Consider the following 55,636-nt stretch of genomic DNA (forward strand, 5'->3'; position numbering starts at 1 on the left):
GGCTGTCAGAGTCTCCCCAAAACATCCAATCCTCGTTGACAAATTCCTAGAGGATGCCATAGAAGTTGACGTTGACGCAGTATGTGACGGTGAAGAAGTCTATATAGGGGGTATCATGGAACATATCGAAGAAGCAGGCGTCCACTCAGGAGACTCAGCATGTGTCATACCACCCCAGACCATCCCAGAGGATATAATAAAAATCATAGAAGATTACACAAGAAAACTCGCACTAGAACTAGAAGTTGTAGGATTAATAAACATACAATATGCTGTCAAAGCCAATGAAGAGCCACCAGTCTACATACTCGAAGCCAACCCCAGGGCGAGCAGAACAGTACCCTTCGTGAGCAAAGCCACAGGAGTGCCACTGGCAAAAGTCGCCGCGAAACTAATGCTAGGCAAAAAATTATCAACACTGGGACTGACCTCAAAAAAAGAAATAGATCACGTGGCGGTTAAAGAATCCGTATTCCCATTCATCAAACTCCCAGGAGCCGACTCAGTACTCGGACCCGAGATGAAATCCACCGGTGAAAGCATGGGCATCGATGAAAACTTCGGCCTCGCCTATTACAAGTCACAACTTTCAGCCAACATGGAACTACCAATAAAGGGTAAAATCTTCATAAGCGTTAAAGACCCTGACAAAACAAAAATAGCAGACATAGTGCAAAAAGCAGAGGAGCTAGGATTCCAAATTATAGCAACACGGGGCACCGCAGAGGCCGTGAAGGACATCTCAAACATTGAGGTTATAAATAAAGTGAGCCAACCTTCACCTAACATAAAAGACGCCATACTCGCAGGTGAAGTGGGACTCATAATAAACACGCCCTCTGGTAAACAATCAGCCGATGACGGGTACATTATAAGGAGAATGGCCATAGAATTGGGAATACCATATGTCACAACACTTGCAGGTGCAAGAGCGGCTCTAAACGCCATAGAAGCGGTTAAAATGGGTAAAATAACGGTTAAATCCCTCAATGAATACCACGGATCATAGGGGTGGGAACCCCCATACCATCAAATATGAAATTTCCAAGGTTCTTTAAAACATGCGATGGCCTTGAAGATACTATTTTAGGGATTCAAAATGCTTGTTATTGAAAATGGTATTATATTAGAAGGTATGAATTTAAACCCTAAAAGGGCGAATATTGCAATAGAAGATGGCAAGATACTAGAGATAAGCGGGGAAAAAATCCCATCAGATCATAAAATAGACGCAAAAGGGTGCATCATAGCCCCAGGGTTTATAAACGCACATGTACACACTGCTGACAGCATCCTAAAAGACTTGGGTGACGGTAAAAGCCTAGAGGAGATAGTGAAACCCCCAATGGGATTAAAACATAGGATGCTCGAGAATACAAAAGACGAAAAGATCATAGAGGCTACTAGAGCCTCCATCATAGAAATGATATCCGCCGGCACCACAACCTTCATAGACTATAGAGAAGGCGGAATAAAAGGCATAAAATTACTTAAAAACGCGCTAAAAGGCTTACCTATAAATTCACTCATACTAGGAAGAGATCCAATCTTCCTAGAAGAAAACCCGAACACGACAAACCTGAAAAATAGGATAAAAAAACTCCTAAAATTCGCTGATGGGATAGGGGCGAGTGGATTCGGCGAAATAACCGACGAGACAGCCCACACAATCGTGGAAGAATGTGAAAAGTGGGATAAAATAGCATCAATACACGTAGCCGAAAGCATTAAAGCTCAGAGACTCTTCATGGAAAAGACAGGCAAAAGTGAAGTGGAAAGAGCCATAAATGCAGGCTTCCATTTACTCGTACATTTTACCAACCCACTCCCAGGAGACCTCCAACTAGCCTCAAAAAATAAAACTACAATTGTTGCATGTCCAAGATCAAATGGGATGCTATCAACAGGAATACCACCAATAGCAAAAATACATAAAAATGTAAACCTGCTCTTGGGAACCGATAATATAATGTTTAACGCGCCAGACATGTTCAGGGAAATGGAATATACCCTGAAAGTTACAAGGGCCCTTAAAGGGGGTTACTTCCATCCCAGGGAAGTTTTGAAGATGGCAACAACAAACATTCACAGATTCCTTAACAAAAAAATAGGATGCATAGCTGAAGGTTTCCAAGCAGATCTCATAATAGTTGAATCACTATCTAAAAACCCTTATCTCTCACTTATTAATAGAAGCCAATCGAAAAATATAAGACATGTTATAATAAAAGGTAAAATAGTTAAGAGGTGAATTTATGTACAAAAAAATCCTCCTACCCACCGACGGCTCAGAACATGCTAACAAAGCAGCTGAACATGCAATATGGATAGCAAAGGAGAGTGGCGCGGAGATAATAGCACTAACCGTCATGGAAACATCCACTTTCATAGGATTGCCAGCCGACGACCTTATAATACGCATCAAGGAAATCCTCGAAGAAGAAGCCTCAAATTCCCTGGATAAAATAAAAAAGCTTGTCGAGGAATCAGGCCACGATATCAAACTCACATTAAAGACAGATGAAGGTTCACCCGCGGATTCGATCCTAAATACGATAGAAGAAGAAGGTATAGATCTCGTGGTAATGGGGACATCAGGCAAACACAGCCTCGACAGGTTCCTTCTCGGGAGCGTGACAGAAAAGGTCGTAAGATCTGCAAAGTGCCCAGTATTAGTAGTACATTAACCTTTCAAAAAAAAGCTAATTCTTGGATCGGGTGTAGAGAATGTTAGCAAAGGATATAATGTCAAAAGAAATATACTATGTGAAAGTTCCAGGAAACCGCACACAAGCACTGGAGATAATGAGAAAAAAGAACGTTTCAGGGCTACCAGTTGTTAAAGAGGGCTCCGATAAGCTTGTGGGTGTCATAACACGTTCAGATATAATAGAAAACCCCGACGAGGAACAGATAGCCCTTATAATGACAAGGGATCCTATTGTGGCCTCCCCAGAAGATCCTGTAAGTTTAGTAGCCTCTAAGATGGTGGAAAATAATATAAGGAGGATTCCCATAGTCGAAAACGATAAACTAGTCGGTATAATCACAGCCTATGATATCGTATCCCGGGCACTCACAGAGATGGACATAGATTCTCCAGTAGAGGATTATATGATCCTAAACATACCCACAACATGGGATAGAACACCCCTTAACATAGCATTTGAGATCATGAGATACTTCAAATTAAAGGTTCTACTCACCATCAACAATGAAGCTAGACTATCAGGGATACTCACCGAGACAGACTTTCTAAACGAAAGCGAGGTAGTCTCTGAGAGGACAGTCCATAATACCTCAGTAGGTACTGAAGGAGACAGATGGACATGGGATAGCAAAAATGTTCTCTATGTTATCAAAAATCAACTCAGATTTTCAGATAAGGAAGTAAGGGATGTTGCCACAACAGAAATAGTCACAGTGACAAAAACGACAAGTGTCAGTAACTGCGCAAAGAAAATGAGAAAATACAAAATTGAACAAATACCTGTCATAGACTTTGAAGGAGAACTAGTAGGATTGTTAAGAGCCCAAGACCTTATAAAGGCCCTAGTTGATTCAGATGAGTAACGAATCCACTCTACGTATAAAAGCCTCAAAGGGAGCTTTAACATTCGCCGCGAAAAATGGGGGGAAAGTATCTATCAAAGATCTTCAATTAAAGGTTTTATGGGGATATTGTTGGTTGCATGGACTACCATATATCGAAACATTCCTCGCAGTGATGGAACTGATACTCAAGAAGATAATAAGTGATGTTATAGAGCATGAAGATCTCAACCTAGAATATCGTATTATAGCCAATGACACCCCAGAAGAAGCGAACCAAATAGAGATAATATTCAATAATATAAAAGCAGATGATATCGAATTTCATGTCCTCGGAGACATCATATTCCAAGGGGAGGATACCAGGGGCTTCATCCGCAAAATAACCAGTTTCAGAAGGAATGTAGATGAAAACATACAAACCGTACTCTAGTTTTTCATCCGCCTTATACCTGATAATACCTCTAGTAGTATCCTCTCAGCCTCTTTTCTATCTTTAACTTCCTCAATTATTATCCTACCATCCTCAGAAATCTTAACTATACCATCGCCTATTTTTAACCATTGAGCATCTTCTCGGTAAGCTTTGAAGTTGGAGTATGTTTTCTCCAAATCAATAGGATAAGGGAGTTTTAATTCAAATATCGTCCTACCATCCTCTTGAGAGCCTATAAGCTCCCCCCTATACTTGCGGTAGCCTTCCATGTCCACGTGCACGCCCCTGAAACCTGCTGATTTAAATTTCCCCAGGATATATTCTAGGAGTTGCTTGTCTAGTATTTTACTTGTATCATCTACTTGGATTACCGCGATACCATTAAAGTCCCTGACCCTGACTAACTCAAGACCTGTAAGATCCTTTATAAGTTTTTCAGCATATGATATCATATTAAGTTTTTTGGCGGTTATCGGCCCCTTTATCCTAGTTGCCAAACAAGTAGTATCTGGTGCATAATCTATGTTTTCTCTTTTCAAGTACTCCATAACATCTTCTTCTGTTATTTTCGCTTCTAATAGTGGACTTCTTATTTTTCTTTTATAATTTGCCATGATCCCCGGCCGATCTTCGAGCATGTCTGTTATATTAGTCCCATCTACTATGATATCAAATCCCTTTTCTTCTGCGACGGATTCTAGGATAGCGTAAATGCGATCTTTGCAATGGAAACACCTTTGAGGGGTGTTTTTCCTGAAATTTTCGTATTCAAGGAAATTTTCTTTTATGATTTTATGCGGGATTCCCAGTTTCGAAGCTATATACCTCGCATTTCGGGTGGCATCTACTGGTAGCGTCCCAGTGTCTACAGTTACGGCGATAGCCTCCCTTGAGGCCTTTGATGCTATCTTGGCGATGAGCGTACTGTCTGATCCCCCAGAGAATGCTATTATAACCTTTTTATCCTTTAGGATGTCTTCGACTTGTTTAATCTTTGCCTCAAGTTCCATTATGGATACTACCTTAATAGTTCGTCTCTCACATATTCTAGGACTCTGATGGCATCCTCCCTTTTTATGTCAACACCCTCATCTTCTATAAATTTTTTTAATCGCTGGAGAATATCTGGGTTTATGTTACACTCTCTATAGATTCTATCATATGTCCTTTTAGGATAAAATATTGACTTGGCAGCTCTGATAAGATGCTCTAGTTCATCCTTTGAGATTATACCATGCATATATGCTCTCTTAAAATTGTAGTGGATACTTACAAGGGAATCTGATAGTGGTTGTAGGGTCTTGGGATCGAAGGCAACTGCAACATCATCATCAGATTCTATGCTCCCATCCTTGTATTTCTCATAGATATAGCCTATACCTATCATCCCGAGACTGTCAAGTTCTGATGCTCGGAGAGCCCCCATACTAGCCCCTCCAACCACCTTCACACCCATTTTAAGTGCTTTTATTATCTCCTTGTGGGCGACTGCAGGCTCATGATGGAAAACCCCATCTATGATCACGATGATATCAACAGGCCTTCTAATAATCTTTAGGATATCACCTCTCCTTACCGGGGGATGATATTCGGCCTCCAATATCCTCCTAGCTTCCCTAGGATGTAGGGATGGACCCGTGAATACGATTACCCGCTTCATGCTTGATCCTATCCCCTATCCGGGTGTTGTCAACAGCAAATACCTCCAATCCGGGTACTATAACCCTTACCACTGGCACCTTAACTTCACGTGTAAGATCCACAAAGAATACATCAGAAAATCCGCATTTTTTCAACTCTCTAAGCGTGACTTTAATATCCCCTCTGAAGGTCCTCTTTGACCTATTTTTCAACTTATCCAATCCTATTACAGTTTCGGCTTCTTCAAACCAGTGGCTGTTAATCCTTTTCATCCGCTCATACCCTGCCTTCTTCATGAAAATCGCCCTAACAGTATCTTCCCGGGTTCCATGTATTTGTGTGGCCCTGCTCTGGGCCACCTCTGTGAGCGCCCTTATAACTGCCACTTCAGGGTCTAGGTGTGTTCCAACACCTATGCTTAGTAATGTGGGATCCTTTAAGAGGGTGTCATCGGCTACTGCGGCGACTGTTGGTATCCTGATGTCGTTTGTAAGGTCTATTAGGGTTATGTCGATCTTCGCGTCCTTGAATTTGTGGAGCAGATCCTCTATGATCTTATTGTCAGTGTCTTGACAGTCTATTTCCCTTTTCGGGCCCCTTTTTGCCTCGAAGATGCTCCAAGCATCTCTTTCTATTAATTCCATGAGTCCGTGGAATACTGCTTCCTCGATAGCATTCCCAGAAGCGAGCCCATTAGTATTTGACCTGAAAAGACTTACACAATCCTCTGGCGGATTATAGGGATGATAGACGGCATTTGCGGGGATGTGAGCCTCTTTTTCATCTTTTAGGTTTGTGGCTTTCACCCATTCAATTTTCCCATCCACTTTACTGTCCTGGGGGAGTATGAGACTTTTAGGGTCTACATGTCCTATTATATCATCTAATGGTGCTTTAATGGACTTTTCGGCGTCTTCACTTTTTTTCTCTGCTGAGTATCTTTCGAAGGCTTCCATCATAGCCGATGCCCTAGCCTGTGACCTTGTAGCCCCTTTACCAGCGTATATGCTCACAGCACCCTCCTCTGCAGTTGGTCTTATAGCAGAGTATACTGGTATACCTATCCTGTCAAGGTGTGTTATCTCTGTTATCCTTGTAACGCCTATACTTTGTAGTTTCTTTTCGATCCATTTTATAGTCTCAGAAGGGTTCCTGGCCCTGTGCGTGCAACCAATATATTTTACGGGTACATTGGAGAACATGGTAATCACTATAGGGTGAATATGCTTTTAAATGTGATTGCGAGGGCTGCTAAGATGGCGAAGAGCCATATTATTGGATTCCAGCGTATAACCTTCGCCCCATCCAATACGCTGAAGGGTAGAAGATTGAAGAATGCTATGAAACCATTAACGGCATATCCTAGGGTTGCTATGCCAGCTAGGATGCCTGTTGAAGATGATGCTAGGAAGAGGAAAAACAGAGCTAATAGGATGTTTGTAGCGGGTCCTGCTAATGCTATTTTACCATTTTCTTCTCGGCTAATGTATGTTCCATGTATGTATACTGCTCCAGGTGCTGCGAATACAAAACCAAAATATGCTGTTATAAGGGCGAGTAATATGCCGCCCATCCATAGCTTGTATTCTGCCCAGAAACCATATCTTATCGCCATGAGCTTGTGGGCTATTTCATGGAATACGAAACCCGCACCCACGCCTATGATACTCGCAGGTAAGAGCGAAACCGCCATGTTAAATTGTCTATTCGAGAAAACATATGAGAAAACAGCCGCTATTACTATCATGGATATTATGATATCCCTTATTTCCCTAGTCGTGAATTTCACCATATATTTTATAATCTCTCTCTGTTCATATAATAGTTTCTATCCCTTGAATACTATCCTGAAGCAACTACCATCATGACCTTTAACGGATATTTTCCCCCTCAGTTGTCCTACGAGGATATTAACGAGTTTCAAGCCTAGTGACTTGCTTTCTTGGAGTTTATCCACTGGGAATCCTATACCATCATCCATCACTCTCAGTTCAAGGCTATCCCCTACTCTTTTAAATTTAATGTATATTGTGCCCTGATTTCTACCATTGAACGCATACTTCAAGGCGTTTGTCACAAGTTCGTTGATGATCAAGCCAAGGGGGATTGTAGTGTCGATGTCAAGGTATAAATCTTCAACATCTAATTTTATATTTATGGACTTCCCTGCAGAATATGAATGTAAAAGATTCTTTATAAGTTTCTCCAGGTATTTTCTGAAATTTATCCTTGCAAGGTCCTCTGATTGGTACAATTGTTCATGTATAAGTGCCATAGACCTTATCCTATCCTGTGTTTCCTTGAATGTGCCATTTTTCATGTTCTCGGTCATTGATTGCAGGCTGAGGAGGCTTGAGATTATCTGCAGATTATTTTTCACTCGATGATGGATTTCCTTTAATAGGACTTTTTTCTCTTCGAGGGATCTTCTAAGCTCGTCCTCTAATTCTTTACGTTGCCTTATATCCCTGGCCACGATAACAGCATAATCATCTTCATTGAACTTAACAGTATCCAAGTTCATTTCAGTTAAGATGAGGCTTCCGTCCTTTTTAAGGAGGGGCGCTTCTATGGAAATTTTCTCTCTCCTTGAAAGGATCTTCTTGAAATTTTCATGGTATTTTTTGGGGATTATGTCGAAGATGGAGGTTATATCATCCCTTGAATATTCTAGGTTGATGAGAGTTGACTTATTAACATCTACTATTTTTCCATCAGCTTCAACTAGGAATATGAGGTCTCTTGTATGGTCAAGTAAAGTTTTAAATCTTTGGAGTTTATGGAGTGTATTCTTTAATTGTGGATAGTAACTTTTTCTCACAGATTTTCCGCCGAAGCCCATGATAGCCTTTTTAAGGTGTTGCCAGTCCTTATCTGTTGATGGCATTTTCAAATATCTCCCGTATATCATCTATTCTTGGTTTGCGCGGATTTGTAACGATACAGGGGTCGTTAAAGGCCAATTTCGCAAGTTCGTCTATGTCATCTTCTGTGATACCATAATCTCCTAGGCTCATGTCAATTCCAAGTCTCTTCTTAAAATCTTTCAACCTGGCTATGAGAGCATCCTTCACATTATCTGTCCTTGATCTTAATCCTAGGGCCTCTGCTATCCTCGTGTACTTTCGTGGGTTTGTGGGAAAATTGAATTCTATAACATCCTCTATTAGGATGGCGTTAGCTATTCCATGGGGGATGTCCAACCTACCCCCTAGGCTGTGTGCCATTGCATGTAGAAGGCCGAGACTCGCATTGGAGAAGGCTAATCCCGCTTCCAGGCTTGCGAGCATCATGTTGGAACGTAGGCCAAGGTTTTCAGGGTCCTTAACGGTTTTGTGCAAATTTTCACTTATCAGTTTCATGGCGTCAAGTGCATTTATATCTGTCAGATGGGAGCTGGCGGTGGATACATAGGCTTCTATGGCATGTGCAAGGGCGTCCATGGCAGTGGAGGCTGTGAGTAACCTGTCCATGGTTAGGGTCGTATAAGGGTCTATAAGTGAAACGTCTGGAATGAGGCTCCTGCTTATTATGGCGATTTTGGTTTTCCTCTTGGTGTCCCTTATTATTGCAAATTGTGAAATGTCTGCTGATGTCCCGGCTGTGGTTGGTATGCAGATAATTGGGGGGCCAGGTTTTGGTATTTGGTCAACGCCCTCAAATTTGAGGATATCTTCTCTGTTAGAGCTTACTATACCTATGCCCTTTGCACAGTCTATTGGACTTCCACCCCCAAGGGCTATTATAAAATTGCACTCTTCAGCCTCGAAAACCTCGGCACCCTCCATAACCTCATGGTCGCGTGGATTTGGCGTAACATCATTGTAGATTGTATATTCTAGTCCATTTTCAGTTAGTATAGATTCCATTTCATTTACATGACCGGCCTTTTCTATGCCATGATCAGTTACGAGGAGTATCTTCTCTGCTCCAAGGTTTATCGCATATTGTGGGGCTAGTAATCTGGCACCCTCTCCAAATACCAATTCACTTGTAACAAATTTTCTAAGATTAAAATCATCCATAACATCACCAGAGGGTGGAATACAACATTTAATAGACTCTTCACTAATTAATATTCTTTTATGTGAAAGTTTTCCCAAATCCCAAAAAAGAAGATAGAGGAATTAATATAATTTATTATGCAAAAAATATCAGGATGGGAAAACCTCAACATTCTTGGGTGATTTTTTTGATGAACAGATTAAAGGCCGCCCTTGAGAAAATAATGGAAAAAGGCTGTGACATGGCTGTGATATCCAAAAGTGAAAATGTCTTCTATTTGACTGGGTTCAGACCTTCTGCTCGTGCATTTTTGATTTTGGCTGATGAACCAATTTTAATGGTTACTCGTATGGATATTGATGAAGCTGAAAACTTATCAATCGATGTTCTTGAATTTAAAAAATCAGAGGATGTGAAAGAAAAAATTGAAAGCATATCTCCTATGGCTGTTATCTTTGAACCTTCACTTCCAATTGGCACATTCAGCAAATTAAAAGGTTCTTTCAAATTTACCATTGAAGACATCATAGGCGATCTTAGGATGATAAAGGAAAAAGTCGAAATAGAACATATTAGAAAGGCTTTGAGGATAGCCGAGGAATCTTTCATGGAAGTAGAAGTGCAGGGTGTTGAAGCCATGATAGCAGCCAACCTTGAATATCATATGAAAATCAATGGATCGATGAAGCCTGCATTTGATACCATTGTAGCATCTGGTGTGAGGTCAAGCAATCCACACGCCGAAGTTTCATTCAATAAAATAAAGACCCCAGTAGTTATCGATTGGGGCGCCACCTGGAGATATTATCATTCTGACACTACAAGGACCCTTGTAAGGGGTGAAGATGAGGAGGAGATACTTGACATTCTATTGGATGCTCAGAGGGAGGGAGTGAAAGCAGCCAAACCCGGAGTGAAGGCCTCATATATAGACGAGGTTGTAAGGGGTGTTATATCTGAATATGGGTACGAGGATAATTTCATACACTCCACTGGCCATGGTATAGGATTAGAAGTTCATGAACCACCATCTTTATCAGCGAATGAGGATATTAGACTTGAAAAGAACATGATCATAACAATAGAACCCGGAATTTACATTAAAGGAGAATTTGGTGCCAGAACCGAGGACATGATCCTCATCAAAAAAAATCCTAAAATATTAAATACGCTCCCCTCTAGAATATAATTTAACACTTTAAAGGAGTGTAATATTGTGCTTGTCCCAAAATATTTATCTCCTCTTGTCGATGCAATTGAAAAGGTAACCCCTGAAAGATTCCTTATAAGCATACAAGAGAACCTCGTCAGAACAGGGATCTATCTAAGAGCCGCTGAAGTTATAACATTAATTCTATTTGCAAGCATATTCTTCGGATTAATGGGGATTATAATAGCCATGGTCCTGGGCATAGGCCTTTTAATCCCATTTCTCGCAGGTTTCATCCTCCCACCTATAATATTTGCCTCTTACATCTTTATAATGATGGAGCGAAGGATTGATGCAATAGAACAGGGAACCCCGGATTTTCTAAGGCAAATAGCATCACTTTTACGTGCTGGAATTGGCCTTGAAACAGCCCTTGAAGACATCTCAAAACAAGGAAAAGGTCCATTATATGATGAACTGAAAAGGGCGGTTATCGAGATAAAGATAGGTAGGACATTTGATGATGCCCTGTTGTCAATGGGCCGTAGACTAAAATCCGACACCCTCGACAGAACCTTCAGGATGATAATAGAGGGTAAAAGGGCTGGTGGAAGCCTTGCAGATGTCATAGAGGCTGTTGCAGAGGATACGCGCGCAGTTTTAGCCCTTAAAAGGGAGCGGAAGGCTAATGTTATGATGTCTGTCATGTTCCTCGTGGTGGCCGCTATAATCGCAGCACCATTCGCACTTGGAATGATCATGGTCTACTCAGCATTCATAGAATCCCTCGGGAAAACCAATCCAATCCTCGGAACTGCAAAGATCGCTGCGGGCGGTTATATAATAATCCACTCTATAATAGCAGGGTTACTCATAGGCATAATCATGTTTGGGAGTGCGAGGAAGGGGATTAAATATGCCATTCCCCTAGCTGTTTTAGCATTCGGTATATTCTATGTTATTGACAAGTTTGGCTTCGTAATCGTAGGTTCCATGGCACCCTAAATAAAAGAGTTATGGAGGCAGAATCAATGGATATAAGATATGATGAAATCGCCCAAGGCTCTGCCGAGCTGATACTACTGTTCGGTGGGGTTATCATCATAGTGATTTTCGCGGCATTATGGTATAAAAACTATTTAATATCCGCAGGTAACGAAATAAACAAAACTGATGTGCAAACCGTTACAAATTCCATCCAAAATCTTAAAAATAAATTCTAAAGGGGTCTTCCCATGAAGATGCTGATCAATGGGAGACTCAAAGGCGAAGAGAAGATTGAAATCCGCAACCCCTATAACAACGAGATCATAGACAAAGTACCAGCAGCTTCAAAAGAAGATGCAATAGAAGCCATTTCAGCAGCTAAAAAAGCCAAGGATGAAATGATCTCATTAACAGCACACAGGATTTCAGAGGCACTCTATGATACAAGTCAGGAACTTAAAAAAAGGTCCAAAGAATTTTCACACCTACTAGCCCTCGATTCTGGGAAGCCTATAAAAGCCGCCAGAGACGAAGTTAAAAGGTCCATAGAGACGCTGAAATTGTCCGCTGAGGAATCTAAGAGAATATATGGGGAAACCATCCCAATGGATGCTGGTATAGGTGGTAAAGACTTTATGGGCTTCACAATAAGACTACCACTGGGAGTTATAGCCGCCATAACACCATTCAACTATCCACTTAACCTAGCCATCCACAAAGTTGGCCCAGCACTCGCATCAAAAAATACTGTAATATTAAAACCATCACTTAAAGCACCATTATCAGCACTAAAAATAGGCGAAATACTAAACGAATACTTCCCCCCAGGCGCGATAAATGTTCTAACAGGTAAAGCTTCCATTATAGGTGATGAAATTTTAAAAAGCGAGGATATTGACAAGATATCATTCACAGGGGGCTTCAAAACGGGTAAAATGATAGCAGAAAATAGTGGGATGAAAAAACTCACCCTAGAATTAGGCGGTAACGACCCTCTCATAGTACTCAAAGACGCCAACATAGAAAAAGCCGTTGAAGGCACTATAAGGGGATCATACCTCTACTCTGGCCAAATATGTATAGCAGTGAAGAGGATAATCATCGAAGAGAAAATAGCGGATGAATTCGTGCAAAAATTAGTAAAAGAAACTTCAAAGTTGAAAATAGGCGACCCCCTCGACCCAAAAACTGATATAGGCCCCCTTATAAATGAAGAAGCGGCCATAAAAATTGAAAAGCTTGTTTCAGAGGCTATAGAGGATGGTGCGGAGCTTTTATATGGTGGTGGGAGAAATGGTAACCTCTTCGAACCCACCATATTAGATAATGTTAAACCCTCAATGAGACTTGTTAAAGAAGAAACATTCGGCCCAGTATCACCCATAATAAGGGTGAAAGATGCTGATGAAGCCCTAAAGGTTGCCAACAGTACCTGTTACGCCCTCCAAGCAGGAGTATTCACAGAGAACATACACGAAGCTTTAAGGTTCGCCTCAGAATTAGAGGCGGGAACAGTGCTCATAAATAAACAATCAACTTACAGAGTGGATCACATGCCATTCGGAGGCTTCGACTGCAGTGGAATGGGTAAAGAAGGCGTTAAGTATGCTATAGAGGACATGACAAGGACTAAGCTTATTATATTCAACAAAAATTAGGAATATGAAAGATTTTAAGAACTGTAAACTTTGCGAATGGCGATGCGGTGTAAACCGCCTCAAAGGAGAAACTGGCACTTGCTATGTAGGATTACCAGAAGTGGCATATACAAGTCTGGCCTATATTCTGAAAAGTTATTCCATAACATTCCTTGGATGCCCATTCAAATGCCTATACTGTAATGCCTATAGGATTTCACAATACCCAGATACAGGATGGATCTACAGAGGCTATATCGAACCTGAAAAGATGGCCAAGGAGGCCCTGGACCATCTTAAAAGTCCACTCGCGAAGAAAATAGGAGCATATAGGCTTAGTTTCACTGGTGGAGAACCTACAATACACACACCATACCTTGAAGAGCTTGTAAAGACAATAAAGAGGTTTAATCCTTCAATTGAAGTGGGCGTCGCCACGAATGGCTTCCCAACAATGAAAACACTTAAGAGGATCCTGAGGATTGTGGATTTCATAAACTTTGAAATCAAAGCATTTAACGATGAAATTCACAGAAACCTTACAGGGGCGCCATCAGAGCCCGTGTTAAGGAATGCGGCTTATCTCGCGGAAAAATCCCCCGAGAAGGTCAGAACCTTCAGAACTGTTGTAATCCCAAGGATAACCGACAGAGAAGTTCCCAGGATAGCTGAGTTCTTATCAGAAATAAACAAGGAGATACCCTATAGACTTGTTGGATTCAGACCCAACTTCGTATTATATTATCATAGTGGACCACCTAAAGGTCTTATGGAAGATCTTGTAAAAAAATGCGAAAAGAAGGGTCTAAAGAATGTTGATTATTCAGGATATTATCCATTAAAGGCGAAAGATCCAGATTATTATCTTAAAAAACTTGGATGTCCACTACCACGCAATTGCGGAGAATGCAAATTTAAAAAAGAATGTAAGAGTATACTAATGGAACCATGGCTCTTCAGATGATCTAACACCCTATACTTTGTAGACCCGCCCTCAAGGAAACCCTATTTCCCTTCTATGAACTTTTCCACGATTTTCCTCGCCTCATTAAGGGATTCTAGGGGGATTTTATTTGGAAGACCGCCTATTTCCCCTTTAACATCCCTTAGAACGCCCTCTGTGCCCAGGAACATGCCCTCACTTGTTATCCCCCTGAAATTTTGGGGCGGTAATAATGCGACTGCAACATGATCACCCTCTTTAACCTCCAGATCATTTGTCACAACCCTAATAGACCTGTCTCCAATGTTAACATTACATATCTGGAGTTTATCGGCTTGCGGGTGCCCAGCAGAGCTCATAACCTCCCCCACTATTATGTCAATGCCTATAATCGGATCAAGGATTTTACCCAACATTATACGCTCCTTAAGCTTGAGTATTGTGTTAAGGAAAAATTTTATCCTAGCAATATTCTCTTCTGTTTTCTCTTTATCCCTGGCCTCTTTAAGGAACATTTCAGCCCACCCTTCACCTCCAAGAGCCTCCATTATATTCTTTCCCTTCTCTTTAATCAACCGCATTTCTGGCGAAGATGCAAGTTCCTCGGGTTCAAGATAAGAATAGATAAGACTCTGGAGGATTTTTTTAACTTCATCAGCCATTTGAACGGCCAATTTTTTATTCCATTTTCCCAGGAGGCTGCCCGATTCAACAGCTTTCATAAAAAGGCTGATGGATTTATCAGCAACTTTAAGTCGATAATCTCTGCTCGTATCCCACATCGGATCCACTCCAAAAATTTTCCCAATCCTATAAACTATTTAAATTATAAGAAATAAACTTCCATAAAAGAATACCCAAAAGGGGGTAAGGAGTGTAAAATTATGGTGGAATTATCCAACCTTTATGGCCTTGACATCTATACTTCTCGGGGTAAATATGTTGGCAGAGTCCAGGATGTTGTCCTTAACATAAAGAAGGGTCGAGTGTCAAAACTTAAAGCAAAGGCAATGAGCCCCGAGAAAAGAGATCTAGGATTAAAAGATGTTCTGAAGACCAGCATACGTATAGTCCCAGAATCTGATGAGATCAGACCACTAAAGGAAGAGGGTATGATAGACATCCCATATGAGCGGGTTAAGGCCGTGGGTGACATACTTATAATATCCCCAGAGGTTAAGACAACTGAGGTCAAAAAATCTTATGAAGCCCCAATAAGATAGGGTAGAATCCATGATAGTGGGAATAGTGGGCTGCGGAGCCATAGCTAACATCATCACAGGTTACGTTCTGGAAGAAGATTCTAACATCCAACTTAGATTCTTCTATGATAGGGACCTTGAAAAGGCCGAGAACCTAGCATCCATGGCAGATGGGATCGCAGTTTTAAAAGTAGAGGACATGTTAGACAAGGTTGATCTTATAATAGAAGCCGCATCACCCGAGGCCGTGGCTGAGATCGTCCCAGACATCCTCAAAGCAGGAAAAGACGTTCTTATAATGAGTGTAGGGGCTCTCATGGATAAAGGGCTCCGTTCAAAGATTGAAGATTTAGCCACAAAGAATAATGCGAACGTTTACATCCCTTCAGGGGCTATAGTGGGCTTAGATGGTATAAAAGCAGCATCTATAGGTGAGATCACCTCTGTTAAATTAGTTACAAGGAAGCCTCCACGTTCCCTGGGCATATCCACCGATGAAAAAAAGTTACTATACAAGGGTAATGCTTCAGAAGCTGTTAAAAAGTTCCCCCTTAACATAAACGTAGCAGCCACACTCAGCATAGCATGTGACATGGACGTGGAAGTTGAAATTATAGTAGATCCTAAGGTAGACCGGAATGTCCATGAGATCACCGTTAAAGGAGACTTCGGAGAATTAAAAACCATCACAGAGAATGTTAGATGTTCACTCAACCCTAAGACAAGCGTACTAGCAGCCTATTCAGCTATCAAACTCCTTAAGAGTTTAAGCGAGAATTTCAAGGTTGGCACATGAAAGAATGTGAAATCTACTCTAATATTAGGACTCCATGTGGTTGCAAGGTGGTTGCAAGGCTTGACGGGAGAGGATTCCATAGGCTAACCAGAGAATTAAACTTCAAGAGACCATATGATCCCTTTTTTGCAGATTGCATGATTAAAACTTCAATTAACCTCATGAAGGAGTTCAGTCCAATTTTCATTTACACATTCTCTGATGAAATTAACATACTATTCGGAGAATTACCATTCAATGGCCGCATCGAGAAATTAGATTCAGTACTCGCAAGCTTCACAGGAACATCATTCATCTTATGCCTCCTTAAAAAATTCAAAAAGGATAACATTAAAAAACCCATATCATTTGATAGTCGAATAATCCCCCTAGGTGACCATCTACTAACAGAATATTTCAAGGCAAGACAAGACGAGGCATGGCGAAACTGCCTCAACAGTTACGCCTATTGGACCCTCAGAGAAACCATGGATAAAAAAACCGCCACAGAAAAACTCAAAGGTCTAAAATCAAGTGACATCCACGAACTCCTCTTTGAAAGGGGTGTGAACCTTGCAAAAGTCCCCAAATGGCATAGAAGGGGTATTGGAGTATACAAACGAACCGTTACAATAAGAGGCTATGACCCCAGGTATAAAAAAGAGGTGAAATCAGAGAGAAAGAAGATCATAGTCGACAAGAAACTTCCACTTTTTAACGAAGATTTTTTCAAGGCAATAGAAGGGATAAAATAATGGGAATTATAGACTACCTCCTGGAGAAGATTTTTAGGATGAAGAAAATCAAAAGGGTACAAGTTGACCAGAAAGTTATAGATGATATAATAGAAACTGCGCGGAATGTTCATCCAAGAGAATTCGCAGCCCTACTTGAGGGTAAGATAGAAGAGGAAAGCCTCCACATCACGGGGTTAATCTTTCTACCAGGTGAAGCCTCAAACGAGGGTGCTGTAATGCAGACTTTCATGTTACCACCATTTACTTCCACCATTGGATCAGTCCACTCCCATCCGACGCCCAACAATAACCCTTCAAGGGAAGATTTCCACTTCTTCTCAAAAAATGGCCTCTTTCATATGATAATAGCCTACCCCTATCGGGAGAATACCATAGCATCCTATGACAGGTTTGGTAATAGGATAGAATTTGAAATTTTAGTGGGATAATTCAATTGCGACGATATCATCCACATTCTCTAGTTCCTTTATCTCATCTAGTACAGTGGCTGGAACTTCTTGGTCTACTTTAAGGACCATTACAGCTTCTCCGCCGATTTCTTTCCTACCAACCTGCATGATAGCTATGTTAATGTTATGTTCTCCAAGTTTTGTTCCTATGGCACCGATGGTCCCTGGGAGATCCTTATACTTTGCTATTAACATTATACCCTCCGGTTTTATATCCACACTGTAATCGTTTATCTTCACGATCTTGGGCTCCCGGAGATAAGTTCCCTCAACACTGAACTCTCCCTTATCAGATTTGACATTTAACACTATAAGTGACTTGTAATCCCCGGATTCTGATCTTCTACCCTCTGTAACTATCATACCCCTCTTCTTCGCGATCATGGGCGCGTTAACTAGGTTCACCGGCTCTGTGAGTATAGGATTTAATATACTTTGGAGTATGGTTCTTGTAAGGATATCCTGTTGTGGTATCTCAGCTAATTCACCACAATAGGTAACCTCCAAGTTTTCTATTTTTCCAGGTGTTGCCTGTACAACAACACTTCCAAGCCTCTCGGCTAATACAATGTACGGTTTCAAGAACTTGAAAGTTTCAGGTTCCAACACTGGCATATTAAGCACATTCTGGGGGGTTCCACCCTCAAAAACCTTTCTAATCTCATTTGCAACGATTATAGCCGCGTCTCGCTGGGCCTCCACTGTTGAAGCTCCTATGTGTGGAGTTAAAACCACATTATCCAATTTTAAGAGTGGACTGTCCTTAGGAGGTTCCTCCTCGAATACATCAAGGGCAGCCCCACCCAGTCTACCCTCCTTTAATGCATTATAGAGGGCTTTCTCGTCCACTATACCTCCACGGGCACAATTTATTATAAAGGCAGTATCCTTCATCATATCCAATTCACGATCTGATATAAGATATCGTGTCTCTGGAGTTAATGGAACATGTATACTTATAATATCAGACCTCTTAAGGAGCGTTTCAAGGTCAACTATCTCCACACCCATCTTATCGGCCACTTCCTTGCTAATATATGGGTCATGGACGAGCACATTCATCCCAAAGGATTTTGCCCGAGTAACCACCTGGGATCCTATCCTACCCATCCCTATAACTCCAAGGGTCTTGTTGTTAAGTTCTATACCCATGAATTTGTTCTTATCCCATCTACCCTCCTTCACAGACTTATCAGCTAAGTGTATCTTCCTTGCAAGTGCTAACATTAAACCCATGGTATGTTCCGCGACTGTGATGGAGGTGGATTCTGGGGCGTTTATAACCATAATACCCTTTTCCGTGGCGGCCTTAACATCAATATTATCCACACCTACACCAGCTCTTGCGATGATCTTCAACCTTGGAGCAGCCTCGATAACCTCCCTGGTAACCTTCGTCCTACTCCTTACAATAATAGCATCAAAATCTTTTATAGTCTCTAGGAGTTCTTCAGGTGTTATAGTGGTGTCAACCACAACCTCGGCTACCTTTTCAAGTTCAGCTATCCCTTTTTCATTGATTGAATCTGCAACAAGTACTCTCATATTTTCCACCTGCTAAGACTCTGATATGATCATAAAGTAGAAGGTAAAATATAATCTTATTATGAGAATATATCTTACACTATATATATAGGGGGGGCTATTTCATATATGGGACAAAAGGAAGCATTAAATTTTATCGGAGGGTAAGCCCCCCAGAAAGCCCGAAAAGTTTAAATTTCAGAACATGACTAGGGGGTCCTAGTCTCGCCAGGAAAATCCACAACGCCTCCAGGGGCCGGTTCCTTCACATAATATCCTACAAAAGCTTAAAAGAGCTAATAGGATAGTAAAGAAGGTAAACCCAACAGACACAAACAGAAGTATATATCCGCCAACCGAATAACTGGCACCGAACTGGGACAAACCCCCAAGCCATGAGAAAACCCCTCTACAGAGTATCAGCAGATCCTCATCATCGAAGCACTCAACAAGGGGATAGTTCATAGGTAGATAACTAGAAAGGTTGGATTGGCAACATGTTTGAAGGGTCCATTAAAATCAAGGATAAGAACATACCATGTACTTCACTGGGGACAGCACCATTTGCAGGTTTAACATATTTTGGTCATAGATCCCGCCTATACCAGATAGACCTTTATAATAACCCTGAGAACATCCAGAAGATCATCAGGAGATCCTATAATCTTGGGGTTAGGGCCATACAACTCATACCCGAACCCCCGGTTATCAGGGCATTAACCGGGGCTGTCGAGTCGGGTCTAGATTTCACCATCATAGGAACCATAAGGGCTGGGAGATTCCAGGAGGATCTTAAGCTCCTTTTAGACTTGGAAGCAGACGCCATCCTATTAGACGAAGAATACACTGATAAATTAGATACATGGGAATTAGCGGACCTATTAGATTCTATAAATGAAACTGGTGTAGTATGTGGCCTTATAACAGGTTTTCCAAGGAATACCACGAGGAAACTTCTCGCCTCTGATATACTAGACCTTTTTGACATCTACATGATACCTTTAAATAAACTTGGATATATGATGGATTTTCCCAGTTTTTTAGAGGATGAAAGAAGAGAACTAGAAGAGATGATACTAGACACTGGTAAGTTTATCATGGCACATAAAATATTAGCTGCTGGCATATTAAAGCCCGATGAGGCCTTTGAATTCTTGGAGAGTGTGGATTATATTGACATGGTTAGTATAGGTGTTGCATCCATTGAAGAGGCCGAAGAAACATTCACTTTGCTCTTTGAATACTAATTGTATTCTCTCCTCTCGGCTATTATCTTCAAGAATTCCTTTGAACTTTCTATTTCATCTATTTCCCAATCCTTGATTACTGGTATGCCCTCAAAGGATTCTCTGATCCTAGGATTTTTCAATATAAAAACAGCATCTGATCCCGTGACCAATGATATGTCTTTTAATGGTACGACCATCCTCTTAAGGGTTCGAGTATCCCTATTCTTTTCAAGATCTGCTATAACTGTATCCTCAAACTTCATATCCTTGGCAAGAGCATCAAATGGCGCCTTCCGGGTTTGAACCACGCCAAAGCCTAGTTCAACAAGTTTCTCAGCCCGTTTATCGGGCTTTTTCTCCATGATGTCCTTGTCAGGTTCAGGTATCTTGAAAAGGTCAATTGAGAGTATTATCTTTATGTTCAGTATCTCTTCTAGTATCATCGCAGTTTCAGGGGAGGCTCTTACAAGGCCATTCTCATACTTGTAGATGGTCTCCCTTGATACGTGGGCTAGATCTGCCAGGTCCTTTAGTGACATATTATATTCTTCTCTAACCTCCCTTAGGGTGTTACCGTCTATCTGCACATAATATCCGCCCCTGTCAGCGAAAACCTCCGGGTGATGGCCTTCCATGATCATGTTCTTCAATGTTTCAAGGGCTATGACTGGTATGCCATGTCTTTCGTATACTACATCCTCTTCAAGGTAGTCTGTCTTGGATTTTAGGCCTATGATGAGTGGTGCTGCCAGGAGGGTGTAGGCAACCTTTTTTATCTCATGAGCTTGTAAACTATTAATAGAATCAATATTAACGAGTACTTTTAGTAGGAGAAGTAAGAGTTTCTTCCTTGCTAGGAGGTCAAAGCAGCTCCTCTCATAGATATGGGATACCTTAAACCCATGTGTTGCAAGTATATTGTATAATTCTTGGAGTATTTCTTCCCTTTTCATGACGCTGTTCAATTAAACCACCAAAGGGGGTGTAAAAGCATGCTACATGTAGGTATCGATGATACAGATTCTCCCAGTGGAATGTGCACTACTTATATTTCATGTTTAATAATCGATAAACTTAAGGTTTGCGGTTATACCATAAAGGGTTATCCTAGATTGATAAGGCTCAACCCATTCACCCCCCATAAGACGAGGGGTAATGGGGCTGTTTCATTTAGATTAGAGGTCCGAGAGGAGGATGAAATCAAAAAGGTGAAGGATGTGGTGTTGTCTCTTGTATCAAGGCTTTCTGAGCTTAAAAATGATGATACAAATCCTGGGGTTGTATTCTATGAAGGTGAAATCTCTGAAAGCCTGGAAAGATTCGCCCTCGATGCCATAAGACGAATACTAACCATAGAAGATGCTAAAAGGTTGGCTGATAAAATCGGAGCCGAAGTTTATGAATACAAGAATGGCAGGGGCATCATAGGCGCATTAGCAGCCATCGGATGCCCATTACCCGATAAGACCTATGAGCTTATAGCTTATCGTTCACCTGAAAATTATGGTAAAAAAAGAAAAATCGACAAAGAATCTGTCAAGAGAATGGATAAAGAAACTTATCCTGAAACATTTGACAATATCGACGATGATTATATAGCTATAGAACCCCACACCCCATGCCCAATCCTCTATGGTATAAGGGGCGAATCCCCCAAGGCCCTTATAAGAGCCCATCAGATGATAAAAGTTGGAGAAAAGATCGAAAGATACTGCATATTTGAAACCAACCAACATACTGATCAACATATCCAAAAAGTCGACAGCATATCCCAGATGAGACAATTCAGCTGCTATCTTGTCACAGGCGAAGTCAAAGACATGCCCAGAATAATCGAAGGAGGACATGTATTCTTCACCCTCAAAGATGATACCGGGGAGATAGAATGCGCAGCCTATGAACCCACAAAAGACTTTAGGAAAACAATAATGAAATTAAGACCAGGGGATAAAGTGAAAGTATTTGGTGGCATAGGAGTCCACGGAACCCTAAATATCGAAAAGATAAAAATAGAACACGTAAAACCGCTAATAAGGTATGAAAACCCCATCTGCTCCTGTGGTAAAAGGATGAAATCAGCGGGAAAAAACAAAGGATTTAAATGTCCAAACTGCGGGAAAAAATCGGATGACCAGAAAATCCCAAAAAGAATCCCAAGATCATTAAAGGAAGGATACTATGAAGTTCCAACCTGCGCAAGACGCCACCTCTCCAAACCACTCATAAGGATGGGGATAAAGGGATGCTCATAATAGAAGATGAACCCCTTATCAATCCCCAGGGAGCATCCCATTATCAAAAAAATATCCTTATATCATAATCTCCTAATAATATATGGGTGCATAACCATGATTCCAAGGTGTATGAGCACACAACATCCTGATAATGTAAACCCACCATTCTTCGCATCAAGCCCACTTCTTAGTGGTGAGGATGAAATAAAAGAAGCATACTATGTATTTTCTCATCTTGGATGTGACGAGCAAATGTGGGATTGCGAAGGTAAAGAAGTCGATAACTATGTCGTGAAAAAACTCCTTGCAAATTATAAATCATTCTTCCAAGAAAACATACTAGGAGAAGATTACAGATTAACCCTAAGAGTCCCTAATCCCACAATAGAACGTGAAGAGGCGAAAATACTACTCGAAACCCTTGAAAGCATACCCCGCTCATATGATACGGCCACACTATTCTATGGCATGGAAGTAGCCCCAGTCTTTGAAGTTATACTACCAATGACCTCATCCAGCACATCCCTTAACCGCATATACAACTATTATAAAAAATTTGTAGTCGAAAAACAGAATTTTTCACTTGGGGATGTGACAATAAAAGAATGGATAGGAGAATTCAAACCCCAAAGCATAAACGTAATACCACTCTTCGAAGACTATGATGGGATGCTATCAGCAGCCAATATAACCAGAGAATATCTAGATGGGAAAAACATCCACCACCAGAGAGTGTTCTTGGCACGTTCAGACCCGGCCATGAACTATGGGATGATATCAGCCATAATCCTCAATAAAATAGCCCTTCAAAACTTTGAAGAACTCGAAAAAGAAACAGGGATAAGAATCTATCCCATAATAGGCATGGGCTCAGCACCCTTCCGGGGAAACCTAAAACCATCCAATGTAGACAATGTCATAAAAGAATATCCAAACACCTACACTTTCACGTTACAATCATCCTTCAAATATGACCATCCACCACGAGAAGTTATCAGGGCCGTTGACAAGCTGAAATCGAAGAAACCAGGCAAAGCACATGAAATAGAAGCCGAAGTCGCGCTTGAAATCATGCAAAAATATTGTAGAGAATATCGTCGCCAAGTACTGAAACTCGCAGACACAATAAACCAGGTAGCGAAATACGTGCCCAAAAGAAGGAAAAGGAAACTCCACATAGGACTCTTCGGCTATTCAAGGAGCATCGGGAAAGTTTCCCTGCCAAGGGCCATAACCTTCACAGCAGCCCTCTATTCCATTGGAGTGCCACCTGAAATCCTAGGCTTTAACGCACTCTCTGATAAAGACATTGAACACCTCCACGAAATTTACATAAACCTTGAAAAGGACATGCTAGATGCCCTCAGATACATGAACCCTGATTCACCCTATCTAGAAGATGAACTACACTGGAAAGTCAAAGAACACTTCCAGGATATAGAATATGACATAAAACACAAAAAACTAGTTGATGATATAAACAAGAGCTTATCACTTGGCCAGATAAGGATAATCCAGACCAGGATCCTCGAAGCGGCAAGCCTAAGGAGATTTCTTGGATAAAAAACCCCAAAGGGTAGTGGATAGGGACCTGCCGCGACTAATCCTTTTAACTTTATCAGCGTCGGCGGGGAAGCCCCCAGAGGCGATGAAAATATAAGCTATAGTTATACGGGGCTGGGACAGTCACCAGACCAATGAGAAAACCCCTCTACATGGTATCCCGGCAGGTTCTCATCATCAAAGCACCCATACGATAGGGTGAAGGTAATTCACTGATCCATTGCTCCTAAGCCCCCACACAAAGGAGGGGGGATACAGCAAGTGGAGGCGTGTATGGGAGATGGTTAGAAAAATTTTACAAGCATGAAATCCCCTTGGGTAATGTGAAGCAGTTCAACCGGAGGATAAAAAATTATATATAAGAGATGACAAGAACTATGAAATAGGATGCTGGACCGGGACAACCCCCATAGCAGAAAAACCTCCAACCCATATGATCCCCCAACTGGAAGGGTAATTAGAGGGGCAAGTCTCCCCCACCACTAGATAGTTCACATAGAACCAATAACACAATCAAGGATATGAGACAGCGGGGCCGTGAACCCAGCCAGCACAAAGCTAAGAACTTCGAGTACTATCTAAATACTGGAAGCCCCCCATTATCCAATGGGGTGATTCACGAAAGTAGGATAAGCTCTTATAGTCCCGTGGGGTAGTGGCAATCCTGATGGGCTCTGGACCCATCGACAGCGGTTCGACTCCGCTCGGGACTATACAATCTTCCTTTTTATACAAGTTTTCATAGTCCCGTGGGGTAGTGGTAATCCTACCGGGCTTTGGACCCGGTGACAGCGGTTCGACTCCGCTCGGGACTATCATCACATACTTTTTTTTGAAGGTTATAAAAATGGAGAGACTCCTCATAGTAGGTGCGAATACAAGGCCTGTTGCAGAGGCAGCATATAACCTTGGATTCAAGGTTTATTCTGTAAGTTATTATTGTCCAAGAGATTTCAATTCTTATCATAAAAGAAGGTGCATACTAGAACAGGAGCCTCTAAAATCCTCAGGGAGGTTCCATGAGAAATTCAGACCATCAGATCTTAAACTTTTGGCCGAGGACTTTCTAGATGAAATTGACAAGATCATAATTTTAAGTGGAGGTTCCCCTGAAGATTTCCCCTCCAGAAAAATCCTCGGTAACAAGAAGACGCAGAAAATAGAAGACAAGTACAAGTTATATAAGAGGTTGCGTGGGAAATTCAAAGTCCCAGAGACTTACAAGTTGGATGATATAGAGGAAGCATGGGAGATACAAGAACAAAAACCAGAAAAAAGATTCCTAATAAAGCCTTTAACAGGCTCTGGGGGTTTTGGGGTCTCCCCCATATCAGATTATAAGGGAAAGCCTATGGGTCCTTTCATCCTCCAAGAATTTATTGAAGGGTTACATTTAAGCGCTTCCGTACTCTCCACCGGCAAGGATGTTATGACAATATTCACGAGCAGACAATTAATAGACACCAATATTAGAGGATGGGAGGATAATCTCATATATGCTGGGAATATAGTGCCTGCACCCTATCCTGAAATTAAAAAGGTAGGAGAAGATGTGATCAAAAGCCTGTCACTTCTAGGATCAAATGGTGTTGACATGGTTTTATCCTCTGATGGTTTATATGTGATTGAAGTTAATCCTCGCATACAGGGCACTTTTGAATGTGCCTGGCTCTCCCTTGGCATTAACATGTTATCCGCCCATATCAGCGCCTGTGAAGGCGAACTTATAAATGAACCTCAAAGGAAAAAGTATACAATAAAAAGGATAGTCTACGCCCCTTGCAAGTGTCAAGTTGGGGATCTTAACCTTCCAAGGGTATATGATATACCCTGTGATGGTTCCATAATAGAGGCGGGCGAGCCGCTGGTAACTTTACTCGATTCGCATGAAAATCTCAACACCCTCCGGGGGAATATCAAGGATAGTTTTGAACAAGTTATTGGGAGATTAAAAATTCTAAAGAGGCGCCCTTATTATACCCAGGAGTACTAGTATGAATATGATGAGTCCTATTACTATTAATATCCTTGTAAGTATCATACCCCATGTTAATATGAGGAATATTTTAGCTCTCCTATCCGGGTCCTTGAGGTATTCTTCAATGGGGTCCCTGCTCATTTAATGCCCCCCAGGTTGTTTACGAGGAAAATATATTGAGTTGTAGTTGGGAGTTCTCTTCTTAGAATCTTAATCTCAGGATTATAAATGTGTATCTCATCTGGTATATCATATTCGTCTATTTCTCTTCCTATAATCTCTGAGACTATTTTAACTTCTAGTTTCCCTTTTATCCTCGCACCAGAAATTGTCGCGTCTATTTCTATGTATATGGGTAACCTGAGACGTTCCTGTTCGTCCTCGGAGAGTAATGAGGCTATAAATTTAAGTTCAGCTGTCTTGAACCTGTGTCTGCTCCCATCTGCCCCGATCACGTGGGGTTTTTCCTCTCCTAAAAGTTCCTTGAGGGTTTTCCTCTTCCTTGGCACATGCCTGTTAAGGATGACAATCTGCTTCTTTATAAGCCTTTCAGTTCTATCCATCTCATCTCTCATCACAATATATTAATATCTTATAAAATATCAAAATAACTACTGGGGGATGTTAAGTTGGATGTTGATATTGAACAATGTAGAGAAAATGATAAAATAAAAGAGCTTATAAGTACAAGCGGGCTCCCGATAAAGTATATCAAGATCCTTTTGCGCTTGGCTGATGCTATATACCTTAATGCAATAAACTACAATGTCAGGATAGAAGATGGAGAAGTTTCAATTATCCTTGTCTCATCCAAGGGCGAAGACAACTTCGGAAGATTCATCACAAGCGCACTTACAAATGTATTCTATCGTATCCGAGAATTAGAGAAGAAACACGAAGACATACACACAAAATGCATAATACATGATGACATCCTTGAAATCCAATTTAGATTCACATAGGCTAGATAAAAATGAGATTGGAATATTATCACAAGTTAATAAAAGAGGTTGGAGACCTGGAAATTGACACTTCCACGCCTTCAAAGTCCCGGAAAACATTAATGGAATTGAAAAGGAAGAAGAGGATCCTTAGAAGGTTAAAAAAGAAGCTGATGAAGGATATAATGAACATTGAAGTGGATTATCTTATAAAGAGGATAGCCATCCGCCGGGAAATAGAAGACTATGAAGCGAATCCATCACTACTCAAAAGGTTAACGGGAAAAGACTCCCACACTCTAAGACTAAAAGCATTAAAGAAGATTGAAAAGGATCGAGAAACCAGGATAAAACCCTACAATGAGATTAGAGAAGAGATAAATAAACTACTTAACGAGATTGATGATATCATAATGGAACATGTCAGTCCAGGAAGTCGCGTAAAAGAGAGATTCAACCCACAGAATTTAGATAGGGGGGGTCAAAGCCCCCAAACAATCCCATCAATTGTAAATGGGGTGTTAATGGGTTAATTCTATTGGTAAAAGTATCAGGACGCCTAGAAGGTCATTCTTTTTTATCTCACCACTTAAAGCCGCTACAAAGGTTGCATGGTCCGCGCTTCGCTCCATGCTAATAGGTAGAGGCACCTCCTCTCCAGCTGCGATCACATGACCCAATCCATGGGTTGCATAGGCACACAAGTAAACTATGTGGTTGCTGGGTATCCTGATCCTCTTTATCTTGATGGGTTTTACTTCTCCCGCCTTCACTTTCACATTTTCAGCTGCAAGTATAGCCCTCAGGTGACCATAAATCTCAGCATCTACTAATCTGAAATCAACTAGTTCCTTCGCGTATTTTTCAGTTGCCCTTTTAACCTCGCCGAGTCTTGTTAATATCCTGACCATTACTCCATCTCCATGGATTCTTTAATCATCTTCAATCTCACGAAATTCTCTCTTTCCATCTCCTCTAACCGCATTTCGATGTAATTGACCGTATTCTGCAATCTTGGTATAATTATGTTTTCAAGGGCGTTAACCCTCCTCTTTGTGGATTCTATCTCCCCAGCGAGCAACCTTACACTCTTTTCTATCTCCCCCAATTCTACTATGAGGGATACTGACTCCTCAAATTTCTTAGCAGCCTCGTCAAGTTTAACAGAAGTATCCACTAGACCATATCCCCGCTCTACCATGGACCTTTCCGTTGACTCTATATCCACTACTGGGACAACAACACCCATTATATTCCTGGAGTCGATTTCAACCTTGATAAACTCTTTAACCGCCATGGCAGCCTTATTAACGGCCATGTCACCCATCATTATCTGCGCTTCCGTCAAGTCCTTAAATGCATCCTTCAATTTTTCCTCGACCCTTTCTCGGGCCCCCCTAACCCTCTCTAGTATGTTGAAGAATTCCATGATGAGGGCGTTCCTTTTTTCCTTTAATAGGTTATATCCCTTGACAGCGAGCTTTTCTCTCTGTTTAAGTTTTAGAAGTTCCATCCTAGTTGGGTTGATCCCTTCGATTATTTCCTGTGCCAAAATTTATCCCCCCATAAAAGGTAAAAGATGTCTTGGGGGTTTATTCCCCTTTTGGTAAGTATTTGTCGATGTGCTCCTCAGCCACTCTCTTGAGTTCCGCGCGTGGTAATATGCTTAGAAGCTCCCAGCCAAGGTTGAGAGTCTCCTCGATTGATCTATCCTCGTCACGTCCCTGGTTTATAAACCTTTTTTCGAATTCATCGGCAAACTGCAAGTATTTACGGTCCCTGTCAGTTAATGCTTCTTCACCCACCACGGCAACTAGGTCGCGAAGGTCTCGACCCTCTGCATATGCAGAGTATAATTGGTCTGAAACTCCACTATGATCCTCTCTGGTCCTCCCCTCTCCTATACCACCGCTCATAAGCCTTGATAGTGATGGTAGAACATCTACTGGTGGGTATATACCCTTACGGTGGAGTTCGCGGCTGAGCACCACCTGGCCCTCTGTAATGTAACCTGTGAGGTCTGGTATTGGATGTGTAATATCGTCTTGTGGCATGACCAGAATTGGCATCTGGGTTATTGACCCTTTCTTGTCGATTATACGCCCTGCTCTTTCATAGATGCTTGCAAGGTCTGTGTACATGTATCCAGGGTACCCTCTCCTACCAGGGACTTCCTCCCTGGCAGCTGATATCTCCCTTAAAGCTTCACAGTAATTTGTCATGTCAGTGAGGATGACGAGAACGTGCATATCATGTTCGAATGCGAAATATTCAGCTGTTGTGAGAGCCATCCTCGGTGTGATTATACGTTCAATGGCAGGGTCGTCTGCAAGGTTCATGAATACTGTTACGCGTTCAAGGGCGCCGGTTTGTTCAAAATCTCGCATGAAATAATTAGCCTCTTCGTGTGTTATACCCATGGCCGTGAATATGACTGCGAATTCGCTCTCTTCTGTAAGGACTTTTGCTTGTCTTGCGATTTGGGCTGCCAGTTCATTGTGTGGCAATCCTGAACCTGAAAAGATGGGTAATTTCTGTCCCCTGACGAGGGTGTTCATCCCATCAATTGTTGATATACCAGTCTGGATGAACTCTGCAGGGAATGCTCTTGCTGAGGGGTTTATTGGATAACCGTTAATGTCAAGTTCTTTTTCTGGGATGATCTCCGGGCCACCATCTATGGGTTTCCCCGTACCGTCGAATATGCGGCCTAACATGTCCATTGAAACGCCTATCTTTGCTGTTTCTCCTGTGAAGCGTATTTTTGTTGTTTCAGTGTTAAGGTCGCTTGTACCCTCGAATACTTGTACAACGGCGATGTCTTCTCGCACTTCAAGTACCTGGCCCCTTCTTTTTTCGCCAGTTGGTGTTTCAATTTCAACGATTTCACCATACGCTGCTCCCTCAACGCCTTCCACTATCATCAGGGGCCCTGACACTTCACTTACTGTGGTGTATTCGCGGGTTTTAATATCTACTTTCATCTTAACACCTCATTACATTGTTGGACGATCTTCTCTTCGATTTCTTTGATCCTTTCATCAAATTCGTCTTCTGGTATGTATTTCATACGTCCAATTTCTTCTTTAACTGGAAGGTTTACAAGGTCTGCTGCTGGGGCTCCTCTCTCTAGTGCTTCTGTGGCGTGTTCATGGAATTTCATTATAGTTTTAAGCATCTTTAACTGTTTCTTTGGCGAGCAGTAGGTGTCGACTTCATGGTAGGCGTTCTGTTGGAGGAAGTCTTCACGTATCATCCTCGTGGTTTCGAGGGTTATTCTTTCCCTGTGTGGTAGCGCGTCGGGTCCTACAAGTTGCACCACTTCTTGGAGTTCGGCTTCTTTTTGGAGTAGTGCCATTGCATTATCCCTTGTGATTCTCCATTCTGGGTCGACGTTTTTAGCCCACCATCTTTCTATGCTGTCAATGTATAGTGAATAGCTTTGGAGCCAGTCTATGGCTGGGAAGTGACGTTTATCTGCAAGTGAAGCGTCAAGTGCCCAGAACACTTTACATATTCTTAGGGTGTTCTGTGTAACTGGCTCTGAGAAGTCCCCGCCTGGTGGGGATACTGCGCCTACTATTGATACTGATGCTATCTTGTCCTCTGTACCGACTGTTATGACTCTGCCAGCTCTTTCATAGAATTGGGCGAGTCTTGATGCGAGGTATGCTGGGTAGCCCTCTTCTCCGGGCATTTCCTCGAGTCGTCCTGAGATTTCTCTCATGGCCTCGGCCCATCTTGATGTTGAATCTGCCATGAGGGCGACGTCATATCCCATGTCCCTGAAGTACTCAGCGATGGTTATACCCGTGTATACACAGGCTTCCCTTGCTGCTACTGGCATGTTGGAAGTGTTTGCGATGAGCACGGTCCTGTCCATGAGTGGTTTTCCAGTTTTTGGGTCTTCGAGTTCTGGGAAGTCCTTCAGGACTTCTGTCATCTCATTACCTCTCTCTCCACATCCTACATAGACTATGATGTCTGCGTCGGCCCACTTAGCTAATTGTTGTTGGGTTACTGTTTTTCCTGATCCGAATGGTCCTGGTATTGTTGCTGTTCCACCCTTTGCCACTGGGAAGAATGTGTCCTGTGCTCTTTGACCTGTTATGAGTGGCACGTCAGGGTCTAGTTTCTTCTTGTATGGTCTTGGTTTTCTAACTGGCCATTTTTGCATCATCTGGATTTCTTCTGTGCCGGTTTCTGTTTCTACTTCTGCTATGGTGTCCAGTACTGTGTATTCTCCTTGTGGTTCTATGCTTTTCAGCGTCCCTGAAATATTTGGTGGTATTGTTATCTTGTGTGTGACTGCTGAGGTTTCTTGGACTTCTCCGATGATGTCTCCGCCTTGTACTCTTTGTCCGGGTTCTGCCAGTGGTTTGAATTCCCATTTTTTGTCCTTTGGGATTGGGGGTACGTCAACGCCTCTTTGTATGTAGTCTCCTGTTAGTACTTTGATGTTTTCTAGTGGTCTTTGTATACCGTCGAAGATTGAGCCGATGATCCCTGGGCCTAGTTCTACTGAGAGGGGGCCTCCTGTGCTTTCTACTGTTTCTCCTGGTTTGATTCCTGTCGTTTCTTCGTAAACTTGAACGGTGGCCGTGTCACCTTCAAGTTCTATGATTTCTCCTATTAGTTTTTCTTCACCTACTCTTACCATCTCATACATTTGGGTTCCTCTCATTCCTTCCGCGATGATAACGGGACCTGCGACTTTAATAATTCTTCCTTTCTTTATCATTTTACCAACTCTATTCCAATTACTCTTTTGATAAGCTCTCTTAGGGGTTCTACTCTTTCTTCAGAGGGACCGTATTTGTCGGGTATTTCTATTATGATTGGTAATGCGCGTGATCCGGTGGTTTCATCAATAAATTCTCTCAATTCGTCACCAATCTTTTCTGTGATGATTATAATAGAAGTCTCCTTTTTTATAAGGTCTCTGATGATCTTCTCGGCTTCTTCTGGTGTTTCCACGGCGTGTCCTTCTTTTATACCGGCTAATCTGAAGCCTGTTACGGTGTCTGAATCTGCGACTACTGCTATTTTTGCGCTCATATTAACATCTCCTTAAGTAGGGGTTGGGAGAAGCTTGGTTCCCTTTTACTGCGGGCTATCACTTTGAGGTTTTTGATTTCAGCCTCCTTTCGACTGAGGAATGTTATTATTGGACCTACACCAAGGGGCCTTTTTAGTGCGAAGGTTCTTGCGGTCTCATTGATATATTTTTCCAGCGCTCTTTCGAACGTGGCTAGTGATCTTGTTTCTTCGTATTCTGGGAGTGCTTCTGCGAGTACTGGACCATAGTCTGTGCCCTCTAGTTCGCTTATTATCCCTTTTATGTTCTCTGCTTCCATGAGGTATTCTAGTTTCCATTCGGGTAGCTGGTAACCTTCTATTATGTAGGGGCTTATGTCCTCGTATTTGAGGTTGTCGGCCTTTGCACGGAGTATTATTTTGAGGTTTGTGGCGTCTATTTGCGCGCCGAAGTATGTGCGGAGTATCTCAGTATCTTCTTTTGGGATTGATACTTCTTCTAGAACTTCTAGGAGGGTTTCCATGTAGTATTTATCGAGGGCGGCCTCAAATGGTAATAACATCCCTGTTTTCTCATAATCTGGGAGGGCTGCTTCGAGTATTGGACCATATTCTGTGTCCTCGAAGGCTGTTATTATATCCTCAACTGTTTTAAGTTCTGTTAACTTTTCTAGTTTGTCTTTTAATTCGCCGAATGGTATCAGGAGGTCCAGTGTCTCCTCCGGGCTCAGACCAGTATCTTTGGCTGTTAGGAGACTTTTTATGTTTTTGATGTCCCATTTTTTAGATTGTACCTCGAATACTCTTTTCAGCCTTTTTGGTACTATTTCTGTGATTAACTGGTAGATTTCTGCAAGTTGGCTTTCAAGGGCTTTTTCTATAGGGTACTCATCTATGTATTTTGCATAATCTGGGAAGCCCCTTAGGTAATTTTTGAACTCTTTAAGGTTTTCAGTTTCCATGACCTCTGTAAGTTGTCTGTCTGTGAATAAACGCCCCATTCTTGCTCTCACTCTTGCAGTGGGATATGCGAATGGTACAACGTCCCTGAGAAACCTTATTGTAGGTACTACTATGATGATGGCTCCTGCAGCTGCCACTATACTTATCAGCGCCTTTAGGATGGTGGGGCTGTCAATCATGTGTGATCTCTCCCTTTTTTAATCAAAGAGGATTTTTGCCACCTCTGAACGCAGAAGCTTTTCGAACCTTGAAAGTCTCGCCTCGATTGTATTGTTGACTTCTATTCTCCCGTCCTTGGTTTTGACTATGGCTCCTCCAATGGTCTGTATGGGTTCACCAAGTTCTAGGTTGGTATCTTTGCCCGTGGCTGACTTAACATCCTCTGCGATGGAACTTAAGTCCCTTATCTTCTCTTTATCATCCTCCTTGACGTGGACTAACAGTTCTCCTCCCCCGATCTCGGTGGCGGCTTCCTTTATAATATCCTTTAATGATTGGATGTATCTTTCATCATTACTAGTCGCTATCCTTTGTAATTCTTCTTCAGCCCTTTTGAATGCCTCGGTGATTACCTCTTCCCTCGCCTCCAGTTCCGCCCTTCTAGCCTTCATTTTAGCCTCTGATATTACCTGGTGGTATTGCATCCGCGCCTGTTTCCTGGCATTTTCTAGTATTTTCTCCTTTTCAATAGCTGCTCTCCTTTCACCATCTTCTATTATGGATCCTGCCTTCTTTTCAGCTTCGCTGATTATTTTGTTAGCATTTTCCTGGGCCTCGGAGATTATGCTGGAGACAATCTTGTCCACTCCAGGGTCCATCTATTTAGCCTCCTCCCATAACGCCACCAACTAGCAAGAGTATTGCTATAAGGAATCCGTAGATAGCTTGGGTTTCTGGCAGGGCCGTGAATATAATACCCCTCGCGAACATTTCGGGGTTTTCAGTAACTGCACCTACACTCCCTGCTGCTACGTTTCCCTGGGCTATAGCTGATCCGAAACCTGCAACTCCTATAGCTAAACCTGCGCTCAGGGCTATGATACCACCTGTTGTACCAAGTGCTTTACCGCCGGCTAGGATTCCTGAGAATACTATAACTAATATTCCTATAAGGAATCCGTAGATAGCTTGGGTTTCTGGCAGGGCCGTGAATATAATACCCCTCGCGAACATCTCAGGTTTTTCTGCAACTGCACCTACACTTGCAGCTGCTACGTTTCCCTGAGCTATAGCTGATCCGAAACCTGCGAATGCTATAGCTATTCCAGCTCCTACAGCCGCTAAAGCTGTTCCTAGTGTAATCTCAACCATTCTTTTCACCTCTCTATTTTGGTAAGTTTTCTTTCAGCACTAAATGGGTCGAATTTTCTCTTTGCTCCCATGAAGAATTGGGAGAAAAACTCCACATAATGTAAACGGAGTGAATGTATGAAAGCGCCGAGACTCTGGAATGTGTCATTGGCAATATGGCCAAATACGAATATTATGGGTGCTAGGGCCACTCCAATTACTGGTATGAGGTTGGCGCATATCTCTGTGACAATATTAACTGTCATGGCCATACCCCCAGTGGATAAACAAAGGGCTAACAGTCTTGAATATGATAGTATGGTTCCTAGGAATCCTGAAGCGTCGATGAGACCGAATAGTCCATTATAGTAGACTAATAGTATGATTCCTAGTACTGCTATACCACCCCCACCTACCATTAATGGGAATATATTGAATAGCCAGCCTAGGGCAGCTAGGAGTATGCCCAACTCGAGTATGAGCCATACTATCTGTGATCCCATGGCCTCGCGGATGTTACCCATTTTTATATTGTTCCTTGCGCCAACTATAAGTCCAAAGTTTATATGTAGCACACCCGCGATTAGGGCCATTAAGAGGACGTTCTGCGGTTCTTTAAACGCATCTACCAATGGTATTACTGTTGGGAGGTTTATGTGAAAGAATCGTGGGAAGAAGTCGCCTAGGAATCCGTTTGTAACCATTCCGAGGATGAATGCCCATAGACCGCATGCCATGAATATTATGCCGAAGCTTCTCATAAACTTGTTAACCTTCCCAGGGCCCTTATATAATATGAATCCGACCAGGGCATCTATTATCCCATAGAATGCGTCTGTAAGGCAGAAGCCGAAGAAAAATGGGAGTACTATTGCCATGAAAACTGTAGGGTCATATTCATTATATTTTGGGGGTGAGTACATTTTTATGAATGTTTCGAAGGGTTTCGCGAATCTTGGGTTTTCGAGGAGTATTGGCACTTCATCGTCAGGGTTTGGTTTTTCACGTTCAATAACGCAATGTCCTTCGCTTGCCTCTTTAATTATCTCTTCGGCCTTTTCACAATCCTTTAGGGGGGTCCATGCTTCTAGCATTACGGTGTTTTCTGTTTCGCCGAAGGCTGCGTATATTTCGTTTCTTTCCTTTTCGATTGTAAGTTGTTCTTTGAGTATGAGGAGTTCTTCTTCCCATTCATTTTTTATCTCTTCCACTTCTTTGATTGTGGCTTTTCTTTCTTCGTGGATTTCTTTGAGTCTTTCCCTGGATTTTTGGATTACTTCTGAGGGTTTGCCCTTGAGACCTGCTATTTCAAATCTTTCAAGGTCCATCCGCCTTAGTAGTGTTGCTATGGCGTCTTCGTGTTCTTTTAATGTTATTATGAATACTTTTCTTTCGGTTGGGGGTTCTGTTTCCACGTCAAAGATTGCGAATTCGTCTGTTATCTCTTTTATCTTCTCGGGCGCCTTTTTGAACTTTTCGATGGGCATTTTCCCTACGATGGCTGTTATGTACTTGGATTCTTCTATATCGGTAAAATCAATATCAAAATCGACCAGTTTCTCCCAGAGGCTGATCGTGGATTCTAAATCTCCTTTTTCCGCTTCTAATTGGTTTAATTTACTTTCCAGGGATTTTATCCTTGTTTCAACCTTTGATAATTCATCTTCTGCCTTTTTTATCAATGATTCCGAGTCTAATTCTTCTACTTTCCTCTTTTTTGGGATTGGGGGGTTGAGGAATTCTTTTATAACCTCTTTCATCTTTTTTTTCCGGGTTATCAGTGTATTCATGAAATCTATTATACCGGTTGTTCTCATTAGGAGGGATGCTATTCTCGTAGTCTGGGGTGCGGGTTTTGAAGGTTTTAATAGTTGGGCCCATTGTGGGTCTTCCTGTATACGCTCTGATATGTTGTCTATTTGTGTTATTCCTTCTTCGTGCAAGAATCGGATCACGGGGTCGGTATACTTCTCAAAGGTTATAATTTTAAGTTTACGCATCCTTGCTGGTAGAAACATTTTACTCAACTCTAGATTATTGTTTTTATGATAAGTTCTGCTGCATCATCAATTTTATCCATGGCTTTAGATTTTAGGATTTCTGTTCTTCTTTTAGCTTCACTTGAAATTTCTGCCGCCTCATCCCTAGCCTTTGCCTTTGATTCATATATCATAGCCTCTGCTTCGTCTTCAGCCTCCCTCTTGGCATTTTCTATGATCTCTAATGCTTTCACCCTAGCATCTTCGATCATCTGGGATGATTTTTCCTTTGACTCCTGTATTAGCCGGTTAGCATCATTTTCAGCCTTTTTTATCACCATGATAGCTTCTGCTATTGTTGCCATTTAAACCACCCTTTGTATATTGAAGGGTCTATCCTATGAGTATATTTATCTTTTACTATTTCCTCCCTTTCAATAAGAATCTCATAAATCTTATGACCAGAGAATTTCATCCCCTCATTATCCTATCTGGTTTTTTCCCATGATATTCTATATCCCCAAGGTTCAAGGTCTTCCTGAAGGGTTTCTCCTCCCTCTTTTCCTCATTAATGTGGGCTATCAACCCTGGTAGTCTCCCTATCATGAACATGCCAGTCCCAATCTCCCAATGGAATCCAAGATCCGACAATATTGCTGCATTCGCCCCATCAATATTCATATTAATATTCTTCAACCGATTTAAAACCTTTTCTATTTCCAATGCTAATTGAGCATGTCTCCCCATACATTTATACTTCCTCGCTAATTCCAATATCCTAGCCGCCCTAGGATCCCTACTATGATACCTATGACCAAAACCCGGAATCTTCTCATCCCTCTCCAGATAATCATTGACAATCTCCCTTGCAAGCTGAGAAACCTCACCATTATCCTTCACAGCCTCCTGGAGGAGTTTCATACAATCCTGGATAGCCCCGGCATGCTCCCTCCCAAAGGCTAAAAGTCCAGCTGCTGCAGAAGCATGTAAAGGAGAACCTGTAGATGCTGCTAGACGAGCGATCTGCGTGCTAGGCGGGGTAACACCATGATCACAGAAGGATACCAGTATAGCATCAAGCATCCTAGATTCATCCCTGGAGGGTAAATCACCCCTCAATAATAAAAAGACAACATCAGCAAATGAGACATTCCCAATCAAATCCTCCTGGAAATATCCGCGTGTAACGATAAAATCCTCTTCAATCCAACTAATACTAGTCCTCCAACGAGAAACATTAACATCGAATATTTTTTCAAGCGATTCTTTCCCTATTGCCATTGATAACACCTCATAATATTATAGTCGCCCTTCTCGGCTCTGCACAGCAAGAGAGCCTCATGGAAACTATCCTCACACCACTGGCTCTCTGGGGCCCGATCTCCACAAAGGATCCCAAGGCTGTTACAGATCCTCCAAGTCCCAGGCCACCCACACCAGTCCTATTAATAGCCTCTGTTAAATATTCTTCGATCTTGGATTGCCTGTCAAGGTTCCCATTGGCTATAGCCTTAAGCATGAGAGAAGTGGCCTCAAAATGAGTCCTTCCAATGCCAATGGCTGGGATGCAAGGGGTGCACCCCAACATTGGAGTCTCTGTTTTCATCCATGTGAGAACTTCTTCAAATAATTTTCTGTTATCATGACGATGGAAAACTCTATATGTGCGGGCGCGTATTTCAGGCCCCCCACCCAACATTAGAATATGCACCTTTATAGTGTCCTCATTTATTGTGTCTATTAGAAAAGATGGGGGTGTGACCATTGAAGGATCTTCATATAAGCCCTTGCTCTGTTCTATACGTTGAATTTCATCTCCTTTCACGGCCATGGGCCTTCCTGGCAATTCTTTTAATCCTTCTTTTATCCCTTCTTTGACCTGGCCTAGGAGATCCTTGGGTGGGATGGTTTTTTCCCCGATTTCAAGGATGACATGTGGGATCCCAGTATCGTCACAGAGTGGCCTTTTTTCTTTTTTTGCTATTTTCTCATTTTCTAGGATTAGTTTGAGCACCCAGGCTGCGTTTTCATCTTCTTCCCTTCTGAGGGCTCTTTTGTATGCTCTTCTAATGTCACTCGTATAACTTGTACTGGCCTTTATCAGGGCATTTTTCACTCTTGTGACGAGGTTCATCTGATCACCGGTATTGCAAGGTCTTCGCTGCCACTTGGGGAAGCCCGGGCTTCTGGGTAATATTTTTCTATCATTGATTGTACAAGTTGTACCTGTTTTATCCTTTCCTTTGCTTCTTTTTTTGTGGTCTCCCATCCATGTTTTTTCGCGATTGAGCCTCCCGTTTTGAGGTAGACTGGGGCCGCGTAGCGTATCATATCCGGCACTTCATAGTGTCTTATGAAACCTCCAGAGGATTCTGGATTCTCCGTATGTAAATCTATTGGTATTTTTATTGTGTTCCTGATGGAGGCTAACATGGGTATTTGAAGGTCCCTCACGGGGTTGAATGAGTCTGCTCCAATTTCTTCTAGTAGTAGGGCGGATGCTGGGTTACCGTGTCCGCAATGTGCTGAGACCTTAAAGTGGAGATCTTCTGGAAGGTGACCTGATCTCCTCATCTTGTTGAGAACCCATAGCATTCCTTCATCATATACTACTATACCTTTAACCCCCAGGTTGGCGGCTCTTTTAACGTCTTCAAGGGCGTATAATAGGTTTTCGTAGCCCCTGAGCCGGTATCCTATCCGCGCACCCTCTCTTGTTCTCGCGGTCGCGCTCGTATCATAGGTTGCCCTGGGGCCTACGCTTAGAAATAATTCCAGTTTCGCATCTGCTGCGATTTCGACCATTTCCTGGATTTCTTGGTCTGTGAGTAGCATTATACCCTTTGTTTGGGTTACTCTATGGATTGTTACATCATATTCCTCGAGGGCGTCTATGAGGGCTCTGAGGGTTGAAGGTTTTTGTATCCCAGGGACTTCGAAACGGTATTGTGAGCCATCTTTGAATGTTTTTTCCGATTCTTTAAGGGGGTAACCGCTCTTTATACCGAGATTTTCTAGGAATTCTCTATTATTCATGGGGTTTTCCTCCGTAGGTCTAATTTGTTCATCAGCTCATCCATGGTGCTCGTTTCCATTTCATCTATGATCTTTAACTTTTCGGTATCATATTCACGGTTTAGGAGTTTAAATTTTTTCAGGATGTCTTCTCTTGTAAATGGTTTTTCTGGCTCCCCATGGGGTAATATATTCGAGGATTCCAAGCTTCTATTTTTTAATCTTAAGATGACCTTTGAGGGTCTTTTTTCCGGGTAGAGGGAGTCCATTTTTTCGCTGATTTCTATCTTGATTTTCTGGGCAAGTTTTTGGGCGGTTTTGGATCTTTTCATGTTCTCTAATCGCAGATCCCCGTTTAATAGGAATAATGCGAGTGAGTATGGTAGGCTCTGTCTTATAGATTCTATGTTCTCTGGCTTGTAATCGTCGTGTTCTGCCGCCACTTCATATGTTTTGACGATTATCTCATCCACAATATTCTCATTGATGGATTCCATCCCTAGAGAATTGAGTATCTTTGCAGCTGAATCTATAGTGGAATGGAGGTGCCTGCAGATGGGATATTTCTTCATATAAACTTTTCTGACATGGAAATTGCCCAATTCTGGGCTGGTATCATGTTCCGGGCTCATGGCATTCAAGAAACCTTCATCACCTTCTATTATGGTATCTGCCCCGGTGAATCCTTCACGTGCAAGCAGGGCAGAAAGCACGCCAGATTGGGCTGCTCTACCCGCATGTAAATGCTTGCCCATACTACCTTTATGATCAGATTCAAGAAGCCCTGCAGCTTGGGTGCCCGCCAATCCTAGGCAATCTATCGTCTGTTTCTTGTTTAAACTGAGGATCTTCGCACTAGCTGCAGCTGCTCCGAATGTTCCACAAGTGCCCGTAGAATGGAAGCCAATATTGCGATGATACGGGTTTATCATGAGCCCTAGGCTTAAGCATATTTCATAGCCTACTATAATGGATGTGAGAAATTTCTCCCCAGTGACCTTTTCTTCTTCTGCTAATGCGAGTGCTGCTGGTATGACAGATGCTCCAGGGTGTACTTGGGCTAACCTGTGACCATCATCCAAGTCCAGACTATGAGCAAATATACCATTAATTAGACTAACATTTAAAGGGTCTCCACACCCATAACCTATAATGGTCGATCTACCAGGGGATATGAAAGGCTCCAAGGCTTTTAACGTTGAAAGTCCACTCTTCTCCCTTGATCCTCGTAATGAAACCCCGAGAAAATCTAAAAAACATAATCTGGCCTTTTCCACAGCCTCTAATGGTATATCCTCATATTTTAATGATACTGTAAAATCAGCAAATTCCCTTGTTATCATAAAAATGATGTTCCCACCAGAGAATATAAAACATTTTTTACTGTGGCTGATCCTTTTGTATTATAAGTTTAACATGTTACATGAACAATAGCAGCTACTCTTTTACCCTCCTCTTTTAACTGGTTGTATTCTCTCACGGCCTTACATGTTGGCGATACTATAATATCGGCTTTCATGCTAATTTCACCCAACCTTAGGGCGCCGTGGACTCCTGATCCGACAATTATAACATCTGGTTCTTCATGGAGTAGTGGTTTGATTTCCTCCTCTGCCAGGATATGTGAAGTGCCATACTTTCTCCTTGATATTTCCTTTTTTCTTGCTGTTACACTCCCATCCACATGCACTATAATATCATGATTGTATTCTTTCTCATCATATTTTACCATGCCAAATTTACAATCTTGGAACATGCCCATCACTTTATCCTCTTACACTTGAATATTACAGTACCACCATCCGTATATGGCTTCCCAGGGTCTACACATTGCATATACGCGTTTTCGGGATCATTTTCCCTGGTAAGTCCAAGTTCAACTGGGCACCAATCCCTCTCAAGTATGGTGGTATAATGTAGGATAGTGGATAGTGCATGGGTGCACAGTGCATCTGTCTCATCTAAGAGTATCTGGGGATCGTCTACAACAATCCTGTCACCTTCCTTATAAACTGGACATTCCCCCTTTATCTTATGAACCATTATCTCCAACATTCCAAAAACCCCCCACGGATAATCTCCAAAAAATTTTATCTAGGCATATGTTATTTATTTTTTAGCATTTCTATAAGTTTACGGTTATATTCCTCAATCTTTTCAAGTCTTTTTTGGAATTCGTCAATCCTTTTCTCGAACTTCTTTAACTGATACCTTCTCTCCTCGGATCATCCTGTTCTTCTCTAAATTTTTCGATAAGCGTTGAAGTTGCCGATGCTGTTATAAGACTTGTAGCCACAATCGCACTTAACATTACCATGACACCTGTAAGCCGGCCAAGGACAGTTACTGGTATGATGTCACCGTATCCGACTGTTGTAAGGGTTTGGAGCACATACCATAAGGAATCCTCATATGTATTAACAGCTGGGTTGACGGGAGACTCCTCTAGGAAGAATAGTATAGTGAACAATAATAAAGAAGATATAAACAGGCTCAAACCATAAGTTAACCGGCTCTTTTTAACAAATTCATTAACGGAAGATGCAAGTTCTTTTACAGCAAAAAATAACCCAAAAACCCTCAATAAATTCAATGGTTTGAGGATCAGGGAAGTGGGTTCAAGGCCTAAGGCGTATACGCCGATAAAATAAAATGGTATAGAGACAATAAGAACATTCCAATTGATGATCCCAAATTTCAGGCGGGTGATATAACCAATTGCCAATATTATGCTCGTTACAAGATCAAAGAGGATTATATTGGAGAAGGTTGCATGCTTCAATGGCAAGAATATGCTTATTAGAATAAGGAACCCGTCAAGGATTATTAGGGTGAGTATTAGCACCTGTAGGAAGAGACTAAACTTTTCTTGGATCTTCTCCATCACATACAACTCCCTCAAGAAGAGAAATCCTAGCATTTGATTGGGTGGGGTTAACCCTCCGCCTATAACCCCCTGGTTTTTTTCACGCCTTTTTGAGGACTTCATTGGGTTTTAGGATGCTGATGCCAGTGTTTTCTCCCACCACCTCTATTTGCACTATCCACTTTGGGTTAGTTTCATCCCTCTCAAGGGTTAGTCTGTCAATTAGAAGCTCTGAAAGATCCTCGATTATCTCCTCCGGGGTTTTTATGTATCTTCTACCCCTGAGGTCGCATATAACCTTGAATGAATCCCCTGGCTTAGTTTTTTCCTTTGCAAGTGCAACTGCCTTCTCTAGGATGCTGTCTTTCCTTGTTTTGACCACGATTTCGATGGGCACAACCTTTGATATTACTGTTGTGGGCGAATTTTCAAGAATTTTCACAGCCTTCTTTGGATCCATTGCAAGATCGATTAGAATTACATTAGGAAACTCACAATCTTTAATATTAAGTGGAGATTCATAATCCTGGAGTGCGAGTTCGAGCTCCTCCATCCCTACAAGCTCCTCGCCACCAACTCCACCCTTCTGGCCACATACAGTTACAAGAAGGTTAAAATATTCTGGAATTTTCATTTTACTTCACACTCCACAATTTTAGCAGAAAGTGGGTAGTATTCACCTAGATTTATTGGTGCATCCTATGGTATAATCTTTTTTTGGTGTAAAATTTGCATTTTTTAATCCATTGACAATTGCCACAGATTTTTTCCAAGGTCTTGAAATCTATCTTTTTGATTAACGAGCGCATTTCATGGTAGGCTCTGGTTTCTTTAACATTAAGGTTCAAGTGCTTGATTAGCCTCTCATCCTTGGCCTTTAGGTTCTCATCCTCCTCGCATTTACTCTTATTAGGGCACATCCTACAGATCTCATCAACCTCATTTACCACTGTAACCTGGACGCTAGGATTCCCTTTTAGGATTTCGATGATACCCTTAAGGTTTTCTGTGAATTTTCTATCGTATCCATATCCTTGGAAGCCTTCCATACATAGAAGGTGGTGTGCCCTAATCTGAAATTTTAGCGTCAACCTCCTCACCATAGGCTTCCTTAGGGGTTATGGCCTTTGTAAGTGCGGAAGCTCCTGTGATCTTAATAATGTCTCCTATGATGAATGGTAAAAGGCCCATAACAAGGAGATCCCATAGGGATGGTGTGTACCCCTTTGTCGTGTAAACCCAGAAACTCAAGGCAAGGAGTCCTGGCACATAAATGAGTATGAAGTTTGCAAAGAGCATCAGACCAAACATTGGCATGAAATTCCTCGATCTTACGTACTTATCGACGAAGTGGCCTAGAAAGAGCGCTGCTATTATGAAACCTACCAAGTATCCTCCAGTGGCTCCTAAGATGACGGTATAACCGCCTTCCATCCCAGCGAACCATGGTATCCCAGCCACGCCGAGGATCACATAAATTAGTTGGCTGAGGCCACCCCAATATCTTCCAAGGAGCACGCCTGAAATTAAAACTGCGAATGTTTGGGCGGTTACGGGTACTGGCGTCCAAGGGAGTGGGATTACAATCTGCGCCATTAAACCAGTTAAACAGGCCATGAAAAATGCCATAATAGACTTGTTAACGAATGATTGGCTACTTCTCCATTTGAATAACATGTAACGTTTCCTGTAGTAGCTTTCCAGGTTCACATTAAACCCTCCAGGGGATAATTAATAAGCTATCCTTTTTTTATGATCAGCTTTTTATAAAAACTTTCCCCATTATAATACTCTCAGTATCCTATGGGGGGCTATGAGCATAGGAGACTATAAATGGAGTAGTAGTTTTTCTATGAGTTTTGGTATTTTCTCATCCGCTAGCCTGTAATGTATCCATACACCTTCTTTTCTCCATTTAAGGATCCCGGCATTTTTGAGTATGGCCAAGTGATGGGATATTGTTGGTTGGGGCTTTTCAAGGGCTTCTATTATTTCGCATACGCAGCGTTCCCCATGTTGGAGGAGGTATACTATCTTAAGCCTTGTGGGATCGGCTAAGGCTTTTATAACGGAAGCATCCTCTTCGAGTTTTTCATCATCCGGGATCTTTGACAGGATCCTTTTAAGTTCCTTGACCTGTTCATCCGTCGGTCTTTTAAGTTTCATGGAATCTCCTTATCTTTTTGATCGGACAACAAGTACTGGGACTCGAGCGTTTCTCACAACCTTTTCTGAGACGCTCCCCAATACGAACCTTTCTAGGGCGTGTTTACCTGAAACTCCAACAACGATAAGGTCAACGTCCTCATCCTCGGCTACCTGAAGGATGGAATCCGCAGCCTTTCCTTCCACATTCTTCAAAGTGAATTTTATAGGGTATCCTTTTTCTTCTATCATATCCTTGACGTCCTCTAGGGCCTTTTCTGATTCTTCTTTGAAGAGTTGGATCACCTTACGTGTTAGGTCCTCGACTGGGAGCTTCTCAACAGAATATGTTTCTGTTACTGCTAGGACGATTAACTCTGCATTATTCTGCTCCGCGATCTTAATGGCATGTTCCGCCGCGATATTGGAACATTTAGATCCATCCGTAGCCAACAGTATCTTCTTATACAAGTTTTATACCTCCCTATATTCTGTGTGGGATGTTGCCTCATGGAGTTTTATAGAGGCTATGAAGAAAATTATAGTGAATAATAGCAGGGAAACTATATCAATGATTAAAGGGTATGTGTGCACTCCCTGCATCGAGTATCTTACAATATCCATAAGGTAGGTTAGTGGCGAGAATAAGGCTATGTAATTTCCCCAGCCCATGCTCTCTAGGGGTATGAATATTCCACTTATAAATACTAGGGGGAATTTGATAAGAGATGATAACATCATGATATTAGATGGGAGGTTCGTTCTCGGTGTTGATAGTAAGCTTCCAAGAGCCAAGAAACATATAGCAGCTAACATAACCCCAAGTACGAAAATCAGCGGGTCTGTGATGGTTATGTTAGTAGTTAATGCCAATATTATTGGTATTATGGTTATTAGTAGGCTGAAACCCACAGATGCTAACATGTCCCCTATTATTATCGCATAGATCGAAACCGGGGATGCTATAAGCCTTTCTAGTGTGTTCATTTGAGCCTCCCACGGCATTATCACAGGGGATACTGAAGTTGCGGTGAAGAATACTGTCATACTTGTAAGCCCACTTATAAGGAAACTCCAGGGTAGATGTTTACCCCCCACTATAAAGGTCAGGAAAAAGAATACCGGTATGAGAACACCGAATATTATCACGGGCCCCTTCAAATAGTATATTAGGATGTTCTTTTTTGTTATGGTTAGCGCACGATTTAATTGGCCCAAGCTATCCACCTTCTATTATCTTTATGAAGACTTCTTCTAGGGATGGGGTTAGGGTGTTTATTGATTTTATCTTTAGGTCGTTTTCCATTGCAAATTTGCTTATTCTCCAGATAATTTCGGTTATATCCTCAGATTCTGCTATGAAACTCTTATCCCCTGTTTTATTTATCGGTGCTCTGATAAGCTTTTTTATACTTTCGAAGTCAAGTTTTTCTTCAAATGTTATCTCAACTTTTCTCATCTCTTCTGTTAACTCCTTGAGGAGTTTTGGTTTGTCTATTGCCGCGATTTTCCCCCTGTTTATTATAGCTATCCTGTCACAGAGTTTTTCAGCCTCCCACATGTTATGGGTTGTCAGGAAAATGGTTTTACCCTCTCTTTTTATCCTTTTAAGTTTTTCTATTATCTTGATGCTGCTTTGAACATCCAAGCCACTTGTGGGCTCATCGAGGAATAATATTAGGGGGTTGTGTATAAGTGCCATGCAGAGTATTAGGCGCTGTTTCATCCCCTTAGAATAACCTTTAACTTTATGGTCTTTTCTATTGTAAATGTCGAAATCTTCCAAGAGTTCTTTTGAACGTCTGGTGGCATGTTCCTTGGGGATTTCATAGAGTCCTGCTGTGAGCATCATATTCTCCCAGCCTGTGATGTCTATATACGCATTGGAGGTCTCTGGGACGACACCGATCTTCTCTTTAACCCTTATCGGATTCTTTATCATGTCATGGCCTAGAATGCTTATTTGACATTATCTGGTCTTATTATACCTGTTAGCATTCTTACTGTGGTGGTTTTACCCGCACCATTGGGGCGGTGCTAGCGTTCTCCACGTGCGCTTGTACGCGCTGACTGTGGTGGTTTTACCCGCACCATTGGGGCCGAGGAAACCGAATATTTCACCCTCTTTAACATTGAAGGTTATATTATCAACTGCTTGAATGTCCCCGAATCGTTTGCTGAGGTTTTTGACCTCTATTACCATTTTATCCCCTTAATTGTTTGAGGGTGGCTTCTAATTTCTCCAATTTTATCTAGGTTACCCAGAAGCTTTACTGGTATAAAATCGAGTATTTATCTTTACTGAAACTTGTGGGGGGTGCTGATGGATCATGTTGCGGTTTTTGGCTTTTTCATCGTATACTCCAATGTTCTGGCCACTCGTTTCAGGTTCTTTGTCATGGACTGTAGTATAAACTTCTTATGATCCTTTCCTCCTCTAATGGAGGCTTACATGTTCTTTAGTTTCTTTTGACAATCGTAACAGTATTCTGTGTCCCTGTTGGTCCTGAAGACTTTTCCACATCCTTTACATATTACCTTTTTTAGGGTTGAGGCTTTCTTTTCGAGGATGCCTGTCATGCATGCGCATCCGCCTGTTGTCATGGCCTTGATCTTGGCCTCGAAGCCTTTTTCTTCTTTTGCCATTAGTATCACCCTCATTTTATGATAGGAGGTCTTTTATCTCTTCTTTGGATGCTATTCTACCCATGACTTTTATTTCACCATCTATTGCGAATGCTGGGAAGGCTGTTATACCGGATTCTAATATTGCATCCATATCATCTATTTTCTCGATTTCTGCATCGATTCCAAGTTCATTTATGGCTTCTCTAACATTTTTTTCAAGTATTTCGCAGTTTGCGCATCCTAAACCATATATTCTCAGTTTCATGTTATTTTCACCTCATCCTATTATGAAATTGAAAAAGTAACCTGTTATTATTATGGAGATTGCCAGTATACTTATGAATAGTCCGAGGAGTTTTGGTTTCATAACCTTTCTTAATATTATCATCTCCGGGAGTGAAAGTGCAGTTATTGACATCATAAGTGCTAGTGCTGTTCCGGTGGCCATACCCTTCTCGATCAGGGCCGATATCAGGGGTATGGTGCCAGCAGCATTTGAGTATAATGGGACTCCTATAAGGACGGCTACTGGGACTGCTAGGATGTTCCTTTGACCTGCATATTCTATTAGGAAGTCTTGTGGCACGTATCCGTGGATCCATCCGCCTATGGCAATGGCTATAATAATATAGGGTGCCACTCTCCTTAGAATGTCCTTTGTCTCATTTTTTGCTATTATGTATCTTTCTTTTAGTGTAGGGTCTGGTATTTCGGCTCTTAGATTTCCAAGTTTTTTCATCTTCTCAAGCGTCTCATAAACGTAATCTTCGAGCTGGTTTTCTAGTTTTAACTTTCCTATGAGTATTCCACCTATTATGGATATTATGAGGCCAGATATTATGTATATGCTTGTTATTTCCCAGCCAACTAGGCCTAGTAGGAGTATTATCGCCACTTCGTTTATCATGGGGGATGATATGAGGAATGAGAATGTTGCCCCGAGGGGTACTCCTGCTTCGACGAATCCTATGAATAATGGTACTGCTGAACATGAACAGAATGGTGTTATTATACCTACAAGGGCTGCTGCTATATTCCCTGTGTATTCGTGCCTCTTTTCTAGGGTTTTTCTGACCTTATGTGGGGGTATATATGTTCGTATAAATGATATGGTGAATATTAGGATTGTGAGAAGTATGAATATTTTTGTGGTGTCATAGATGAAGAAGTTCACCGCCTTGCCAAGGTGTGATGATGGTGTGAGTCCTATGAGTTTGTAGGTTATGTAGTCGGCGAGTTCTTGTAATACCATAAAACACCTCCACTAATATATTTAAATTTATTAATATATCCTTTTGTGGGCTATCATATAAACCTTACTATCCCTAAGGACAGATAAAATAAGAGAAGCTTTTATCTTCTTGTCGCCTGGAAAACCCACCCCTTTGAAAGGAAGAGTACGCGCAAGAATAGGTGACCGGGAAAACTAAAGTAACTTAGCCCTGTCATAAAGGTTTTTGAGCGTTCCCATGTCTACGCTGGTGTATATTTGTGTTGTTGAAAGGTTTGAATGTCCAAGGAGCTGTTGTATGGCTCTTATGTCAACCCCATTCTTTAAAAGGTGTGTTGCGAAGGAGTGTCTTAGAATGTGCGGTGTCACCTTTTTCTTGATCCCCGCTTTTATCGCATAATTTTTTATTGCTATCTGGATATAGCGTGGTGTTAGCGGTTTCCCGAAGCGATTTAGGAATAAATATTCGCTTTCCTGGGTTCTTTCACGGAGGTAATCTTTGATTAGTTTTTTTGTTTTTTGGTCGAATAACACTATGCGGTCTTTGTTACCCTTACCCCTTATACGTATAGTCCTCTCCTTGAGGTCAATATCATTCACATTCAAGGATACAAGTTCTGAGACTCGGAGTCCAGAAGAATAAAGTAGGGATAATATGAGTTTGTCTCTTGTTCTTGTAAATTTTCGCTTTCTGGTATCAGCATCCACTGCTCTTATCAGTCTCTTCACTTCATCCTCATTCAATGATTTTGGGAGTGATTTCACCCTTTTCGGGGTTTTAACGTCCTTTAGGTGGTCCATTTTATGGAATTCGAAGAATTTTTTAACAACAATAGTTACAAGGTATATGTAATTTTGGGATACTTTCTTCTCCCTTTTCAGGTATCTTATATATCTTTTAAAGGATCCTAGTATGTTTTTATCCGAATTTTCTTCATCTCTCAAAAACCTGTGGAAGTTATCTAGGATGGATTTATAAGTTTTTATAGTGTTTAATGAATAGTTCCTAATTTCTAGGTCGATTAGATAATCCTCTATCATCTCAGGGAAGTCCTTGAGGATACTCGTAGCTTTCATATTCAAGTAACCCTCAACCTGTACATGTGGAAGATCACATGTAGCTTCTGTCTATGTTATCATGGTGTCCCTGGAATTTGCGTATATGCTGTGAACTTGTGAGATCCTTTTGAAGTGCATTCTCATAGCTTTTGTATTTTTTTATTATCTGTTCTTCTACTGGGATGGCCTTTTTTATGGCGGCTTCCACGTGTTTGCCTGTTATGTATTCGCTTCCTTCCATCACCGCGAGGTCGCCTGCCATTCTCACCACCCCACCAAGGTCCCTGAGTCTGAGTGTTAATGAATCTTCCATGTCGTCGATGACCCTTGCACGTTTTCTCGCCTCTTCTATTATGAGTTCGATCGCATCTACCTTTGCTGGGGGGATTTTACCATCTATTTCTATTTCCTGTGCGACGAATTGTGCTAGTTTCGCTCTGTTCTCTGGTGTGTCTGGCATTGTCGTGTTCATAAGTATCTCATAGCCTTCTCCTTGTATCCTTGATCTGAGGGGTGGTAGTATGTATTGTAGGTCTATGATATTGCATGCTCCTATGAATATGAAATCGCATGGGACGTTTTCAACTCTAACAGAGCTCCCTGCACTTTGAGGGTTTCTTCCTATGATTGGGAATGTTTTGTCCTGCATTGCACTTAGTATATATCTTTGGAGGCTTGCGATGTGGACTATTTCATCTATGAACAGGACTCCTTCATGTGCTTCGTGGATTGCCCCGGGCACTACTCTCTCATATGGTTGTGATCCGAGGTCTGGGTGTCCACCATAGGGGTCGTGTCTCACATCACCTAGGAGTTCTGTTTCACTGGCTCCTGTCGCTTGGATGAATGTTTTACGTTCCAGTGGTACTATAACGTTTCTTGGCTTTTCTTCTACCATTTGTCTTCTTTTTTCTAATGCTCTTTGGTCGAGTACTTTTATTTCGTCTCCGCCCACTCTCTCGTAGATGACCACTTCCTCGACGCCGTTTATTAGCCTTGTTGTTGTAACTCTCTTCTGGGGGACTTTCAGGTTGTTTGAATTCATCTCGAACATTCCCAGCAGGTCCCCGAGGTGTTTTCGTCTGGCGTTGATGTGAGCGAATTTTTCACCCCCACATTTGGGGCATACGCTGGTATATGCGCTGCTGTATTCGCCACAGTGCACGCATTTGAACCCGAGCCTCTCCGCCACGGCATCCGGAGCGCTTTGAGGGTCTATCAGCTCACCCTCGGCCATTTCCATTTCTAGTAGTTCGTTTTCTATCTCCTTCCGGGTTTTAACTTCTACGAAGGGTCTTTCGGGTTGTTCTGGGTTGTGTACGACTATTATCTCCTCGGATGGTTTGGGTAGATGATATGAGATCGCCTGTGCAAGAAGCGACTTACCAATACCTGGGGGGCCGACGAGTAATAGGTTTCTTTTTTGTTTCGCGGCGATTTTAATCATTGGCATTATATTGTCGTGGCCTATAACCCTCTCGAGGGGATCCTCTGGTATTTTTATATCATCTGTACTTTCAATATCATCGATTGTTTCCTTTCGCATGTCAACATACATTTTAAATCCTTCAATTATTTGTTATTATCTTGATGTTCTGGGGTTTTTTCACGACTTCGCCACTTCTTATGGCGACTAGATACTTCACTCCCTTCTCATATGAGATGTCAACTAGGCGTTGTGTTACCACACCATCAAATACTATAGCATAGGGGTGGTTGTTGACATTTTTCAGTTCATCGTAGAGGTTTTCGACTCTAACTTCTTTTAGGATGTTGAGAGCATCATCTAGGATCTCTGCATTACCTGAACCTTCTAGTTCGTCGAGTATGTTCTTTAATAGTACCATTTTGTCTTCTGTTTTTTTGCTCTTCGCTGGCATGCCCAGTTCATGGTAGATTTGCTCTACAGGTACCTTGTTTCTGAGGGCGACCATTATCTCATCCTTTCCAAGTTCTTCTACTTCTTTTCCCTTGGGGGCTCTTGTAACATAGTCGATATCTGCTACTTGTAGAAGTTCTTTTAGGATGAGCTCCCCGCCCCTGTCACCGTCTACGAAGGCCGTTGCTGTTTTTTTACGGGTTAGTTCTGCAACGGTCTTGGGAATGTTCACCCCTTCGACTGCGATTGCATTTTTTATACCATGTTTTAGGAGGTTTATAACGTCTGATCTTCCTTCCACGACGAGGATAGCGTCTGACGTGGCTACATTGGGGCCTGCTGGCAGTTTCTCATCGCCGTATTCTGTTATTTCATGGACTCTCATGGCCTCTTTCACTTCTTCGATCATCTTAAGACTTTCTGGTGCTACTTCTTCCATCATGCTGGCGTATATTTCCTTTGCACGTTCAACTACCTTTTTTCTTTTCACGGCTCTTACATCTTCAACCTTTGTAACTTGTATGTAGGCTTCGCATGGTCCTACTCTGTTTATGGTCTCTAGTGAGGCTGCTAGTATGGCTGTTTCGACTCTGTCAAGGCTTGATGGTATTATTATTTCTCCTTTTGATTTACCACCCCTTGATGTTATGTTGACTTTGATTCTTCCTATTCTTCCCGTTTTTTGCAATTCTCTAAGGTCTAGGTCGTTGCTTAGTAATCCTTCTGTTTGTCCGAATATTGCACCTACTACATCCGGTTTTTCAACAATCCCGTTAGCGTTAATTTGAGCATGAATAAGATATTTAGTCGTGCTTATCTCCTCTTTTCCCATGATAATCCCCTCTATGAGTTTATTGTGGTTAGTAGATGGAGTTGTATTGGAAAGGGTATGGGGAGATCTCCATCTCCAGTCTTTGTATGTACTTGGGAAGACTTTGTATGTCCTTTATGTACTTTCTTGTCATCCCCATTATCCTCTTGCGAATCTGTAAATTCGGGTAACAGCCTAGGCTCTCTATTTCTCTGCGAAGTCTATTCGCAAGTTGGTTACCCTTCCTATCAAAATCCGTGAGAATTATCACCATTGATGATGATCTGGCAACTGAATCTGCAATTTCAGATAAATTTGATGATGACCCTGAAACTTTTATGAATTCGCCATGTATTCCAAGTTCTTGAAGAGCTTCCTCGTCTCTTTTCCCTTCTATCAGAATTGGTATCCCTTGTTCACTGCAATATCGAAGTTCCTCTAGTTCTTCGTTCAGGCGCTGTAATCTTCCCAGTGTCATGTTAAAACCTTTAATAACCATTAGTATCTATATTATATGATATACTAATATATAAATCTAAAGAATAGGCTAACGTCCATCCCATGGTTGGACTGTAAACTTTAAATACCCCATAGGTTAATAGAGAAAATTTAGGGAAAAGATAATAAATTTTTGGAGGAAAATAAGGTGGCGAAGGGCCTTATTAGGATCGTATTGGATATACTAAAACCCCATGATCCTATAATCCCATATTATGCAATATACCTGAGCGAACTTAAAGGTGTTGAGGGTGTTAATATAACCCTCATGGAAATAGACAAGGAGACAGAGAACGTTAAAGTAACCATACAAGGAAACGACCTAGATTTTGAGGAGATAACAGCAGCCATTGAAAAGTATGGTGGATCAATACACAGTGTAGATGAGGTAGTGGCTGGCAAAGTCATGGTAGAAGAGGTTACAACACCACAGGATTGATCCCATGAAGATAGAGGGTAAAATATCACCCAGGAGATTTCTTGAAAGTTTTAGTGCCACTGGGAAAACCCCCACAATTGGATTTTCAACACCCCAAATCTCTGATGCCCTCCATAAGATTTCCGGTTATAATGGTGCGATACATTCCCTCAGACCATTAAACAAGAGGAAAATCTTCGGACCCGTGATAACGGCAAAGACAAAGGATTATGATTGGGGGACGTCGGTAAAGGCTATTGACCATGCGAGTGAATCAGAGGTTATATTTATAATGGTGGAGGGGGATGATAATGCGGTGTGGGGCGAGTTAACCTCCAAGACGGCTAAGAAAAAGAATATTGCCGGTACGATCATATATGGGGCTTGCAGGGACCTTGATGCTATCAGCAGATTAGATTTTCCTGTTTTTTCAAAGAGGGTTGTTCCAAATGCTGGGAAACCCCTAGCCTTGGGTGAAATCAATATTGAATTGGAATGTGAGGGTGTGAAGGTCAAGCCTGGGGATTATGTTTTTGGTGATGATTCCGGTGTAGTTGTAGTCCCCCAGGAACTCCTAGATATTGTGATGGAGGAAGCTTTAAGGATAAAGGAGAAGGAGTCTGAAATAGACAGGCGAATCGAGGATGGAATCCCACTTTCAAGGATCCTCGGTTTAAAATAACCCCCATGGGATGTTTAGAGGATGGAAGAGGGTCAAGGCATTTTTGATTATATAAAGGAGCATAAAAAGACGATTATTTTATCATTTCTAATTGTTGCGATTCTAGTATTCATCCTAGGTTTATTCGCCGGGTTTAAGGGGATATTATTGGCCTTGGAGCGGACCGATCCGTCTTTTTTGGTTTTGAATTTTCTTTGAGGGTATGATCCTTGTTTTGTGGACTTTTCGTTGGCGTTTGATACTTAACCTTGTGGATGAATCCCCTAAGTTTTCTTCGTTATTTCTTATGTTACTTGCGAGTATTTTTGGGAATAATATAACCCCCGGGGCTGCTGGTGGGGAACCCTTGAGGGCTTATCTTCTCTTTGAACTTAGGGGAACCCCCTTTGAGATAGGTTTCGCATCTTCAACTGCTGATAGAGTGTTTGAATTCATACCCTTCGCTATAATATCTTTACTTTCGGCTATTCTCATCATGACATGGGAAGTTTCTATTTGGACCCGTTTTATAGTGAGTTTCCTTATAATATTTACTATAATACTTTTTTCAGTGGTTATCTATGCCGGGGCTAGGCGGGATGTAGCCCAGAGGATAGTTTTGGGTATAATAAGATCATTTTTGCCCTTCATTAGGAATATAACACGTAGAAGATTTGAATTTGGGAATTTGAGGGATAGGATAATCTTTTACGTTAACAGGTTTAGTAGTGGATTCTCAATGGCATTAACTGACAGGAGAGTGTTAGTAATAGGTTTTTTACTTTCCTTGATTATGTGGTTTCTTGATTTAACCCGTATTTATATCTGTTTTCGGGCTATTGGCGTGGAGCCTCCAATAGCTTCGTTGATTATAATTTATACTGTGGGGATTCTAATATCACTTTTACCATTACTTCCGGGTTCTCTTGGGTTGAGGGAGGGTATACTCGTCGCCCTCTTTGCAGTTGCTGGGATATCAGCGGATCATGTGATGGCAGCGAGTGTTATTGATAGGTTGGCCAGTTACATAACCCCAACTTTCTTTGGTTTTCTCGCTGCCGTGTATTATGGGAGAATTATCATAAGAAATCATGAAAGCTGATGAGGGGGCTCTCTTTGATAAGCTTACCATATACAAGCCGAAAAGTTTATATATAACCTCCTTAAGATATAATATACAAAATTTTCGGTTATTATTATGAGGGTGCTTGGGAAAATTTCACACATTTCTAAACGAGGCAACATCATAGCACGTTCAAAGAACACACCACCCTTCAAAGCCAAAGTCTTCACATCCAAAGGACAATTACTCGGTAAAGTCCACGACATCTTCGGCCCGACAAAAATGCCATATATTCTAATAAAACCAATTCGTGCAATAAATTCGAAAAATATTGAGAACCGAGTTGGAGAAAGCTTATATATAGAGAGAGAATGGGGGCGAAAAAAACGAAAAAGGAAAAAATGAAAAAGGAGATTTCAGAGATCGAAAAGGAAACAAGATGCCCAGAATGCGGATCCGAAGACCTTAGAGGAGACTATGAAAGAGCCGAAATAGTATGTGGAAAATGCGGATTAGTCATAGATGACAATCTCCTAGACATGGGCCCAGAATGGAGAGCATTCGACCATGAACAACGCGACAAACGCACAAGAGTAGGAGCACCTCTAACCTACACAATACACGACAAGGGCCTATCAACAATGATAGACTGGAGAAACAAGGACATCTATGGTAGAGACATACCAGCAAGGAACAGAGCTCAATGGTACAGGCTAAGAAAATGGCAGAGAAAAATCAGAATCTCCGGCGCCACAGAGAGAAACTTAGCCTATGCCCTGAGCGAATTAGATCGTGATTCCTCAAACCTTGGACTCCCAAGGAGCGTGAGAGAAGCCGCATCAATGATATATAGAAAAGCGGTTGAAAACAAACTTATAAGAGGTAGAAGCATCGAAGGAGTGGTCGCAGCATCACTTTATGCCGCATGTAGAAGATGCAACGTTCCAAGAACACTCGACGAGATCGCCGAGATTTCAAGAGTAAGCAAAAAAGAAGTCGGCCGAACCTACAGGTTCCTAACACGTGAATTAAATATTAAATTGCCTCCAACATCACCAGTAGACTACGTACCAAGGTTCGCAACAGAAC

General features: G+C 41.7%; 66 protein-coding genes, 2 tRNA genes and 1 pseudogene (2 of these 69 only partly in view). 27 read left to right on the top strand and 42 right to left on the bottom strand.

Annotated features, from left to right (window positions below; translation table 11 throughout):
- The 5 genes from carB to MTTB_RS02245 form a co-directional block, all read left to right on the top strand.
- Nucleotides 1-1,009 carry the 3' end of a carbamoyl-phosphate synthase large subunit gene (carB, locus tag MTTB_RS02225; RefSeq protein WP_248564893.1) on the top strand. The gene continues 2,168 nt to the left of window position 1, outside the view, so only the last 1,009 of its 3,177 coding nucleotides appear in the window; its start codon lies beyond the left edge, outside the window; it ends in the stop codon at nucleotides 1,007-1,009.
- Between the two features lie 90 nt (nucleotides 1,010-1,099).
- On the top strand, nucleotides 1,100-2,251 hold the full coding sequence (locus MTTB_RS02230) for an amidohydrolase family protein (RefSeq protein WP_248564894.1): 1,152 nt from the start codon (nucleotides 1,100-1,102) through the stop codon (nucleotides 2,249-2,251).
- 4 nt (nucleotides 2,252-2,255) lie between these two features.
- Complete coding sequence (locus MTTB_RS02235) at nucleotides 2,256-2,687, top strand: universal stress protein (protein WP_248564895.1); 432 nt, start codon at nucleotides 2,256-2,258, stop codon at nucleotides 2,685-2,687.
- Between the two features lie 40 nt (nucleotides 2,688-2,727).
- Nucleotides 2,728-3,573, top strand: a complete 846-nt coding sequence (locus MTTB_RS02240; protein ID WP_248564896.1) for a CBS domain-containing protein — start codon at nucleotides 2,728-2,730, stop codon at nucleotides 3,571-3,573.
- Nucleotides 3,566-3,985 (top strand): hypothetical protein, encoded by a 420-nt coding sequence (locus MTTB_RS02245; protein WP_248564897.1) that lies wholly within the window; start codon nucleotides 3,566-3,568, stop codon nucleotides 3,983-3,985. Before MTTB_RS02240 ends, MTTB_RS02245 begins: the two co-directional genes overlap by 8 nt.
- Here the strand turns inward: MTTB_RS02245 and larE are convergent.
- Genes larE through ercA form a run of 6 tightly spaced genes read right to left on the bottom strand, consistent with a single transcriptional unit; the run spans nucleotide 3,982 to nucleotide 9,654 of the window.
- A complete protein-coding gene (larE, locus tag MTTB_RS02250) occupies nucleotides 3,982-4,998 on the bottom strand; it encodes an ATP-dependent sacrificial sulfur transferase LarE (RefSeq protein ID WP_248564898.1) in 1,017 nt (338 codons plus the stop codon). The genes MTTB_RS02245 and larE overlap by 4 nt on opposite strands.
- 8 nt (nucleotides 4,999-5,006) lie before the next feature.
- The gene (locus MTTB_RS02255) at nucleotides 5,007-5,648 is read right to left on the bottom strand and encodes a TfuA-related McrA-glycine thioamidation protein (protein ID WP_248564899.1); all 642 of its coding nucleotides are present in this window, start codon (nucleotides 5,646-5,648) and stop codon (nucleotides 5,007-5,009) included.
- Complete coding sequence (locus tag MTTB_RS02260) at nucleotides 5,605-6,831, bottom strand: YcaO-related McrA-glycine thioamidation protein (RefSeq protein WP_248564900.1); 1,227 nt, start codon at nucleotides 6,829-6,831, stop codon at nucleotides 5,605-5,607. Before MTTB_RS02260 ends, MTTB_RS02255 begins: the two co-directional genes overlap by 44 nt.
- Before the next feature lie 8 nt (nucleotides 6,832-6,839).
- Nucleotides 6,840-7,421 (bottom strand): metalloprotease, encoded by a 582-nt coding sequence (locus tag MTTB_RS02265; RefSeq protein WP_248564901.1) that lies wholly within the window; start codon nucleotides 7,419-7,421, stop codon nucleotides 6,840-6,842.
- Between the two features lie 36 nt (nucleotides 7,422-7,457).
- Nucleotides 7,458-8,516: a PAS domain-containing sensor histidine kinase gene (locus MTTB_RS02270; RefSeq protein WP_248564902.1), complete on the bottom strand. Its 1,059-nt coding sequence runs from the start codon at nucleotides 8,514-8,516 to the stop codon at nucleotides 7,458-7,460.
- The gene (gene ercA / locus MTTB_RS02275; protein WP_248564903.1) at nucleotides 8,500-9,654 is read right to left on the bottom strand and encodes an alcohol dehydrogenase-like regulatory protein ErcA; all 1,155 of its coding nucleotides are present in this window, start codon (nucleotides 9,652-9,654) and stop codon (nucleotides 8,500-8,502) included. Before ercA ends, MTTB_RS02270 begins: the two co-directional genes overlap by 17 nt.
- A gap of 170 nt (nucleotides 9,655-9,824) precedes the next feature.
- Here ercA and MTTB_RS02280 point away from each other — a divergent pair, with 170 nt between their 5' ends.
- Genes MTTB_RS02280 through MTTB_RS02300 form a run of 5 tightly spaced genes read left to right on the top strand, consistent with a single transcriptional unit; the run spans nucleotide 9,825 to nucleotide 14,372 of the window.
- Nucleotides 9,825-10,823 carry a M24 family metallopeptidase gene (locus tag MTTB_RS02280; protein ID WP_248564904.1) on the top strand — a complete coding sequence of 333 codons (999 nt, stop codon included), beginning with the start codon at nucleotides 9,825-9,827 and terminating at the stop codon, nucleotides 10,821-10,823.
- A gap of 27 nt (nucleotides 10,824-10,850) precedes the next feature.
- The gene (locus MTTB_RS02285; protein WP_248564905.1) at nucleotides 10,851-11,789 is read left to right on the top strand and encodes a type II secretion system F family protein; all 939 of its coding nucleotides are present in this window, start codon (nucleotides 10,851-10,853) and stop codon (nucleotides 11,787-11,789) included.
- A 26-nt stretch (nucleotides 11,790-11,815) separates the two neighbouring features.
- A complete protein-coding gene (locus tag MTTB_RS02290; RefSeq protein WP_248564906.1) occupies nucleotides 11,816-12,007 on the top strand; it encodes a class III signal peptide-containing protein in 192 nt (63 codons plus the stop codon).
- Between the two features lie 12 nt (nucleotides 12,008-12,019).
- On the top strand, nucleotides 12,020-13,429 hold the full coding sequence (locus tag MTTB_RS02295; RefSeq protein WP_248564907.1) for a lactaldehyde dehydrogenase: 1,410 nt from the start codon (nucleotides 12,020-12,022) through the stop codon (nucleotides 13,427-13,429).
- Between the two features lie 4 nt (nucleotides 13,430-13,433).
- Nucleotides 13,434-14,372, top strand: coding sequence for a radical SAM protein (locus MTTB_RS02300; protein ID WP_248564908.1), 939 nt, complete (start codon nucleotides 13,434-13,436; stop codon nucleotides 14,370-14,372).
- Between the two features lie 41 nt (nucleotides 14,373-14,413).
- Here the strand turns inward: MTTB_RS02300 and MTTB_RS02305 are convergent, their stop codons facing one another.
- Nucleotides 14,414-15,133, bottom strand: a complete 720-nt coding sequence (locus MTTB_RS02305) for a tRNA-binding protein (RefSeq protein WP_248565251.1) — start codon at nucleotides 15,131-15,133, stop codon at nucleotides 14,414-14,416.
- A gap of 102 nt (nucleotides 15,134-15,235) precedes the next feature.
- On the opposite strand from MTTB_RS02305, the gene MTTB_RS02310 reads away from it, so the two are divergent.
- From MTTB_RS02310 to MTTB_RS02325, 4 genes are read left to right on the top strand one after another with little or no spacing between them, the layout of a single operon-like run.
- Complete coding sequence (locus MTTB_RS02310; protein WP_248564909.1) at nucleotides 15,236-15,574, top strand: PRC-barrel domain-containing protein; 339 nt, start codon at nucleotides 15,236-15,238, stop codon at nucleotides 15,572-15,574.
- Between the two features lie 10 nt (nucleotides 15,575-15,584).
- Nucleotides 15,585-16,349: an aspartate dehydrogenase gene (locus tag MTTB_RS02315; RefSeq protein WP_248564910.1), complete on the top strand. Its 765-nt coding sequence runs from the start codon at nucleotides 15,585-15,587 to the stop codon at nucleotides 16,347-16,349.
- Nucleotides 16,346-17,083, top strand: coding sequence for a tRNA(His) guanylyltransferase Thg1 family protein (locus tag MTTB_RS02320; protein WP_248564911.1), 738 nt, complete (start codon nucleotides 16,346-16,348; stop codon nucleotides 17,081-17,083). Before MTTB_RS02315 ends, MTTB_RS02320 begins: the two co-directional genes overlap by 4 nt.
- On the top strand, nucleotides 17,083-17,514 hold the full coding sequence (locus tag MTTB_RS02325; RefSeq protein ID WP_248564912.1) for a Mov34/MPN/PAD-1 family protein: 432 nt from the start codon (nucleotides 17,083-17,085) through the stop codon (nucleotides 17,512-17,514). Before MTTB_RS02320 ends, MTTB_RS02325 begins: the two co-directional genes overlap by 1 nt.
- Here the strand turns inward: MTTB_RS02325 and serA are convergent.
- A complete protein-coding gene (serA, locus tag MTTB_RS02330; RefSeq protein WP_248564913.1) occupies nucleotides 17,503-19,080 on the bottom strand; it encodes a phosphoglycerate dehydrogenase in 1,578 nt (525 codons plus the stop codon). The two genes, MTTB_RS02325 and serA, sit on opposite strands and share 12 nt — an antisense overlap.
- Nucleotides 19,081-19,556: 476 nt before the next feature.
- Between serA and MTTB_RS02335 the strand changes: the two genes are divergently transcribed.
- Nucleotides 19,557-20,306, top strand: a complete 750-nt coding sequence (locus tag MTTB_RS02335; RefSeq protein WP_248564914.1) for an aldo-keto reductase family protein — start codon at nucleotides 19,557-19,559, stop codon at nucleotides 20,304-20,306.
- On the opposite strand, the gene MTTB_RS02340 is transcribed toward MTTB_RS02335, so the two are convergent.
- A complete protein-coding gene (locus tag MTTB_RS02340) occupies nucleotides 20,303-21,241 on the bottom strand; it encodes a transcriptional regulator (protein ID WP_248565252.1) in 939 nt (312 codons plus the stop codon). The genes MTTB_RS02335 and MTTB_RS02340 overlap by 4 nt on opposite strands.
- 39 nt (nucleotides 21,242-21,280) lie before the next feature.
- Here MTTB_RS02340 and MTTB_RS02345 point away from each other — a divergent pair, with 39 nt between their 5' ends.
- From MTTB_RS02345 to MTTB_RS02365, 5 genes are all read left to right on the top strand, one after another.
- On the top strand, nucleotides 21,281-22,540 hold the full coding sequence (locus MTTB_RS02345) for a tRNA(Ile)(2)-agmatinylcytidine synthase (protein WP_248564915.1): 1,260 nt from the start codon (nucleotides 21,281-21,283) through the stop codon (nucleotides 22,538-22,540).
- A gap of 96 nt (nucleotides 22,541-22,636) precedes the next feature.
- Nucleotides 22,637-24,085, top strand: a complete 1,449-nt coding sequence (gene ppcA, locus MTTB_RS02350; protein ID WP_248564916.1) for a phosphoenolpyruvate carboxylase — start codon at nucleotides 22,637-22,639, stop codon at nucleotides 24,083-24,085.
- Nucleotides 24,086-24,726: 641 nt separating this feature from the next.
- Nucleotides 24,727-24,798, top strand: a tRNA-Gln gene (locus MTTB_RS02355).
- A 30-nt stretch (nucleotides 24,799-24,828) separates the two neighbouring features.
- Nucleotides 24,829-24,900: transfer RNA gene (locus MTTB_RS02360), tRNA-Gln, on the top strand.
- 32 nt (nucleotides 24,901-24,932) lie between these two features.
- Nucleotides 24,933-26,078, top strand: a complete 1,146-nt coding sequence (locus MTTB_RS02365; RefSeq protein WP_248564917.1) for an ATP-grasp domain-containing protein — start codon at nucleotides 24,933-24,935, stop codon at nucleotides 26,076-26,078.
- On the opposite strand, the gene MTTB_RS02370 is transcribed toward MTTB_RS02365, so the two are convergent.
- Complete coding sequence (locus MTTB_RS02370) at nucleotides 26,043-26,204, bottom strand: hypothetical protein (protein WP_248564918.1); 162 nt, start codon at nucleotides 26,202-26,204, stop codon at nucleotides 26,043-26,045. The genes MTTB_RS02365 and MTTB_RS02370 overlap by 36 nt on opposite strands.
- Nucleotides 26,201-26,626, bottom strand: a complete 426-nt coding sequence (locus MTTB_RS02375) for a DUF61 family protein (protein ID WP_248564919.1) — start codon at nucleotides 26,624-26,626, stop codon at nucleotides 26,201-26,203. Before MTTB_RS02375 ends, MTTB_RS02370 begins: the two co-directional genes overlap by 4 nt.
- 66 nt (nucleotides 26,627-26,692) lie before the next feature.
- On the opposite strand from MTTB_RS02375, the gene MTTB_RS02380 reads away from it, so the two are divergent.
- Both MTTB_RS02380 and MTTB_RS02385 read left to right on the top strand, forming a co-directional pair.
- Entirely contained in the window at nucleotides 26,693-27,025 is a 333-nt protein-coding gene (locus MTTB_RS02380; protein ID WP_248564920.1) for a hypothetical protein, read from the top strand.
- Between the two features lie 17 nt (nucleotides 27,026-27,042).
- Nucleotides 27,043-27,537 (top strand): hypothetical protein, encoded by a 495-nt coding sequence (locus MTTB_RS02385; RefSeq protein ID WP_248564921.1) that lies wholly within the window; start codon nucleotides 27,043-27,045, stop codon nucleotides 27,535-27,537.
- On the opposite strand, the gene MTTB_RS02390 is transcribed toward MTTB_RS02385, so the two are convergent.
- From MTTB_RS02390 to MTTB_RS02545, 31 genes and pseudogenes are all read right to left on the bottom strand, one after another.
- Complete coding sequence (locus MTTB_RS02390; RefSeq protein ID WP_248564922.1) at nucleotides 27,526-27,915, bottom strand: DUF22 domain-containing protein; 390 nt, start codon at nucleotides 27,913-27,915, stop codon at nucleotides 27,526-27,528. The genes MTTB_RS02385 and MTTB_RS02390 overlap by 12 nt on opposite strands.
- The gene (locus tag MTTB_RS02395; protein WP_248564923.1) at nucleotides 27,915-28,556 is read right to left on the bottom strand and encodes a V-type ATP synthase subunit D; all 642 of its coding nucleotides are present in this window, start codon (nucleotides 28,554-28,556) and stop codon (nucleotides 27,915-27,917) included. Before MTTB_RS02395 ends, MTTB_RS02390 begins: the two co-directional genes overlap by 1 nt.
- A gap of 40 nt (nucleotides 28,557-28,596) precedes the next feature.
- On the bottom strand, nucleotides 28,597-29,988 hold the full coding sequence (locus MTTB_RS02400; RefSeq protein WP_248564924.1) for an ATP synthase subunit B: 1,392 nt from the start codon (nucleotides 29,986-29,988) through the stop codon (nucleotides 28,597-28,599).
- The gene (locus tag MTTB_RS02405; protein ID WP_248564925.1) at nucleotides 29,985-31,745 is read right to left on the bottom strand and encodes an ATP synthase subunit A; all 1,761 of its coding nucleotides are present in this window, start codon (nucleotides 31,743-31,745) and stop codon (nucleotides 29,985-29,987) included. The genes MTTB_RS02400 and MTTB_RS02405 overlap by 4 nt, the downstream gene beginning before the upstream one ends.
- Nucleotides 31,742-32,062, bottom strand: coding sequence for a V-type ATP synthase subunit F (locus tag MTTB_RS02410; protein WP_248564926.1), 321 nt, complete (start codon nucleotides 32,060-32,062; stop codon nucleotides 31,742-31,744). The genes MTTB_RS02405 and MTTB_RS02410 overlap by 4 nt, the downstream gene beginning before the upstream one ends.
- Entirely contained in the window at nucleotides 32,059-33,183 is a 1,125-nt protein-coding gene (gene ahaC, locus MTTB_RS02415) for an ATP synthase A1 subunit C (RefSeq protein ID WP_248564927.1), read from the bottom strand. Before ahaC ends, MTTB_RS02410 begins: the two co-directional genes overlap by 4 nt.
- Nucleotides 33,184-33,201: 18 nt before the next feature.
- On the bottom strand, nucleotides 33,202-33,822 hold the full coding sequence (locus MTTB_RS02420) for a V-type proton ATPase subunit E (protein WP_248564928.1): 621 nt from the start codon (nucleotides 33,820-33,822) through the stop codon (nucleotides 33,202-33,204).
- A gap of 4 nt (nucleotides 33,823-33,826) precedes the next feature.
- On the bottom strand, nucleotides 33,827-34,315 hold the full coding sequence (locus MTTB_RS02425; RefSeq protein ID WP_248564929.1) for a V-type ATP synthase subunit K: 489 nt from the start codon (nucleotides 34,313-34,315) through the stop codon (nucleotides 33,827-33,829).
- Nucleotides 34,316-34,320: 5 nt separating this feature from the next.
- On the bottom strand, nucleotides 34,321-36,312 hold the full coding sequence (locus MTTB_RS02430) for a V-type ATP synthase subunit I (protein WP_248564930.1): 1,992 nt from the start codon (nucleotides 36,310-36,312) through the stop codon (nucleotides 34,321-34,323).
- An 11-nt stretch (nucleotides 36,313-36,323) separates the two neighbouring features.
- Nucleotides 36,324-36,638, bottom strand: coding sequence for an ATP synthase archaeal subunit H (gene ahaH, locus MTTB_RS02435; RefSeq protein ID WP_248564931.1), 315 nt, complete (start codon nucleotides 36,636-36,638; stop codon nucleotides 36,324-36,326).
- Nucleotides 36,639-36,744: 106 nt separating this feature from the next.
- Nucleotides 36,745-37,554 carry a citryl-CoA lyase gene (locus MTTB_RS02440; protein ID WP_248564932.1) on the bottom strand — a complete coding sequence of 270 codons (810 nt, stop codon included), beginning with the start codon at nucleotides 37,552-37,554 and terminating at the stop codon, nucleotides 36,745-36,747.
- A gap of 10 nt (nucleotides 37,555-37,564) precedes the next feature.
- Complete coding sequence (locus MTTB_RS02445; RefSeq protein WP_248564933.1) at nucleotides 37,565-38,407, bottom strand: fumarate hydratase; 843 nt, start codon at nucleotides 38,405-38,407, stop codon at nucleotides 37,565-37,567.
- Nucleotides 38,404-39,309 carry a peptidase gene (locus MTTB_RS02450; RefSeq protein ID WP_248564934.1) on the bottom strand — a complete coding sequence of 302 codons (906 nt, stop codon included), beginning with the start codon at nucleotides 39,307-39,309 and terminating at the stop codon, nucleotides 38,404-38,406. Before MTTB_RS02450 ends, MTTB_RS02445 begins: the two co-directional genes overlap by 4 nt.
- On the bottom strand, nucleotides 39,306-40,631 hold the full coding sequence (locus MTTB_RS02455; protein ID WP_248564935.1) for an MmgE/PrpD family protein: 1,326 nt from the start codon (nucleotides 40,629-40,631) through the stop codon (nucleotides 39,306-39,308). Before MTTB_RS02455 ends, MTTB_RS02450 begins: the two co-directional genes overlap by 4 nt.
- Nucleotides 40,632-40,699: 68 nt before the next feature.
- A complete protein-coding gene (locus tag MTTB_RS02460; RefSeq protein WP_248564936.1) occupies nucleotides 40,700-41,044 on the bottom strand; it encodes an Mth938-like domain-containing protein in 345 nt (114 codons plus the stop codon).
- A gap of 5 nt (nucleotides 41,045-41,049) precedes the next feature.
- Nucleotides 41,050-41,343, bottom strand: a complete 294-nt coding sequence (locus tag MTTB_RS02465; protein WP_248564937.1) for a TIGR04076 family protein — start codon at nucleotides 41,341-41,343, stop codon at nucleotides 41,050-41,052.
- Nucleotides 41,344-41,488: 145 nt separating this feature from the next.
- Nucleotides 41,489-42,172: a potassium channel family protein gene (locus MTTB_RS02470; RefSeq protein ID WP_248564938.1), complete on the bottom strand. Its 684-nt coding sequence runs from the start codon at nucleotides 42,170-42,172 to the stop codon at nucleotides 41,489-41,491.
- Between the two features lie 82 nt (nucleotides 42,173-42,254).
- The gene (locus MTTB_RS02475; RefSeq protein ID WP_248564939.1) at nucleotides 42,255-42,788 is read right to left on the bottom strand and encodes a THUMP domain-containing protein; all 534 of its coding nucleotides are present in this window, start codon (nucleotides 42,786-42,788) and stop codon (nucleotides 42,255-42,257) included.
- A 52-nt stretch (nucleotides 42,789-42,840) separates the two neighbouring features.
- A complete protein-coding gene (locus MTTB_RS02480) occupies nucleotides 42,841-43,245 on the bottom strand; it encodes a DUF1284 domain-containing protein (RefSeq protein ID WP_248564940.1) in 405 nt (134 codons plus the stop codon).
- Entirely contained in the window at nucleotides 43,223-43,864 is a 642-nt protein-coding gene (locus tag MTTB_RS02485) for a biotin transporter BioY (protein ID WP_248564941.1), read from the bottom strand. Before MTTB_RS02485 ends, MTTB_RS02480 begins: the two co-directional genes overlap by 23 nt.
- Before the next feature lie 117 nt (nucleotides 43,865-43,981).
- Nucleotides 43,982-44,320, bottom strand: coding sequence for an ArsR/SmtB family transcription factor (locus MTTB_RS02490; RefSeq protein ID WP_248564942.1), 339 nt, complete (start codon nucleotides 44,318-44,320; stop codon nucleotides 43,982-43,984).
- Between the two features lie 9 nt (nucleotides 44,321-44,329).
- Nucleotides 44,330-44,770 carry a universal stress protein gene (locus MTTB_RS02495; RefSeq protein WP_248564943.1) on the bottom strand — a complete coding sequence of 147 codons (441 nt, stop codon included), beginning with the start codon at nucleotides 44,768-44,770 and terminating at the stop codon, nucleotides 44,330-44,332.
- A 3-nt stretch (nucleotides 44,771-44,773) separates the two neighbouring features.
- Nucleotides 44,774-45,526, bottom strand: a complete 753-nt coding sequence (locus tag MTTB_RS02500) for an ABC transporter permease (RefSeq protein ID WP_248564944.1) — start codon at nucleotides 45,524-45,526, stop codon at nucleotides 44,774-44,776.
- Nucleotides 45,519-46,502: pseudogene (locus tag MTTB_RS08335) on the bottom strand (ABC transporter ATP-binding protein). The gene MTTB_RS02500 and the pseudogene MTTB_RS08335 overlap by 8 nt, the downstream one beginning before the upstream one ends.
- A gap of 245 nt (nucleotides 46,503-46,747) precedes the next feature.
- Entirely contained in the window at nucleotides 46,748-46,945 is a 198-nt protein-coding gene (locus tag MTTB_RS02515; protein ID WP_248564945.1) for a hypothetical protein, read from the bottom strand.
- 16 nt (nucleotides 46,946-46,961) lie between these two features.
- The gene (locus tag MTTB_RS02520; protein WP_248564946.1) at nucleotides 46,962-47,192 is read right to left on the bottom strand and encodes an MTH895/ArsE family thioredoxin-like protein; all 231 of its coding nucleotides are present in this window, start codon (nucleotides 47,190-47,192) and stop codon (nucleotides 46,962-46,964) included.
- A gap of 12 nt (nucleotides 47,193-47,204) precedes the next feature.
- A complete protein-coding gene (locus tag MTTB_RS02525; protein ID WP_248564947.1) occupies nucleotides 47,205-48,179 on the bottom strand; it encodes a permease in 975 nt (324 codons plus the stop codon).
- Nucleotides 48,180-48,353: 174 nt separating this feature from the next.
- Nucleotides 48,354-49,235: a site-specific tyrosine recombinase/integron integrase gene (gene xerA, locus MTTB_RS02530; RefSeq protein ID WP_248564948.1), complete on the bottom strand. Its 882-nt coding sequence runs from the start codon at nucleotides 49,233-49,235 to the stop codon at nucleotides 48,354-48,356.
- Between the two features lie 34 nt (nucleotides 49,236-49,269).
- On the bottom strand, nucleotides 49,270-50,775 hold the full coding sequence (locus MTTB_RS02535) for an ATP-binding protein (RefSeq protein ID WP_248564949.1): 1,506 nt from the start codon (nucleotides 50,773-50,775) through the stop codon (nucleotides 49,270-49,272).
- Between the two features lie 10 nt (nucleotides 50,776-50,785).
- Nucleotides 50,786-51,928: a DNA primase DnaG gene (gene dnaG / locus MTTB_RS02540; protein WP_248564950.1), complete on the bottom strand. Its 1,143-nt coding sequence runs from the start codon at nucleotides 51,926-51,928 to the stop codon at nucleotides 50,786-50,788.
- A 28-nt stretch (nucleotides 51,929-51,956) separates the two neighbouring features.
- On the bottom strand, nucleotides 51,957-52,406 hold the full coding sequence (locus tag MTTB_RS02545) for a toprim domain-containing protein (protein ID WP_248564951.1): 450 nt from the start codon (nucleotides 52,404-52,406) through the stop codon (nucleotides 51,957-51,959).
- A 147-nt stretch (nucleotides 52,407-52,553) separates the two neighbouring features.
- Between MTTB_RS02545 and MTTB_RS02550 the strand changes: the two genes are divergently transcribed.
- From MTTB_RS02550 to MTTB_RS02570, 5 genes are all read left to right on the top strand, one after another.
- On the top strand, nucleotides 52,554-52,844 hold the full coding sequence (locus MTTB_RS02550) for a DUF211 domain-containing protein (protein ID WP_248564952.1): 291 nt from the start codon (nucleotides 52,554-52,556) through the stop codon (nucleotides 52,842-52,844).
- A 4-nt stretch (nucleotides 52,845-52,848) separates the two neighbouring features.
- Nucleotides 52,849-53,505, top strand: a complete 657-nt coding sequence (locus MTTB_RS02555) for an RraA family protein (protein WP_248564953.1) — start codon at nucleotides 52,849-52,851, stop codon at nucleotides 53,503-53,505.
- A gap of 202 nt (nucleotides 53,506-53,707) precedes the next feature.
- A complete protein-coding gene (locus MTTB_RS02560; RefSeq protein WP_248564954.1) occupies nucleotides 53,708-54,586 on the top strand; it encodes a UPF0104 family protein in 879 nt (292 codons plus the stop codon).
- Between the two features lie 96 nt (nucleotides 54,587-54,682).
- Complete coding sequence (locus MTTB_RS02565) at nucleotides 54,683-54,952, top strand: Gar1/Naf1 family protein (RefSeq protein ID WP_248564955.1); 270 nt, start codon at nucleotides 54,683-54,685, stop codon at nucleotides 54,950-54,952.
- A protein-coding gene (locus MTTB_RS02570) for a transcription initiation factor IIB (RefSeq protein WP_248564956.1) crosses the window boundary here: on the top strand, nucleotides 54,949-55,636 show its 5' portion. The gene runs 245 nt beyond the window's last position; 688 of the gene's 933 nt are visible here — the first part of the coding sequence; its start codon is at nucleotides 54,949-54,951; its stop codon lies off the right edge, out of view. Before MTTB_RS02565 ends, MTTB_RS02570 begins: the two co-directional genes overlap by 4 nt.

The sequence above is a fragment of the Methanothermobacter tenebrarum genome, assembly GCF_023167465.1.
Lineage (GTDB): Archaea > Methanobacteriota > Methanobacteria > Methanobacteriales > DSM-23052 > Methanothermobacter_A > Methanothermobacter_A tenebrarum.

Excerpts from the sequence above, each read along its gene's own strand:
- MTTB_RS02515 (WP_248564945.1), bottom strand. The coding sequence starts at position 46,945 with ATGGCAAAAGAAGAAAAAGGCTTCGAGGCCAAGATCAAGGCCATGACA.
- MTTB_RS02335 (WP_248564914.1), top strand. The coding sequence starts at position 19,557 with ATGTTTGAAGGGTCCATTAAAATCAAGGATAAGAACATACCATGTACT.
- MTTB_RS02290 (WP_248564906.1), top strand. The coding sequence starts at position 11,816 with ATGGATATAAGATATGATGAAATCGCCCAAGGCTCTGCCGAGCTGATA.
- MTTB_RS02440 (WP_248564932.1), bottom strand. The coding sequence starts at position 37,554 with ATGGCAATAGGGAAAGAATCGCTTGAAAAAATATTCGATGTTAATGTT.
- MTTB_RS02375 (WP_248564919.1), bottom strand. The coding sequence starts at position 26,626 with ATGGATAGAACTGAAAGGCTTATAAAGAAGCAGATTGTCATCCTTAAC.
- ahaC (WP_248564927.1), bottom strand. The coding sequence starts at position 33,183 with ATGATTGACAGCCCCACCATCCTAAAGGCGCTGATAAGTATAGTGGCA.
- MTTB_RS02265 (WP_248564901.1), bottom strand. The coding sequence starts at position 7,421 with ATGGTGAAATTCACGACTAGGGAAATAAGGGATATCATAATATCCATG.
- MTTB_RS02560 (WP_248564954.1), top strand. The coding sequence starts at position 53,708 with ATGATCCTTGTTTTGTGGACTTTTCGTTGGCGTTTGATACTTAACCTT.
- MTTB_RS02245 (WP_248564897.1), top strand. The coding sequence starts at position 3,566 with ATGAGTAACGAATCCACTCTACGTATAAAAGCCTCAAAGGGAGCTTTA.
- MTTB_RS02345 (WP_248564915.1), top strand. The coding sequence starts at position 21,281 with ATGCTACATGTAGGTATCGATGATACAGATTCTCCCAGTGGAATGTGC.
- MTTB_RS02405 (WP_248564925.1), bottom strand. The coding sequence starts at position 31,745 with ATGATAAAGAAAGGAAGAATTATTAAAGTCGCAGGTCCCGTTATCATC.
- MTTB_RS02410 (WP_248564926.1), bottom strand. The coding sequence starts at position 32,062 with ATGAGCGCAAAAATAGCAGTAGTCGCAGATTCAGACACCGTAACAGGC.
- MTTB_RS02370 (WP_248564918.1), bottom strand. The coding sequence starts at position 26,204 with ATGAGCAGGGACCCCATTGAAGAATACCTCAAGGACCCGGATAGGAGA.
- xerA (WP_248564948.1), bottom strand. The coding sequence starts at position 49,235 with ATGAAAGCTACGAGTATCCTCAAGGACTTCCCTGAGATGATAGAGGAT.
- MTTB_RS02260 (WP_248564900.1), bottom strand. The coding sequence starts at position 6,831 with ATGTTCTCCAATGTACCCGTAAAATATATTGGTTGCACGCACAGGGCC.
- ercA (WP_248564903.1), bottom strand. The coding sequence starts at position 9,654 with ATGGATGATTTTAATCTTAGAAAATTTGTTACAAGTGAATTGGTATTT.
- MTTB_RS02475 (WP_248564939.1), bottom strand. The coding sequence starts at position 42,788 with ATGAAAATTCCAGAATATTTTAACCTTCTTGTAACTGTATGTGGCCAG.
- MTTB_RS02470 (WP_248564938.1), bottom strand. The coding sequence starts at position 42,172 with ATGGAGAAGATCCAAGAAAAGTTTAGTCTCTTCCTACAGGTGCTAATA.
- MTTB_RS02535 (WP_248564949.1), bottom strand. The coding sequence starts at position 50,775 with ATGTATGTTGACATGCGAAAGGAAACAATCGATGATATTGAAAGTACA.
- MTTB_RS02305 (WP_248565251.1), bottom strand. The coding sequence starts at position 15,133 with ATGTGGGATACGAGCAGAGATTATCGACTTAAAGTTGCTGATAAATCC.
- MTTB_RS02365 (WP_248564917.1), top strand. The coding sequence starts at position 24,933 with ATGGAGAGACTCCTCATAGTAGGTGCGAATACAAGGCCTGTTGCAGAG.
- MTTB_RS02430 (WP_248564930.1), bottom strand. The coding sequence starts at position 36,312 with ATGTTTCTACCAGCAAGGATGCGTAAACTTAAAATTATAACCTTTGAG.
- MTTB_RS02300 (WP_248564908.1), top strand. The coding sequence starts at position 13,434 with ATGAAAGATTTTAAGAACTGTAAACTTTGCGAATGGCGATGCGGTGTA.
- MTTB_RS02235 (WP_248564895.1), top strand. The coding sequence starts at position 2,256 with ATGTACAAAAAAATCCTCCTACCCACCGACGGCTCAGAACATGCTAAC.
- MTTB_RS02490 (WP_248564942.1), bottom strand. The coding sequence starts at position 44,320 with ATGAAACTTAAAAGACCGACGGATGAACAGGTCAAGGAACTTAAAAGG.
- ppcA (WP_248564916.1), top strand. The coding sequence starts at position 22,637 with ATGATTCCAAGGTGTATGAGCACACAACATCCTGATAATGTAAACCCA.
- MTTB_RS02400 (WP_248564924.1), bottom strand. The coding sequence starts at position 29,988 with ATGAAAGTAGATATTAAAACCCGCGAATACACCACAGTAAGTGAAGTG.
- MTTB_RS02230 (WP_248564894.1), top strand. The coding sequence starts at position 1,100 with ATGCTTGTTATTGAAAATGGTATTATATTAGAAGGTATGAATTTAAAC.
- MTTB_RS02320 (WP_248564911.1), top strand. The coding sequence starts at position 16,346 with ATGAAAGAATGTGAAATCTACTCTAATATTAGGACTCCATGTGGTTGC.
- MTTB_RS02270 (WP_248564902.1), bottom strand. The coding sequence starts at position 8,516 with ATGCCATCAACAGATAAGGACTGGCAACACCTTAAAAAGGCTATCATG.
- MTTB_RS02295 (WP_248564907.1), top strand. The coding sequence starts at position 12,020 with ATGAAGATGCTGATCAATGGGAGACTCAAAGGCGAAGAGAAGATTGAA.
- MTTB_RS02445 (WP_248564933.1), bottom strand. The coding sequence starts at position 38,407 with ATGAACCTCGTCACAAGAGTGAAAAATGCCCTGATAAAGGCCAGTACA.
- MTTB_RS02460 (WP_248564936.1), bottom strand. The coding sequence starts at position 41,044 with ATGTTCCAAGATTGTAAATTTGGCATGGTAAAATATGATGAGAAAGAA.
- MTTB_RS02240 (WP_248564896.1), top strand. The coding sequence starts at position 2,728 with ATGTTAGCAAAGGATATAATGTCAAAAGAAATATACTATGTGAAAGTT.
- MTTB_RS02420 (WP_248564928.1), bottom strand. The coding sequence starts at position 33,822 with ATGGACCCTGGAGTGGACAAGATTGTCTCCAGCATAATCTCCGAGGCC.
- MTTB_RS02465 (WP_248564937.1), bottom strand. The coding sequence starts at position 41,343 with ATGTTGGAGATAATGGTTCATAAGATAAAGGGGGAATGTCCAGTTTAT.
- MTTB_RS02310 (WP_248564909.1), top strand. The coding sequence starts at position 15,236 with ATGGTGGAATTATCCAACCTTTATGGCCTTGACATCTATACTTCTCGG.
- MTTB_RS02545 (WP_248564951.1), bottom strand. The coding sequence starts at position 52,406 with ATGGTTATTAAAGGTTTTAACATGACACTGGGAAGATTACAGCGCCTG.
- MTTB_RS02525 (WP_248564947.1), bottom strand. The coding sequence starts at position 48,179 with ATGGTATTACAAGAACTCGCCGACTACATAACCTACAAACTCATAGGA.
- MTTB_RS02425 (WP_248564929.1), bottom strand. The coding sequence starts at position 34,315 with ATGGTTGAGATTACACTAGGAACAGCTTTAGCGGCTGTAGGAGCTGGA.
- ahaH (WP_248564931.1), bottom strand. The coding sequence starts at position 36,638 with ATGGCAACAATAGCAGAAGCTATCATGGTGATAAAAAAGGCTGAAAAT.
- MTTB_RS02450 (WP_248564934.1), bottom strand. The coding sequence starts at position 39,309 with ATGAATAATAGAGAATTCCTAGAAAATCTCGGTATAAAGAGCGGTTAC.
- MTTB_RS02255 (WP_248564899.1), bottom strand. The coding sequence starts at position 5,648 with ATGAAGCGGGTAATCGTATTCACGGGTCCATCCCTACATCCTAGGGAA.
- MTTB_RS02455 (WP_248564935.1), bottom strand. The coding sequence starts at position 40,631 with ATGATAACAAGGGAATTTGCTGATTTTACAGTATCATTAAAATATGAG.
- MTTB_RS02280 (WP_248564904.1), top strand. The coding sequence starts at position 9,825 with ATGAACAGATTAAAGGCCGCCCTTGAGAAAATAATGGAAAAAGGCTGT.
- MTTB_RS02520 (WP_248564946.1), bottom strand. The coding sequence starts at position 47,192 with ATGAAACTGAGAATATATGGTTTAGGATGCGCAAACTGCGAAATACTT.
- larE (WP_248564898.1), bottom strand. The coding sequence starts at position 4,998 with ATGGAACTTGAGGCAAAGATTAAACAAGTCGAAGACATCCTAAAGGAT.
- MTTB_RS02315 (WP_248564910.1), top strand. The coding sequence starts at position 15,585 with ATGATAGTGGGAATAGTGGGCTGCGGAGCCATAGCTAACATCATCACA.
- dnaG (WP_248564950.1), bottom strand. The coding sequence starts at position 51,928 with ATGGGAAAAGAGGAGATAAGCACGACTAAATATCTTATTCATGCTCAA.
- MTTB_RS02555 (WP_248564953.1), top strand. The coding sequence starts at position 52,849 with ATGAAGATAGAGGGTAAAATATCACCCAGGAGATTTCTTGAAAGTTTT.
- MTTB_RS02325 (WP_248564912.1), top strand. The coding sequence starts at position 17,083 with ATGGGAATTATAGACTACCTCCTGGAGAAGATTTTTAGGATGAAGAAA.
- serA (WP_248564913.1), bottom strand. The coding sequence starts at position 19,080 with ATGAGAGTACTTGTTGCAGATTCAATCAATGAAAAAGGGATAGCTGAA.
- MTTB_RS02390 (WP_248564922.1), bottom strand. The coding sequence starts at position 27,915 with ATGGTCAGGATATTAACAAGACTCGGCGAGGTTAAAAGGGCAACTGAA.
- MTTB_RS02340 (WP_248565252.1), bottom strand. The coding sequence starts at position 21,241 with ATGAAAAGGGAAGAAATACTCCAAGAATTATACAATATACTTGCAACA.
- MTTB_RS02565 (WP_248564955.1), top strand. The coding sequence starts at position 54,683 with ATGAGGGTGCTTGGGAAAATTTCACACATTTCTAAACGAGGCAACATC.